At 56.8% G+C, this 57,671-nt stretch carries 52 protein-coding genes and 2 pseudogenes (2 of these 54 cut by a window edge); 26 read left to right on the top strand and 28 right to left on the bottom strand.

Going from position 1 to position 57,671, the window contains the following annotated elements; all coding sequences use genetic code 11:
* From QB905_RS14845 to QB905_RS14830, 4 genes and pseudogenes are all read right to left on the bottom strand, one after another.
* Positions 1-2,657, bottom strand: partial view of an error-prone DNA polymerase gene (locus QB905_RS14845; protein ID WP_282975962.1) — the 5' portion only. Its footprint begins 571 nt before the window's first position; only the first 2,657 of its 3,228 coding nucleotides appear in the window; its start codon is at positions 2,655-2,657; the stop codon falls past the left edge of the window.
* 2 nt (positions 2,658-2,659) lie between these two features.
* Positions 2,660-3,616, bottom strand: coding sequence for a DinB/UmuC family translesion DNA polymerase (locus QB905_RS14840; protein WP_282975994.1), 957 nt, complete (start codon positions 3,614-3,616; stop codon positions 2,660-2,662).
* A 183-nt stretch (positions 3,617-3,799) separates the two neighbouring features.
* Positions 3,800-4,135 (bottom strand): annotated as a pseudogene (locus QB905_RS14835) (Y-family DNA polymerase); the annotation flags it as partial.
* Positions 4,098-4,856, bottom strand: a complete 759-nt coding sequence (locus tag QB905_RS14830; RefSeq protein WP_282975960.1) for an ImuA family protein — start codon at positions 4,854-4,856, stop codon at positions 4,098-4,100. The pseudogene QB905_RS14835 and the gene QB905_RS14830, both read right to left, overlap by 38 nt.
* Before the next feature lie 287 nt (positions 4,857-5,143).
* Here QB905_RS14830 and QB905_RS14825 point away from each other — a divergent pair, with 287 nt between their 5' ends.
* Positions 5,144-5,851, top strand: coding sequence for an SOS response-associated peptidase (locus QB905_RS14825; RefSeq protein ID WP_282975958.1), 708 nt, complete (start codon positions 5,144-5,146; stop codon positions 5,849-5,851).
* Between the two features lie 43 nt (positions 5,852-5,894).
* On the opposite strand, the gene QB905_RS14820 is transcribed toward QB905_RS14825, so the two are convergent.
* Positions 5,895-6,998, bottom strand: coding sequence for a Fic family protein (locus QB905_RS14820; RefSeq protein WP_282975956.1), 1,104 nt, complete (start codon positions 6,996-6,998; stop codon positions 5,895-5,897).
* 457 nt (positions 6,999-7,455) lie between these two features.
* Positions 7,456-8,826 carry a S41 family peptidase gene (locus tag QB905_RS14815; protein WP_282975992.1) on the bottom strand — a complete coding sequence of 457 codons (1,371 nt, stop codon included), beginning with the start codon at positions 8,824-8,826 and terminating at the stop codon, positions 7,456-7,458.
* A 355-nt stretch (positions 8,827-9,181) separates the two neighbouring features.
* Between QB905_RS14815 and QB905_RS14810 the strand changes: the two genes are divergently transcribed.
* Together QB905_RS14810 and QB905_RS14805 are read left to right on the top strand one after the other, a co-directional pair.
* Positions 9,182-9,415 carry a hypothetical protein gene (locus QB905_RS14810; protein ID WP_282975955.1) on the top strand — a complete coding sequence of 78 codons (234 nt, stop codon included), beginning with the start codon at positions 9,182-9,184 and terminating at the stop codon, positions 9,413-9,415.
* Positions 9,416-9,985: 570 nt separating this feature from the next.
* On the top strand, positions 9,986-10,633 hold the full coding sequence (locus QB905_RS14805; RefSeq protein WP_282975953.1) for a plasmid pRiA4b ORF-3 family protein: 648 nt from the start codon (positions 9,986-9,988) through the stop codon (positions 10,631-10,633).
* A 116-nt stretch (positions 10,634-10,749) separates the two neighbouring features.
* On the opposite strand, the gene QB905_RS14800 is transcribed toward QB905_RS14805, so the two are convergent.
* A complete protein-coding gene (locus QB905_RS14800; RefSeq protein WP_282975951.1) occupies positions 10,750-11,214 on the bottom strand; it encodes a Ros/MucR family transcriptional regulator in 465 nt (154 codons plus the stop codon).
* A 182-nt stretch (positions 11,215-11,396) separates the two neighbouring features.
* Between QB905_RS14800 and QB905_RS14795 the strand changes: the two genes are divergently transcribed.
* Entirely contained in the window at positions 11,397-11,798 is a 402-nt protein-coding gene (locus tag QB905_RS14795) for a helix-turn-helix domain-containing protein (protein WP_282975949.1), read from the top strand.
* Between the two features lie 151 nt (positions 11,799-11,949).
* Here QB905_RS14795 and QB905_RS14790 read toward each other — a convergent pair whose 3' ends face one another.
* On the bottom strand, positions 11,950-12,123 hold the full coding sequence (locus tag QB905_RS14790; protein ID WP_282975948.1) for a hypothetical protein: 174 nt from the start codon (positions 12,121-12,123) through the stop codon (positions 11,950-11,952).
* A gap of 550 nt (positions 12,124-12,673) precedes the next feature.
* On the opposite strand from QB905_RS14790, the gene QB905_RS14785 reads away from it, so the two are divergent.
* From QB905_RS14785 to QB905_RS14770, 4 genes are all read left to right on the top strand, one after another.
* The gene (locus QB905_RS14785) at positions 12,674-13,012 is read left to right on the top strand and encodes a helix-turn-helix domain-containing protein (RefSeq protein WP_282975947.1); all 339 of its coding nucleotides are present in this window, start codon (positions 12,674-12,676) and stop codon (positions 13,010-13,012) included.
* Positions 13,012-14,295 carry a type II toxin-antitoxin system HipA family toxin gene (locus tag QB905_RS14780; protein WP_282975946.1) on the top strand — a complete coding sequence of 428 codons (1,284 nt, stop codon included), beginning with the start codon at positions 13,012-13,014 and terminating at the stop codon, positions 14,293-14,295. Before QB905_RS14785 ends, QB905_RS14780 begins: the two co-directional genes overlap by 1 nt.
* 170 nt (positions 14,296-14,465) lie before the next feature.
* Positions 14,466-14,906 (top strand): antitoxin Xre/MbcA/ParS toxin-binding domain-containing protein, encoded by a 441-nt coding sequence (locus QB905_RS14775; RefSeq protein WP_282975945.1) that lies wholly within the window; start codon positions 14,466-14,468, stop codon positions 14,904-14,906.
* Positions 14,903-15,433, top strand: a complete 531-nt coding sequence (locus QB905_RS14770; RefSeq protein ID WP_282975944.1) for an RES family NAD+ phosphorylase — start codon at positions 14,903-14,905, stop codon at positions 15,431-15,433. Before QB905_RS14775 ends, QB905_RS14770 begins: the two co-directional genes overlap by 4 nt.
* A gap of 12 nt (positions 15,434-15,445) precedes the next feature.
* Here QB905_RS14770 and QB905_RS14765 read toward each other — a convergent pair whose 3' ends face one another.
* The 3 genes from QB905_RS14765 to QB905_RS14755 form a co-directional block, all read right to left on the bottom strand.
* Positions 15,446-16,384: a DUF2493 domain-containing protein gene (locus QB905_RS14765; RefSeq protein WP_282975943.1), complete on the bottom strand. Its 939-nt coding sequence runs from the start codon at positions 16,382-16,384 to the stop codon at positions 15,446-15,448.
* Positions 16,385-16,697: 313 nt separating this feature from the next.
* On the bottom strand, positions 16,698-17,738 hold the full coding sequence (locus QB905_RS14760) for a DUF7146 domain-containing protein (RefSeq protein ID WP_282975942.1): 1,041 nt from the start codon (positions 17,736-17,738) through the stop codon (positions 16,698-16,700).
* A complete protein-coding gene (locus tag QB905_RS14755) occupies positions 17,738-22,069 on the bottom strand; it encodes a strawberry notch-like NTP hydrolase domain-containing protein (RefSeq protein WP_282975941.1) in 4,332 nt (1,443 codons plus the stop codon). Before QB905_RS14755 ends, QB905_RS14760 begins: the two co-directional genes overlap by 1 nt.
* A gap of 256 nt (positions 22,070-22,325) precedes the next feature.
* On the opposite strand from QB905_RS14755, the gene QB905_RS14750 reads away from it, so the two are divergent.
* Positions 22,326-23,546, top strand: a complete 1,221-nt coding sequence (locus tag QB905_RS14750) for an ATP-binding protein (RefSeq protein ID WP_282975940.1) — start codon at positions 22,326-22,328, stop codon at positions 23,544-23,546.
* Between the two features lie 54 nt (positions 23,547-23,600).
* Here the strand turns inward: QB905_RS14750 and QB905_RS14745 are convergent, their stop codons facing one another.
* The 11 genes from QB905_RS14745 to QB905_RS14695 all read right to left on the bottom strand — a co-directional run bounded on the left by QB905_RS14745 (position 23,601) and on the right by QB905_RS14695 (position 35,472).
* Entirely contained in the window at positions 23,601-23,822 is a 222-nt protein-coding gene (locus tag QB905_RS14745; RefSeq protein WP_282975939.1) for a DUF6117 family protein, read from the bottom strand.
* Positions 23,819-24,337, bottom strand: a complete 519-nt coding sequence (locus tag QB905_RS14740) for a hypothetical protein (RefSeq protein WP_282975938.1) — start codon at positions 24,335-24,337, stop codon at positions 23,819-23,821. The genes QB905_RS14745 and QB905_RS14740 overlap by 4 nt, the downstream gene beginning before the upstream one ends.
* Before the next feature lie 59 nt (positions 24,338-24,396).
* Entirely contained in the window at positions 24,397-26,520 is a 2,124-nt protein-coding gene (locus tag QB905_RS14735) for a ParB/RepB/Spo0J family partition protein (protein WP_282975937.1), read from the bottom strand.
* Between the two features lie 95 nt (positions 26,521-26,615).
* A complete protein-coding gene (locus tag QB905_RS14730) occupies positions 26,616-27,596 on the bottom strand; it encodes an ArdC family protein (protein WP_282975936.1) in 981 nt (326 codons plus the stop codon).
* A 228-nt stretch (positions 27,597-27,824) separates the two neighbouring features.
* Positions 27,825-29,051: an ATP-binding protein gene (locus QB905_RS14725; protein WP_282975935.1), complete on the bottom strand. Its 1,227-nt coding sequence runs from the start codon at positions 29,049-29,051 to the stop codon at positions 27,825-27,827.
* Between the two features lie 223 nt (positions 29,052-29,274).
* A complete protein-coding gene (locus QB905_RS14720; protein ID WP_282975934.1) occupies positions 29,275-29,586 on the bottom strand; it encodes a DUF736 domain-containing protein in 312 nt (103 codons plus the stop codon).
* Positions 29,587-30,064: 478 nt separating this feature from the next.
* Positions 30,065-31,006, bottom strand: coding sequence for a ParB/RepB/Spo0J family partition protein (locus QB905_RS14715; RefSeq protein ID WP_282975933.1), 942 nt, complete (start codon positions 31,004-31,006; stop codon positions 30,065-30,067).
* A complete protein-coding gene (locus QB905_RS14710) occupies positions 30,996-31,802 on the bottom strand; it encodes a ParA family protein (protein WP_282975932.1) in 807 nt (268 codons plus the stop codon). Before QB905_RS14710 ends, QB905_RS14715 begins: the two co-directional genes overlap by 11 nt.
* A gap of 381 nt (positions 31,803-32,183) precedes the next feature.
* On the bottom strand, positions 32,184-33,401 hold the full coding sequence (locus tag QB905_RS14705) for a replication initiator protein A (protein WP_282975931.1): 1,218 nt from the start codon (positions 33,399-33,401) through the stop codon (positions 32,184-32,186).
* Between the two features lie 1,067 nt (positions 33,402-34,468).
* Positions 34,469-34,795 carry a hypothetical protein gene (locus QB905_RS14700; protein WP_282975930.1) on the bottom strand — a complete coding sequence of 109 codons (327 nt, stop codon included), beginning with the start codon at positions 34,793-34,795 and terminating at the stop codon, positions 34,469-34,471.
* Entirely contained in the window at positions 34,795-35,472 is a 678-nt protein-coding gene (locus QB905_RS14695) for a ParA family protein (RefSeq protein WP_282975929.1), read from the bottom strand. Before QB905_RS14695 ends, QB905_RS14700 begins: the two co-directional genes overlap by 1 nt.
* A gap of 951 nt (positions 35,473-36,423) precedes the next feature.
* Here QB905_RS14695 and QB905_RS14690 point away from each other — a divergent pair.
* From QB905_RS14690 to QB905_RS14615, 16 genes are all read left to right on the top strand, one after another.
* Positions 36,424-37,014 (top strand): lytic transglycosylase domain-containing protein, encoded by a 591-nt coding sequence (locus QB905_RS14690; protein WP_282975928.1) that lies wholly within the window; start codon positions 36,424-36,426, stop codon positions 37,012-37,014.
* 117 nt (positions 37,015-37,131) lie between these two features.
* Positions 37,132-37,440: a TrbC/VirB2 family protein gene (locus tag QB905_RS14685; protein ID WP_282975927.1), complete on the top strand. Its 309-nt coding sequence runs from the start codon at positions 37,132-37,134 to the stop codon at positions 37,438-37,440.
* Positions 37,441-37,442: 2 nt separating this feature from the next.
* Complete coding sequence (locus QB905_RS14680; protein ID WP_282975926.1) at positions 37,443-37,772, top strand: VirB3 family type IV secretion system protein; 330 nt, start codon at positions 37,443-37,445, stop codon at positions 37,770-37,772.
* Positions 37,772-40,228, top strand: coding sequence for a VirB4 family type IV secretion/conjugal transfer ATPase (locus tag QB905_RS14675; protein WP_282975925.1), 2,457 nt, complete (start codon positions 37,772-37,774; stop codon positions 40,226-40,228). The genes QB905_RS14680 and QB905_RS14675 overlap by 1 nt, the downstream gene beginning before the upstream one ends.
* Complete coding sequence (locus tag QB905_RS14670; protein WP_282975924.1) at positions 40,221-40,562, top strand: hypothetical protein; 342 nt, start codon at positions 40,221-40,223, stop codon at positions 40,560-40,562. Before QB905_RS14675 ends, QB905_RS14670 begins: the two co-directional genes overlap by 8 nt.
* A 1-nt stretch (position 40,563) precedes the next feature.
* Entirely contained in the window at positions 40,564-41,598 is a 1,035-nt protein-coding gene (locus QB905_RS14665) for a TrbL/VirB6 family protein (RefSeq protein ID WP_282975923.1), read from the top strand.
* Between the two features lie 11 nt (positions 41,599-41,609).
* Positions 41,610-42,353 (top strand): TrbJ/VirB5 family protein, encoded by a 744-nt coding sequence (locus tag QB905_RS14660; RefSeq protein WP_282975922.1) that lies wholly within the window; start codon positions 41,610-41,612, stop codon positions 42,351-42,353.
* Between the two features lie 47 nt (positions 42,354-42,400).
* The gene (locus QB905_RS14655; protein WP_282975921.1) at positions 42,401-43,138 is read left to right on the top strand and encodes a VirB8 family type IV secretion system protein; all 738 of its coding nucleotides are present in this window, start codon (positions 42,401-42,403) and stop codon (positions 43,136-43,138) included.
* Positions 43,139-43,149: 11 nt separating this feature from the next.
* On the top strand, positions 43,150-44,028 hold the full coding sequence (locus QB905_RS14650) for a TrbG/VirB9 family P-type conjugative transfer protein (RefSeq protein WP_282975920.1): 879 nt from the start codon (positions 43,150-43,152) through the stop codon (positions 44,026-44,028).
* Complete coding sequence (gene virB10, locus QB905_RS14645; RefSeq protein ID WP_282975919.1) at positions 44,028-45,461, top strand: type IV secretion system protein VirB10; 1,434 nt, start codon at positions 44,028-44,030, stop codon at positions 45,459-45,461. Before QB905_RS14650 ends, virB10 begins: the two co-directional genes overlap by 1 nt.
* A complete protein-coding gene (gene virB11, locus QB905_RS14640; RefSeq protein ID WP_282975918.1) occupies positions 45,409-46,557 on the top strand; it encodes a P-type DNA transfer ATPase VirB11 in 1,149 nt (382 codons plus the stop codon). The genes virB10 and virB11 overlap by 53 nt, the downstream gene beginning before the upstream one ends.
* Entirely contained in the window at positions 46,554-48,668 is a 2,115-nt protein-coding gene (locus QB905_RS14635; protein WP_282975917.1) for a type IV secretory system conjugative DNA transfer family protein, read from the top strand. Before virB11 ends, QB905_RS14635 begins: the two co-directional genes overlap by 4 nt.
* 31 nt (positions 48,669-48,699) lie before the next feature.
* Entirely contained in the window at positions 48,700-49,356 is a 657-nt protein-coding gene (locus QB905_RS14630) for an OmpA family protein (RefSeq protein ID WP_282975916.1), read from the top strand.
* The gene (locus QB905_RS14625) at positions 49,349-50,689 is read left to right on the top strand and encodes an LPD7 domain-containing protein (RefSeq protein WP_282975915.1); all 1,341 of its coding nucleotides are present in this window, start codon (positions 49,349-49,351) and stop codon (positions 50,687-50,689) included. The genes QB905_RS14630 and QB905_RS14625 overlap by 8 nt, the downstream gene beginning before the upstream one ends.
* Entirely contained in the window at positions 50,689-51,243 is a 555-nt protein-coding gene (gene mobC / locus QB905_RS14620; RefSeq protein ID WP_282975913.1) for a plasmid mobilization relaxosome protein MobC, read from the top strand. The genes QB905_RS14625 and mobC overlap by 1 nt, the downstream gene beginning before the upstream one ends.
* Positions 51,240-52,259, top strand: a complete 1,020-nt coding sequence (locus QB905_RS14615; protein WP_282975911.1) for a relaxase/mobilization nuclease domain-containing protein — start codon at positions 51,240-51,242, stop codon at positions 52,257-52,259. Before mobC ends, QB905_RS14615 begins: the two co-directional genes overlap by 4 nt.
* A 2-nt stretch (positions 52,260-52,261) precedes the next feature.
* Here QB905_RS14615 and QB905_RS14610 read toward each other — a convergent pair whose 3' ends face one another.
* From QB905_RS14610 to QB905_RS14590, 5 genes and pseudogenes are all read right to left on the bottom strand, one after another.
* Positions 52,262-53,176, bottom strand: a complete 915-nt coding sequence (locus tag QB905_RS14610; RefSeq protein ID WP_282975910.1) for a LysR family transcriptional regulator — start codon at positions 53,174-53,176, stop codon at positions 52,262-52,264.
* A 302-nt stretch (positions 53,177-53,478) separates the two neighbouring features.
* On the bottom strand, positions 53,479-53,886 hold the full coding sequence (locus tag QB905_RS14605) for a TadE/TadG family type IV pilus assembly protein (RefSeq protein WP_282975909.1): 408 nt from the start codon (positions 53,884-53,886) through the stop codon (positions 53,479-53,481).
* A complete protein-coding gene (locus QB905_RS14600) occupies positions 53,883-54,311 on the bottom strand; it encodes a TadE/TadG family type IV pilus assembly protein (RefSeq protein WP_282975908.1) in 429 nt (142 codons plus the stop codon). The genes QB905_RS14605 and QB905_RS14600 overlap by 4 nt, the downstream gene beginning before the upstream one ends.
* A 4-nt stretch (positions 54,312-54,315) precedes the next feature.
* Positions 54,316-55,551, bottom strand: coding sequence for a TadE/TadG family type IV pilus assembly protein (locus tag QB905_RS14595; RefSeq protein ID WP_282975907.1), 1,236 nt, complete (start codon positions 55,549-55,551; stop codon positions 54,316-54,318).
* 268 nt (positions 55,552-55,819) lie between these two features.
* Positions 55,820-55,939, bottom strand: a pseudogene (locus QB905_RS14590) (IS630 family transposase); the annotation flags it as partial.
* Between the two features lie 135 nt (positions 55,940-56,074).
* Between QB905_RS14590 and QB905_RS14585 the strand changes: the two are divergent.
* Positions 56,075-56,911: an IS5 family transposase gene (locus QB905_RS14585; protein WP_282973694.1), complete on the top strand. Its 837-nt coding sequence runs from the start codon at positions 56,075-56,077 to the stop codon at positions 56,909-56,911.
* Positions 56,912-57,379: 468 nt separating this feature from the next.
* Here the strand turns inward: QB905_RS14585 and tnpC are convergent, their stop codons facing one another.
* Positions 57,380-57,671 carry the 3' portion of an IS66 family transposase gene (tnpC, locus tag QB905_RS14580; protein ID WP_282973902.1) on the bottom strand. 1,247 nt of this gene lie beyond the right edge of the window, so only the last 292 of its 1,539 coding nucleotides appear in the window; its start codon lies off the right edge, out of view; its stop codon occupies positions 57,380-57,382.

The following is a 57,671-nucleotide window of genomic DNA, read 5'->3' as shown; positions in this document are numbered from 1 at the left end:
CTGCGACCGGTTTCGTCGAGCAGACTGTCGAACAACGGCAAGGCGTCGTCCCGGAGCGCCCGGATGGCAAACAAAGCCTCGCGCCGCGACACCTTAAAGGCCTGCTCAAACACGTCGGCCCTGGCCAGCTTTCGCAAGGTGGCGACCGGCGTCCTGGCCCGGCGCCAAAGATCAGGGATTGATTTGTAGGCCTGGTCCCCGCGGCGCAGGATCATCTCAGCGATTTCCTCGCTGCGGATGCCTTTGATAAGGCGATAGCCCAGGCGCACCGCGAATCGGCCGGGCCGCTCGGCGGACTCCAGAGTACAGTCCCAACGTGAGTTATTGACGCAGAACCACCTGACCTCGACGCCATGTAGTTTCGCATCACGAATGAGCTGGGCCGGTGCGTAGAAGCCCATGGGCTGGCTATTGAGGATGGCGGCCAGGAAGACATCTGGATGGTGGCACTTCATCCAGGAGGAGGCTTCGGAGATAATGGCAAAGCTGAAGGCATGACTTTCGGGGAAGCCGTAAGAGCCAAAGCCCTCCAGTTGTTTGACCAGGGTGAGCGCAAACTCCTCGGTGTAGCCATTGCCCTTCATGCCATTGATAATGTCCAGCGCCAGCGGCCCTATGCCGCCTGTCTTCTTGAACGTCGCCTGCGCCCGGCGGACAAGATCGGCCTGTCCGGCAGTGAAGCCAGCACAGACAATGACCACCTTCATGGCCTGCTCCTGGAAGAGCGGCACGCCCATTGTTTTGCCTAAGATGGCGGCCAGTTCCGGCGTCGGGAATGTCACCTCCTCCAGGCCTTCGAGGCGGCGTAGGTACGGGTGAACCATGTCGCCCTGGATCGGCCCCGGCCGGACGATCGCCACCTGAATGACCAGGTCGTAGAAGGTGCGTGGTTTGGTGCGCGGCAGCATCGACATCTGAGCCCGGCTTTCGATCTGGAAGGTGCCAATCGTATCGGCTCTGCGGATCATGGCATAGGTTTTCAGATCTTCCGGCGGGATCGAGGCCATATCGATATGGATGCCTTTATGCTCGGCCAGAAGATCGAACGCCCGCTTCATGCAAGACATCATGCCCAGCGCCAGGCAATCGACCTTCATGAACTTGACGGCGTCGATATCGTCCTTGTCCCATTCAATGACCTGGCGGTCCTTCATGCGCGCAGGCTCTATCGGTACGAGTTCGTCGAGCCGATCATGGGTCAGGACAAAGCCACCCGGATGCTGGGAGAGCTGGCGCGGTACATCGAGCAATAGCAGGTGGATCTCAAAGGCGAGACGAAGCCGCCGGTCTTGGGTGTTGAGATTAAGCTCAGCTGCCATCTCTTCGCTGAAGCCGGTCGAATGCCAGTGGCGGATCGATGAGGCGAGCGTCTTGATCGTGTCTTCGGGAAAGCCCAGCACCTTCAGGGTGTCGCGCAGCGCGCCACGTGTGCGGAAGCGCGTGACAACGGCTGTCAGGGCGGCGCGATTGCGGCCGTAGGTCTCAAACACCCACTGCATGACTTCTTCTCTGCGCTGGTGCTCGAAATCAACATCGATGTCGGGCGGCTCCTTGCGCTCTTCCGAGATAAAGCGCTCGAACAGAAGGTCGTTGCGGTCGGGATCAACCGAGGTGATGCCGAGCACATAACAGACGCAGGAATTGGCGGCAGAGCCGCGGCCCTGGCAGAGGATGTCACGAGACCTCGCAAACTGGACGATGGCATTGACGGTCAAAAAGTAAGGCGCGTAATCGAGCCGCCCGATCAGGTCGAGTTCGTGCTTGAGAAGCTTGATGACCTTATCGGGCACGCCGTCCGGATAGCGCCACTTGGCCCCGGCCCAGGCCAGGCGCTTTAACGCTTCGATGGCCGACAGCTTCTGGCTGATCTTCTCTTCCGGATATTGATATTCCAGCTCTGACAGGGAGAACCGGCAGCGCTCGGCGATCTCGACGGTGCGCGCCATGGCCTGGCGGTAGTCGGAAAACAGCCGTCCCATTTCCTCCGGAGACTTCAGGAAGCGGTCGGCATAGAGGTGGCGCAGATCACCCATGGTGTCGATGGTGCAGCGGTTGCGGATGCAGGTCACAACGTCATGCAGCATGGCGCGCTCATGAATATGGTAGAGCACGTCATTGGTGACGACGGTTGGAACCCGGTGCTTGAACGCGAGGTTCGACAGCTCATGCAGGCGCATGTGTTCGTTCTGGCGGTGGCGCAAGGTCAGGGCCATATAGGCACGCTCAGCAAAAACCTGCTTGAACTTGCGCAGACGGACCGCGCACAACTCGTCGGCTTCGTCAGGGATGAAGATAGCGATCAGGCCTTCATGGAAATCCTCGACATCCGACCATTCGAGGTCACAGCCGCCCTTCCCAGCACGGCCCTTGCCCAGAGACAACAGGCGGCAAAGACGGCCATATCCCGCACGGTCGATCGGGTAGATCAGGAGAGACATGCCATCCTTAAGATCAAGACGACAGCCGATGATCAAGCGGACACCTGTCTCTTTTGCCGCAACATGCGCCCTGACGATACCGGCCAGTGTATTGCGATCGGTGATGGCGAGAGCCTCCATGCCCAGGGCCTTGGCTTGCGCGAACAGATCGTCCGGTGCGCTGCAGCCGCGCAGAAAGGAAAAATAGGAAGCGCATTGCAGTTCGACATAATCCGCCATGGTCAGTCGAACTTTCCATGCAGATACCAGTTGAGCGAACCCGTCCCCTCATTTTGGCCGTCACCTGCCCGAAACGCCCAGAAGCGCTCGCCATTATCGACTTCGAGGATAAAGTAGTCGCGTATCTTGCCCTTCTCATTGTCGCTGCACCACCATTCACCGCGCACACGCTCAGGGCCATCGGCACAGAGGACGCTGTAACGTTGACCGCGCCAGGTAAAGGCGCGCGGCGGATGATCGGGCAAGGCGGCCAGAGCCATGATCGGCTCAGGTCGGCGATAGATGCGCTGTGGGCGGCGAAAAGCCGCGTTACGCCTTGAGCCGATCTCCGTCGAGGTGGGCGGCGCACGCTTCACCGCGCGCTCGGGTATATCGGTTGCCACGGATACGGCGCGGTAGAGGCTCTGCCTGCCATAGCGATTGGTGATCGTGTCCCATAGCTCTTCGACATCGGGCCTGGGCGGCGCCGAATAGTGGGCGACGGTCTGTTTGGGCACCAGGGGTTCGACAAAGGCAGCTTTCATGACCATCTTGTCGATGCCCCAGCCGGGATCGACGGTCTCGATCTTGTCGCACAGCAGATGGCTTAAACGCCTGGGATCACGCACCGGCTTGGCCGTCGCCACGAAGATGGTCTCGATGCGGTTATCGACGCGCGTAAAATGCAGATCAAGGCGACGACTGCCAAGGCCCGACGCTTCCAGACGGTCACACATCATATCGGTTAAGCGACGGGTATATTTCTGCAAGGTCTCCGGAGCGCCGATCGGTTCGGCAAAGACCCGCTCGACCGAAATCAGCTCCGGCGATTGCACAGGTTCAATCGGCTCAGCCAGTCGACCAAAGGCCTGGTCGACACGGCGGAACAGCTTGGGCCCAAAGCTCTGGGTCAGCGGGGCTCTCGGCCTGGCAGCCAGTTCCCCAATCGTGTCAAAACCCAGCAGTAACAGATCCGGCATCATCTCAGCCGGTAACCGCAAGGCCGCTATGGGCAGATTGATGAGTGCCTCTGCAGTCTTACCCGGCTCAATGATGCGCATCGATTGCTGCCCGAAACGCGCCAGGGCATGCGCGCCCCCCCAGGTGTCGGCAAGCGCCGCCTGGGCCGTAAACCCAAGCTCAGCCAGCCGTCTGATGATATCAGACAAAAGACCCGCCTCACCGCCATAGAGGTGGGCGGCTCCCTCAATATCCAGAACGAGCCCGTCGGGCGGATCGGCAGCGACGATGGGGGCATAGAGCCGCAAGGCCCAGAGGGCGAGCTTTTCCAGATCAGCAACATCACCATGAGGATCGGCGTCCAGAATAGTCAGATCAGCAAACAGGGATTCTGCCCTGGCGACGGGCATACCGATATGGATGCCAAGGGCCTGAGCCAGATCATCAACGGCCGTTATGACCCGCCGCCTGCCATCCGACCCTTTAAGGACTAATGGGACATCAGCCGGTGGCGCCTTGTCGCCAAGTCCCCTTCGCATCCGATCTGTTGGCCAGGTCGGAAGATAAAGCGATAAAACCCTTGTCATCGCACGCTTCCACTTCAAAATCCGCACATTCGCCGCCTCGGCAGCGCATCAGCTCAATCTGCCACCGGGCGCGTCCCACACCGCGGACGGGTAAAGGTCTTGAATTTAGTTCTGTCACCCGCCAGCGCGTAAAGGCTGCGGTGGGATTGCCAAAGTCCCGCGCATCGACGGGTCTGCGCCATCTTCGCAAGGCCAGACCCATGGTGCCCGACGTCTCTGAGGCCAGTTGCAGACGATGGGATGAGACGCGGTTCAGGTCTGACAGCTCGGCAACAACGGCAGATAGCCCGCCGTGGCGCAGCGCCTCTTCAAAACAGCCAAGGATCGAGGCTTCATCCCGTGCTTCAAAAAAGACGACCTGTTCTTCGCTCAAGCCCGATTGCGCAAGTGCCGGGGCAAACAGATCGGCCTGGCTGTAGCACCACAGGACCTTGCCACCCGTTCGCGCTGCGATACCGGCCGTAAACGAGGCCGCCGCCGCGCCATCTACCGCTCCATGGGCGCCGCCAGCGATCTCGTGAAGGGCGCCAAGGGCCAGCCCGCCTTGAGGCAGGTGACGATCAAGCGCCTCGATACCGAAGGGCAGGACGGTCCGGCTACGGCGAACAACCCCCTCGATCCCTTCGATCTGTTGCCTGAGTTCGGTAAGGACGGCGGCATTGGCGGGTGGCATAACATACACGATCCTTTCTGGAGCGAGGTTAGAGAGGCGTTTGGCCCCGACATAGACATAATGTTCCTTATTTGTTCTTTTTTGAAAAAGGAGTCAACGGGGGTTAATGGCTCGGGTACGCGACGCGAGGTCTGAGTCAGGTCTCTCGCGAATCTTATCGTGGTGGATTCCAGCACCGGAACAATGTCTTAACGGCCAGCATGCGGCCTAAGATGCGGTATGAAAAAAAGTGATTGCGTCCATCCCTTTGTTGGGGACAATCTGAGTTCACCTCCGGGAGGCAGATCGTGTGCAACCTTTATTCGATGACGAGCAATAAGGACGCCATTCGCGAACTGGCTCGCTTCATGAAGGCGACGAGTGCAGTCGATAATCTGCAGGCCATGCCCGCCATCTTCGCCAATGGCTGGGGGCCTGTTGTGCGCAACACATCTGAAGGCCGGGAACTGGCGATGACGAGATGGGGCATGCCATCACCTAAATTTGCGCTCGAAGGCAAGTCTTATGATTCCGGCGTCACCAATGTCCGCAATACCGCTTCGCCGCACTGGCGCCGATATTTGGGGGTGGAAAGCCGCTGCGTCGTGCCCGCGACCTCGTTTTGCGAACCCGACCAAGCATCCGGCTCCAAACAGAATACCTGGTTTGCTCTCGATGAGACCCGCCCTCTCTTCTTCTTTGCTGGTATCTGGACGCCGCAATGGACGTCGGTGCGCAAAATGAAGGACGGCGAGACAACGGACGATCTCTACGCCTTCCTGACAACCGAAGCGAATGCAGAGGTCAAAGCCATCCACCCGAAGGCCATGCCAGTGTTTCTTCGTAACGCTGAAGAAGTCGAGACATGGCTGACGGCACCCACGGAAGAAGCGCTGAAGCTGCAGAGGCCCCTACCGGACGCCGCGCTGAAGATCGTTGCACGTGGTACGAAGCTGGATAGGCCGGGTGATGACAATGGCCAGGCGCCTTCTCCGGCACAGGCAAGCCTCTTTTGAGTAGTGCTACATGTTAAGACGTAGAGATACCTGTCTTGAGGGTCTATTCCGGCAGCGAATAGCTGGTGCTACGGCCACCACCTGCGTCTTTGACGAGGATGCCACGCTCGACAAGGTCAGTAATGTCACGCAGCGCCGTGTCCGGCGAAGACTTCGTCAGGGCCGCCCATTTGGATGTGGTCAGCTTGCCTTCAAATCCGTCAAGCAGGCGATTGATGATCTTGCTTTGGCGTTCGCTCAGCTTTTGTCCGGCAAGCCCCTTCCAGACTCGCGCCTTGCGCAAGGTATCAGCCAGTATGACTTCAGCGCCGATAAAGGCCTGGTCAAGGCAAGCCAAAAACCAGTCTATCCAATCGGTAATGTCAGTGCCACTCTTCTGGGTCGCTTCCAATCGGGCATAGTAGGTTTTGCGTTCCTGACGGATTTGGGCGGACATACTGTAGAAGCGCTGAGGGCTATTTTCCGAACGCGCCAAAGCCATATCGGCGATGGCGCGCGCGATACGGCCATTGCCATCATCAAACGGGTGGATGGTTACGAACCAGAGATGTGCGATGGCGGCTTTCAGCACAGGATCCATTGCCGGGCCATCATTGAACCATGTCAGAAAATCTGACATTTCCCTAGCGACCCGCGAAGCCGCTGGTGCTTCGTAATGGATCCTCTCAGCCCCAAAAGCCCCCGAGATCACCTGCATAGGCCCCGACACCTCAGTGCGCCACGCCCCGACCACGATCCGCGTCATACCGCTATACCCAGTAGGAAACAGGGCGGCGTGCCAGCTAAACAACCGCTCTTCAGTCAATGGCGCGCCATAGTTTTGCGTGGCATCCAACATCATCTCGACGATGCCATCGACATGACGGTCAGCAGGCACAAGGCCCGCTATGTCCATGCCAAGGCGGCGCGCCAGCGATGAGCGCACCTGATCCCGGTCAAGAATATCACCTTCAATTTCGCTGGATTTGAGGACGTCTTCAGTCAGTGTTGCCAGACTGGCCTCGACCTTCAGTTCCAAACCAAGACCATGCATCCGCCCCAAAAGCAGGCCCTGACGATGGCGCACAGCGGCCAGATGGTCGGCAATCGCCTCCATCTTCCATTCAAAATGGGGCCATGTGTCGAGTTCATGAATATATAGAGTCATATTTACCGCTCTTTGTGCGGCGAATATGCGCGCTATTTACGGCACAAACAAGTGCTTTATCCGCAGGAAGTGCGGCGATAAGTGTCGATTTTCTCCGCAAAACATGGATGCCACATCGCAAATCTGCACTACAGGCTTTCATGCAACATCGGGTTCTTCCGTCGCCATCAGAAATTTATGCACAAATTGCCGGGTATTGGTTTTCGACAAACTCCCAGCCTCTCACTGTCCATTATCTTGTGACGACAACAAAGCTATATGCTAGCGGCGGCGGAGAGTTTGGACGGGCCGCGCGGCAAATCTCGATCACCCAAAGCGGAAACGCGGCAGGGAACTCCGTCGCATCGGTGCTGCGTCTCAGCGAAATTGCGCGCGCCGAGTTTTTCAGTCACAATTAACGAGCGTCAGCAATGCGCCGATCTCGAGTCAGGCCGGGCGTATTTGCGAGCGGCTATATCTATCGCTGCGGTGCTTCCTTGGCCAGCACCGCTTCTGCGCGTTCCAGCACCGGATCATGGCCGGTGCGAATTTCGGCCAGGGTGGGGATGACCTCTATATCCGGTTTGACGCCCGCATCTTCTATACGCTGGCCGTCTGGTGTATGAAAATCCGCGACCGCCACCTGAACCTTGCCGCCGTCAGGCAGGCTGAAATATCTCGATTCGAGCATAGACCCATTCGTCGTGCGACCGATCAGGGTGGCGCGGTGGTAATATTTCAGGGCCGCAGCCGTTAATTCCGCTCCGCTATAAGCGCCCGGCCCTATCAGGACGATGACGGGGCCGTGATAACGTCTCGACCAGAAATCCGTACGTTTCACATCCGTGAATTTCCGGCCCTTAAAAAAGCCGACCTCGGTCAAAGCTGGGAGGAAATGGCTAATGAAACGCATGGTCGTCACGACGTCTCCGCCAGTATTATGACGCAGATCGATGATCACGCCGCGGGCATCAGCCTGATTGAGTTCGGCGATGGCTTCGTCGGCGGCTTTGTTGTCGAACGGCGTCAACCCGAAATTATCAAAGCGGACATAGAGCGCACCCGACGGCAAGCGGCGCGCAGCAAAGGGTGGCGTAGCCGCCGCGTTCAAAGGGAGGTCGTATTCGATATGCCTGACAGTTGTCCTGAAGTCGGTACTGCCGGTCTCAACATTCATTTCAGGCCGCCCATTGCGAAAGCTGAAATGGCCGTGATCGGCAATAAAGGGGTAGACGTCCGCCTTGAAATGCGCCTGCGTGACCGTACCCGTGGCACCGGTGAAAGTCGTACTCGAGTACGTGATAACCCAGCCGGGCTCAATTCCGGCGGCATCGGCAGCCGACCCGCGCTTGACATCGCCGACAGTGCAGAACTGCGTTCCCAATCTTCTCAAACAAACGAAATCGAAGCCATAATCGATGACTCCCGACATAACAGGTCCCTTAGCTGGTCCGGTCTTGGGCTTGTCCTGCGCCGCGTCGGCCATGATGGCCGCGACGTGCGACGACGGTAGCATTTGCGCCATCGACATCAGGACCTCAGTATAAAGGAGAGTTCCATTGGCCGCTTTGGCGGCCTTCGCCCGGCCTTCGGCACGCAATCCGGCCCACTTGAGACCGCCGAATTTCGGGTCGAAATAATGATCGCTGATCGCCGTCCAAAAGACGTCATAGGTCTCGAGGTTGCGTTCTCGCTGACTCTGGGCCCAGAAAACCTGGCCCTTGTGTACGAGGTAAACGCCAAAACCCAATAGCAGGGTAAACAACACGATCGTGATCATCAGCAGGATCAACGCTCCGCGCCAGATCAAGCCCCACGTCGTCAACTTTTTCTTCGCCGTGCCCAGCACCGTCAAGATCCGCCCCCCTGCCGCCAGACAAGTGTAGGAGGATTGCCGCAACTTGAAAAGGCTGTAGTGATCCGACCTTTCCCAGTTCAGCGCCCGATTGGCGCTCGTTTAACGCTAAGATAGGACTACATCCTGACTTTCGCGAGACGCAGCACCGACGCGATGGAGTTCCCTGCCGCGTTTCCGCTTTGGGTGATCGAGATTTGCCGCTCGACCCGTCCAAACTCTCCGCCACCGCTAATATGCCGTCAAGATTGTCACAATAGCGTGCGCAAATTACGTAACCGCCTCACCTCTCACCTACGCCATGGAATTGGCGGCGCGGTCACCGCACGTTAAGATCGAGGGATGAGGGATGAGGGACAGCAACACCATCGACTTTGAAACGGGAAAGAGCCTGAATGCTCTCGTCAGGCGCCTTGGGTCCTTGGCGGAATGCCAGCGGCTAGGCTTTGTCTTTGAAGACGAAAAAGGCATCATGTCTCCTTCTGCCGCTGGCGTCGCGTACCTAATCTTCGTCGTTGCCCGCGACATCACCGATCCGGCCGAGGCTTTCGCAAGCGGGTATCAGGCAGCGCTCGAAGAGTAACAACCGTTCTCGCCGGTTCGACACTTCCCGGCCGCCAATTTGATCACCCTTGAAGATATCTACGGGTTCGACATCGTCGACCTTTGCGCGCTGTCGCACGCACCGGTAGCTCGGCCTACTGACCAAACATTATATATAAATTCTAGTCAGTAAGCTGAGCTCTCGAAGTCCAATCAATCCAACCGAGCCAGTGTCGAGGACGGAAACATGTCATATGGAAATACCATTTCCGGGCGCGAGCCTATCCTGCATCTAGACTTTTTGCCTCAAAATACGCCCCCATTCTTCGTCATGACTAAGGCTTTTGTATACGCATTCCAGGGGCCTAAAAAAAGGCAAGAAGCGTGGCCCGTTAGGCCACACCATTCCCGCAGAAAACTACGGTTTCCGGTCTGCGGTCAATCCCTGCTTCTTGGTCAGAACCAAGAAGCACCTTCGGCAAGGGGATGACCGAGTCCGGCAAACCTCCGCAAGAGGCCACCATGCCGTTAAGGCGAAATCCGCCTTAACGGCATGTCTGACTGAAGTACATTTGTGGAGGTGAATAACTGAGCCCCTCCCCGCTTGACAATGCCAGGTATTCTCGATTTTCTTTCAATCATGTTCGAACGCAATAACGCCGTCCAAATTCGTATTTCACTTGATGAGATCACGCCGGAAGTCTGGCGCCGACTTGTCGTTCCCGCGAGTTGGGATTTGCAAAAGCTCCATCTGGCGATCCAGGCGGCCTTTAACTGGTGGGATAGTCACCTGCACGAATTTTTGATCGGCGGCCTGCGTTATGGCGATGCTGAGTTTCTGATGCGCGATACTTTTGAGGACGAGTGCCGCGTCTTCGACTATCACGAGGTTCGGCTCAGTGATTTTGCCCGCCCCGGATCATCCTTTACCTACGTCTATGATTTTGGCGACAATTGGCAGCATACGGTCGTCATCGAAGATTTTCTCACCGTCGATCCACCCCCAAAGAAGGCAACCTGCATATCAGGTGCGCGCGCTCGGCCACCAGAGGATGTTGGTGGTTTTCCCGGCTATGAAAACTTTCTTGAAATCATGGCCGACCCAGATCATGACGAGCACAAGCAGACGAAGCGATGGTGTGGTGGGCACTTCGACCCCGAATGGTTCGACTTAGCGATGGTTGATAAAGATGTGCAAAACGCCACACGCTCCAACGTACGCCGCCGTCTTCACCAACCAAAGCCCAAAGCTAAGTAAGAACTAAAGCGGCTCGGTTGGATCGTTTGCTTCCCCCGCACGCGTGGCACAGGCCTTCAAGACTGAGAAAGCGCGTAAGCAAAACTGCACCACGGTGAAGCGGCCCTAAGCAAGAACTAGGCGTCCTTTGTAGCCTGCACATTTGGCACTTTCGACCTTGGAGCGCTCTTGGCTTTCGACTCTGGCACCCGCTTCTGACCAAGCTTCATTTCCTTGGCCAACGCTGAACGCGACGCAGAATAGGCTGGCGCCACCATCGGATAATTCTTTGGCAAGCGCCACTTTGCTCGATAGTCTTCGGCTGTCATGCCGTATTTGCTGCGCAGATGTCGCTTCAGGGACTTGAACTTTAGGCCGTCTTCCAGACAAATCAAATAATCGGGCGTAACGCTTTTCTTGATGCTGACCGATGGTGCTTTCATTTCGGTTGTCGGATCGTTCACAACGACTGCGCTCTGGGACAAGGACGCATGTACGGTCTTGATGAGAGATGCAAGTTCGCTCGCTGGTAGTGGATTTTTGCTGACATATGCCGCAATAATTTCTGCGGTCCGGCCCATTTGTCTGGCAATGTCTTCCATTTTGTGTCCCTGAGCTGATGTCGATAAGAATTAAGCCACCAAGCTCAATTTTCTCCATTTTTCAAGCAGATTCGACGGCCCCAAAAAGAAGGTGGTATGTCTTTTGCTACAAGGAGAGACGGGTTGCTTCGTTTGACACAAGCGACACCGCGTCTCAGTTAGTAGCAAGTATAGGTAGTTGAATGGCTTTAGATGTTAAAATCCCAAACCCGGTCGATCTGCATGTTGGCGGGCGCGTGCGAATGCGCCGAAAATTCCTGGGCCTCAGCCAAGACGGTTTGGCAAACGCGATCGAGCTGACATTTCAACAAGTGCAAAAGTATGAGCGCGGCTTCAATCGCATCAGTTCTTCTAAGCTCTATGAGATTTCCCAGACTTTGAAGGTTCCAGTTGCTTATTTCTTTGACGGCTACGACGATAACGAATCGGTTGAGGCCTTCAGCGAATCGGAAACCGAGCAGTTTGTACATGGCTTTCTCGTAACGACGGAAGGCATCGAACTCGCCGAAGCCTTTCCACGTATCAAGGCGGCAAAGCTTCGCCGTAAAATATTAGATCTCGTCCGCACCCTGGCTGATGACTAAACGTTTTATTGGCCGTGCCACAGCTAACCGTGCACGCCGCGACGTCCGCTTAAATCTCTGCCTTTTCATCAGCCGCCCGGTCTCCGTCTGACGCCAAAGTCTTAGTCATGACTAAGGAATTGGAAGAGCGCCGATAGGCCTCGCTATGCCCTCACCGTTGGAAGGGATCGAATTCATGGACAATAGCAGATGCGTCGCCGTCGTATTCAACCGTAGGCATGACGCCAAACTGACCGTTCTCAGCTTGGAAGACCACGATCGAAGCCATAAGGGTCAAGGCGAGGTTCCAACCGCGAGCGTAAGCTGATTTGAGGGTTTGCGACATTTTGAAGTTCCTGTTCCGGAGCGGGGACCATCCCCGCGCGACAGGCACCCGAAAGGTTCAGTCAAGGTCCGCTGTCACCGCGAAGCCTGAGGCGAAGCGGCGGCACGCAACGCGTAAGCCGACCCTTCATGGGTTGATGGCTTAGGCCTTCGTCTGAACCAAAGGGTCAGTGCTGATAGCGCGGGGTGGTCTTGGTTCGAGGCTGGGTCTCGTCGTGCAAACCCGGCGGACAGCCCTCCCCCGCCCAGAGTTGTATGTCCCGGTCCGTCCAGAGCAGACTTTCAGCGGTTTCAAGGCTGTGTGGGATTGCCACCTTCGGGGTATCGCACACCGCAAAACATCGTTTGGGTCGAGGCATAGACTTTCCAGTTGTCGGTCGGCACCTTATCTGGGCTTCCCTCTCTATGGCTCGCTCTCGATGTTTTCCCGAGAATAGTCGTGTGCGGTATTGCGCATTATTTGCTCTTTTATGCGGTATTACGCTTTTAAATTGATTATTTCTATAATGTGCGATATTCCGCTCATTAGACAATTCCAAGCGGTATGATGCATGAAAACTGACATCTTCCCCTCTTTGGGCGAGCAAATGCGGCAGGCCCGCAAAGCTCGCAAAATGACGCAGCCTGACCTGGCATTCCGACTGGGACGCGACCGTGCGCGCATTTCAGAGTTGGAACGTGACCTCCTCAATAACCGCCTGGGCAAAGATCGACTGACCCTCCTTGTTGAGGTTTGCGACGTTCTGGACATGGTTCCCGTTTTGGTACCACGCTCTGAGGTCGCCAGATTACAGCGTCTTGAGCCAAACCAACCAGCCATGCGTCTGAACCCGACGGGTAGCGTCTATGATGATGTCTTTGTCGATCTGTCCGACGATGGAGAAAAGTGATGGCCGGTCATGCGGCTATACTCGGAGTTCATCTCCTGGGACCCGCCAATTCGTCTGTGCGCGTCGGCACTTTAAGTCGTGACGCTACAGGCACAACGGCTTTCGTCGTCGATGAAGCCTATTTGCAGGAACCCAACAGGCCGATCATGAGTTTAAGCTGGTTGGCACCGGACAACGACATGCTCACACAGGCGCGCCTTGCCAACCGTGGGGATAAAATCGGGTTGCACGGATATCTCGCACCCTGGTTTTCAGGGTTGCTGCCGGAGGGTGCGCTCAGACAGCTGGTCATGACTGAAATGGGCGCGGGCAATCACGATCAGTTCGACCTGATCGCGCGCCTCGGTGCCGATCTTCCCGGTGCGGTTATGGTGATCCCAGAGACCGAGTTACCGGCTAGCGTCGGGCCGATGCAGTTTGAACGCGTTCACGGCTTTCGGGCACCTAAGCCTGAAGGTGTAGTCAAATTCTCCCTCGCTGGCGTCCAGCTTAAATTCACCGCCAACCCGGACGGTGACCGCCTTACGGTTCCGGGGCGCGATAGTGATAGCCGCTGCATCCTGAAGGTCGCCAGCGATCAGTACCCAGGCCTGCCCGAAGCGGAACACGCCGCCATGCATTTAGCGGGGCTGGCGGGGGTCACCACGGCCCATTGCCGCCTGATTTCAACAAATGACATCCAAGGCGTACCTGCGGAATTTCTACAGCATGGCGAGACCGTCCTCTGTGTGGACCGTTTCGACCGCGGGCCTGACAGCGCGCGCATTCACATCGAAGATATCGGTCAGGTCATCGGGGCTGTTGGCGAGCATAAATATACGATGGCGAACTATGAGAGCATTCTGAACACGATCAAGCGCTTCAGTTCTGACTGGCGGATCGATGTCATGGAAGGCTTTCGCCGGTCCGTCGTCGACGTCCTGATTGGCAATGGCGATAATCACCTCAAGAACTGGTCATTCATCTTCCCCGCGCCTGGCATTATCCGCTTGTCACCCGCTTATGACATTGTGCCAACCGTGCTCTATGTGCCGAATGACCAATTGGCGCTGGAGCTTGCCGGCACGCGGGCATTTGAAAGCGTGACGTTCAAACGTATCTCACGGATCGCTCGGTTCCTTCAGATCGATCCAGACAGGGTTCAGGCTGAAATGAAGGCCCTCGTCCGCAATGCCGTTGCGACATGGCCGGACCAGTTGGTGACGCTGTTGGGTAATGAGAAAGCCGACCGGCTTATTCGGCGCTTCGATACTTTGAGCCTGGTTCAGGAAGCGCTGGCGTAAATTTTCCTGTGCGCTTCGGCGTTGCCGCGCCCATAGCAAACGATTAGACGTCGAGGTCTATAACTCAGCGTCGGTCGACGGCGATGACTGCATGAGACCACTGTTACATCGTTTGGCCTTGACATACGTCTCATGTGAGCCCATTTTTGGTCTCATATGGGAGACAAGATATGGCTCATTCCGCAGTCTTAGATCAAATCAAGCGCGCCTCCGGCGGAGCCGCAGCCACGCCCGATTTTTTGCATTTGGTAAAAATCGGCTTTCCCGTTGAAACATTGGACTCGGTCGCCGTTGAAATAGCGCCCGCACAATCTCAATTCCTGGACAAGATCGTTCCGCGCGCGTCTCTGGCTCGTTATAAATCCAGAGCGACAAATGACGGCGTTCGCCGCCTATCGCAGCAGACCAGCGAGCGACTTTTTCGTGTTTGCAGCCTTTGGTTCATGGCAAATGATGTCTTTCACAATAAAGACAAGGCGTGGCGCTTCTTAACGACGCCGAACCTGATGCTCGCAGAAAGAAAACCGTGGGACGTCGCGCTTGATAGCGAGGCCGGCGGCCGACGCGTCGAAAATATTCTTGGTCGAATTCAATATGGCGCTGCCGCTTGACAGCGCAAATTCTCGACCGCCAACTGATCTCATATCGCGTGGGCGATGCGAACGGCAAATTTCCGATTTATGATGCCACCGGCGCCCGGCTCTATCCTGGCCGTTGGAATACACCCTCATCGCCCATTATCTACTCCGCGGCGAATTACGCGACGACGCTCCTCGAAAAGCTCGTCCATGGCGGCGGTATATTACCCGATGACCAGCACTACATCGAAATAACTATCCCGCCAGGGGTCAGCTACGAGCGCTTCGATACCAAGAAATATCCTGGCTGGGATGGTTATGACGAAACCATCTGCAAGACATATGGCGCGGCCTGGTATATCCAAAAGCGATCTGTCATCCTGCTCGTCAAGAGCGCGGTGACCAAAATCGACGACAACATCCTCATCAATCCGGACCATCCAGAGTTCAAAATGCTGACGCCTTCTTTGCACGAGCCGGTCTATTGGGATGGTCGCCTATTCGCTCCGTCGGCTGCTTCTCCGAAAGCCCGCGTGTTAAAGCCCAAAGCAAAACCATGAGAAAAGGGGCGCTTACGCGCCGCCTATGCCGAATTTCCAAACTGGTATACCCTTCTGCTTCGCCTTATCGGCCAGATTGTCCTGAATGCCCGAACCCGGCGCCACCAGAACTCCGATCGGCAGTACATCCAGCATTGCGTCGTTGCGTTTGAAGGGAGCCGCCTTAGCGTGACGCGTCCAGTCCGGCTTGAAAGCGATCTGCGCAACCTTTCTCGCATCGGCCCATTTGGCTGCAATAAGCTCGGCACCTTTTGGCGATCCACCATGCATCAACACCATGTCGGGATGCTTGGCATGAACCGCGTCGAGCTTGGCCCAGATCAAATTATAGTTCTCAAAGTCAGCCCCGCCGCTGAAGACCACCTTTGGGCCGGGGGGAATGAGCAGCTCATTTGACGCGCGCCGCTTGGCGCTGAGAAAGTCCCGGCTGTCGATCATGGCCGACGTTACCTTACGGTGATTGACCATCGAGCCCGCGCGTGGACGCCAGGGTGCGCGCGTATGTCGCTCATAATGCTCCGCGGCGAGGTCCCGCATGTGTTCGAACACGTCCCGGCGTTCAATCAGCGACTGGCCTTCTGCCAGCAGACGTTCTAGTTCCACCGAGCGGATCTCCGAGCCATCCTGCTCGTCCTGACTACGGCGCTGGGCCTGCTCATTGTCGTCAAGCTCACGGGCGACCCGATCGACAGCGCGATGAAACAAGTTCACACCTGACCACAGCAGATCATTAAGGTCGGGCTCCAGCCGAGTATCGTCCAGGGTCGAGATCAGCGCATCAAAGATATCACCGACAGCGCCTTGCACCTGGTGGGCTTCGGGCATAGGTCTCGGATCGGGTTCGTCCTGGAAAGGACGGTAGCCGTGCAATTGCAGCTCATTGAAGACGTAGTCCGTAGCGGATCCTTCGTGATGGGGCTCAAATTCGGTATTGGCGTTGTCGGTTGGCATCTTGTCTCTCCATCGGATTAGCCGCGCCTGTCGCGGCCTTCATGGCGACGAAAGACATCAGGCGAACCCGACCAGAACCGGGCCCTTGCCCGGCCGCAGCGATAGCGGAGGATGGCGAAGCCGGTTATTTTGCTTCGCGATGCAAAGGCGGGTCTTACCGCCGGCGGAAAATAGCCGAGGTGATGCCATTGTCGGTTGGGATGCCCTGAGGTCTCGATCGCCCTCTCAAGAAGGCCGTGAGCGCGGCGACCCTTCCGTCAGGAGATACCTGCCGCCCATAACCCGTGACGAGAGCCCCCCGCACACGGCACGCCTAATCCGGTGCCAGAAAGCGCTCAACGTCCTGCGGCGCCAACTGAAGACGCAACCGTTCCCGCAAGGCGCCCGATCCCAGTTGCCGCAGATCGTCGTTGAAGTCGTTGAGCTGAGGCCACAGGACAATCGGCTCGATACCGGCAGCCTGACAACGGAACACCAGTGTGTCACAGGCTTCGTCGCCCGCTGCATCATTGTCCCTGACGATATAGAGCCGCTTAAGCTCTGGCGGGAAAGCGATCGCGGCCAGATGGCTCGACGATGTGGCAGCCGCCAGCGGAAGGTCGGGGGCCACGCTCGACAGTGAGCGAACCGTCTCGATCCCCTCCCCGGCTGCCAGCACGTCACGCGCCTGCCCAAACCGAATGGCGTGGCCGAGAATTTCACCCATGGCTTTGCGCGGTGTGTCGAGGGGCGCCTTGTCCAGCCCGTCACGCCGAAGCCAGGTCCGATGCGCCCCTGTCACATGGCCGTCGAGGTCGGTGACCGCGGCGATCATGGCCGGCCAGACCTGCGCCTTCTGGTCATCATGGGTCTTATGATAGCAGCGAGGATGGAACCGCAGCGGCCCGGTCGCATCGGGCACTATGAGCGCGCGGCCACGCAGGTAGGTATCCGCGAGTGAACACGCCAATGGCAGAGCCATGGCATAGAGCCGTTGCGCCGCTTCTCGGTTTTCCAAGTGCGTCCGGCCAGGTTTGGGTTTCGCGTCGCGCACTGGCTCGGGATCTGGCAGGCTCAGAAACCTGCGGGCTTCGGCCAGGACCGCCTTGAAGTCGGCAAGGCCACATACTTCGCGGATCGCGTCGAGGAGATTGCCATGTTCGCCCGTGGCCGCATCGGTCCATTTGCCGGCAGCGCCCTTTCCAGATAGCGGTCCTTGCAGACGCACATAAGTGGACGTCCCCGGTGTGTTACGAATATCGCCCACGCGCCAGTAGCGACCCTCCTTGTGGCCGGCCGTCAGGTATATACGGCAGAATGCCTCGGCCCTTTCGGCGAGACGCTCCGCAATGTCATTGGCGCCAAGATGAGCCATTATGCGCCGTCCCGCTCGGAAATGCTATGAATCGGATACCGATGCACAAGACGGTCCAGCACTGCAATCCCGTTGGCGTCGACCGGGACAAACATCCGCAATTTCCACGAGATGATCTCGTGGAACAGGCCAAACGCCTTCAGTCTGTCGCGCATGGCATCGGTAAAACCTGTCAGCTCGATACGGTGGGCGCCCATAGCCCGAACCCGCCGCAACTGCATGCCCTCGGCAAGGTCGATCAGGGCCTTGCCCTCCAGCAAAGCGGCAAACGCATCAGCAGGCGAAAGGTCGGTCCCACCATTAACCAAGGCGATCGCCACCCAAGCCGCCGGTACCATCCGTCCCACGATCCGCTCGCCTGCGTCAGTCTGAAGGCGGTAGACACGCGTCGAGTCGGTCGGCAGCCGTTTCCAGATCGGCAGCAACAGGCCTGTAACAACATGAATGGTGCTCTCAGTGAAAACCGGCACTTCGGCCACTTCCTTCGCCCAGGCCCGCGCAAATGTCTCGTGATCGGCTTCGATCCAATGGGTATCTTCCATCAACGCCAAGGCAGCATGGTGCCGGTCCATCGGGCGTGTAAGGGTAATCCGACGCTCGATATCACCGTTGTCGAGCATAAGGCTGGGTGCGGCTACCTGTACGGCGGCGCGCCCCGACTTCTCATTGACCAATAGCTTACCGCCATAGTCCTGATAAAGCGTCATGGCCTCATCGACCGTAACCGGCTGATTGCGTTCCCGGCGGGTAATGCTCAGGAGCTGTGTCTGTGCACCGGTCATGACGTGAGTATGGATGACACGACGGTCCGTGACGATCAGGCTCTCAGCCGCCAGGGTTTCGAGCCCCTGATCGTAATAGCCGCCAGCAATCGCGCCCTCAATGCGGGCATTGAGCAATTGCTCGAAAGCTGTGAACAAAATGCCTTGAAGTTCGATTGTCAGCGCCAGCAAGCGATTGAGGAAAGTCGTAATGGGCGGGAGATCATCCCTGATGCCACTGTCGTCAGTAAGGCTAAGGCCCGTCGCTTCTTGAAACCGGGTCAAAGAACATCCCTCGATCTTGCCTCCAACCAGCAGGAGGTAGAGCTGACGAAGGGCGGCCCGAGCATAGTCGCTCTCCAGATTGTCTTCCGGTCTGAACATCCCTTGCCCACCCGTCTGACGTTGACCTCGCGTGATCGCACCAAGTGTATCCAGCCGCCTGGCGATGGTCGACAGGAAGCGTTTTTCAGCCTTCACATTTGTGGCGATGGGACGAAACAGGGGTGGCTGCGCCTGATTGGTACGGTTGGTGCGTCCCAGACCCTGGATGGCGGCGTCGGCTTTCCAACCGGGCTCCAGCAGGTAGTGGACGCGCAAACGGCGATTCCTGGCCGACAGTTCCGCGTGATAGCTTCGTCCGGTACCGCCTGCATCCGAAAAGATGAGAATGCGTTTGACATCGTCCATGAAGGCTTGCGTCTCGCCGAGGTTGGCGGATCCGGCTCTGTTTTCGACCACCAGGCGCTCGCCTTTGCGAACGATCCGGCGCGATCGGCCTGTAACCTCGGCCACCATATCGGTGCCGAAGCGCTGCACAACCTGGTCAAGTGCACCTGGAACAGCGGGTAGTGACGCCAAACGCTCAATCAGGCCGTCGCGGCGGGCGATGGCATCACGGCTTTCAATGGGCTGGCCATCCCTGTAGACTGGCCGGGAATAGACCTTGCCATCCGCATCCGAGTAAGGCTCGTAGAGCTGGACAGGGAAAGAACGGGCGAGATAATCCAGGACGTACTCGCGAGGAGTAATATCGACGCGTACATCGTTCCATTCTTCACTCGGCAATTCCGCCAGACGCCGCTCCATCAGAGCCTCGCCTGTCGACACGATCTGGATGACGACAGCATGTCCGAGTTCAAGGTCCTGGTCGATCGACCGGATCAGCGTCGGCGTCTTCATGCTGGTCAACAGATGTCCGAAGAAGCGCTGCTTGGCACTCTCGAACGCGCTTCTCGCAGCCGACTTTGCCTGCCGATTGAGCGTTCCGGATTCAGCGCCTGTGATGTTGGCGGCCTCCATCGCCTTATCGAGATTATTGTGAATGATGGCAAAAGCGCTGGCATAGGCATCATAGATGGCCGTCTGCTCTGGTGTCAGTTCGTGTTCGACCAGTTGATACTCCACCCCATCATAGGACAAGGAACGCGCCGCATAGAGACCCAGGGCACGCATATCGCGCGCTAACACTTCCATGGCGGCAACGCCGCCTGCCTCAATGGCCTCGACGAATTCTGATCGGGTGGCGAATGGAAAATCTTCACCGCCCCACAGGCCCAAACGTTGCGCATAGGCCAGATTGTGCACATTGGTCGCGCCCGTCGCAGAAACATACACGACACGCGCATTGGGCAAGGCGTGCTGTAGGCGTAAGCCTGCTCTTCCTTGCTGCGACGCCTCCTGGTCACCGCGTTCACCGTTGCCGCCGACTGCGTTCTGCATGGCGTGGCTTTCATCGAAGATGATCACACCGTCAAAGTCATCACCCAGCCAGTCGAGAATCTGGCGGACCCGTGAGGGCTTCTCACCGCGTTCTTCTGATCGAAGCGTGGCGTAGGTGGTAAATAGGATACCTTCAGTCAGCCGGATATCAGCACCCTGGCGGAACCGCGACAGTGGCGTCACCAGCAAGCGCTCCATGCCGAGCGCACCCCAGTCGCGCTGGGCGTCCTCCAGCAACTTGTCGGATTTAGACACCCAGACCGCTTTGCGCCGACCTTTAAGCCAATTGTCCAGGATGATGGCGGCACTTTGCCGTCCCTTGCCAGCACCCGTTCCGTCGCCTAAGAACCAGCCGCGTCGAAAGCGCACCGAGCCTGCGGCATCATTCGCCGCCGCAGCCACCATATCGAAGGTCTCGTCGACGGTCCAACTGCCGGCGAGAAAGGCGCTGTGCGCCTCCCCGGCATAGATGACCGATTCCAGTTGCGCGTCTGAAAGTCGGCCCAACGTGACAATTTCCGTCGTCAGATGTGGGCGATAGGTCGGCTGCGGTGGAGCAACTGACGCCATAGCGGCGGACTGAACCAGTTTGGTCGGATGCGGCCGGGCCTCGGGGATGATAATCGACTGGAGGCGGTATTCCTCGTAGATGGCGTCACTCATGGCCGCCCCGTCGACAGCCTGCCATTCGATCGTCTCGTAGGCCAGCTCCATAGCCACAGGATCCCTTGAGGCGGCTGCGGTAGGCGCTGAGTTACCTTTGGGTCTATAGGCCGCACGCTCAGGCGCTGGAGAGGCCTTGGAGGACAGAGAAGCCGGAATGCCAACGATGGCTTTGCGAGGTGGTACGTGCCGATCTACGAGGGCAATAAGCTCGGCGACATTGCCCACCATTCCAAACAATCCGTCAAATTGTTCGGGGTTCTCCGCTGGCACCTTGTCAATTACCGTCAGGCGTGTCTCGACGTTTGTCCCATGTTTCACATAGACAGACCCGCCAATCGACGCTGAAAACTGGATGCGGCCCTGGGCTTGCAGCTTAATGAAAGCGTTCCGCCAGCCAGGCGTCTCCGGCGAGAAATTGGCACCAGTGATAGTCACCAGCCGCCCACCATCGGCAAGTCGTGAGAGAGCTGAGGCGACATGGCGATAGGCGGCATCGATCATGGTGCCCGAGACATGAGCCATGACCGAGAAGGGCGGATTCATCAGAACGACGCTCGGCACAAGCGACGGATGGAGATAGTCATGGATTTGCGCCGCGTCGAAGCGCGTCACATCGCGACACAGAAACAGTTGATCGAGGATATCGGCGCGCCCATCGGCCAGTTCGTTGAGGATCAAGCTCGCGCCACCAATCTCGGCAAGGATGGCCAACAGGCCCGTACCTGCCGATGGTTCAAGCACAACATCGTTAGCGGTCACTCCTGCAGCGCGTAGGGCAGCCAGACCCAGAGTGATCGGTGTTGAGAATTGTTGAAAATTGACACCATCCTCCGAGCGGCGGGTATGGGTCGGCAGCAAGCCCGACACTCTTGACAGCATAGCCAGCAACTTGAGCGGTTCTGGCATCAGATCGCGCAAGGCCCGCGCATCTTTGCGCAGGAACAAGACGGTGGCGATTTCGCAGGCGTCGTAGGCCTTCTTCCAATCCCAGGTGCCGGACGAATCCGACGCACCAAAGGCGGTTTCCATGGCAGACCGAAGCAGCCTGGCATCGATCTGCGAGCCGCCTTCCAAGAGAGGGAGCAAAATTGCTGCGGCGCTATAGATGTGCGCGGCCTTAGGGGATAGATCGGAGGCTATCGGGCGGCAACGCGCCACTGAGGCGGAGGATGGGTTGATCATGGGAGCGCCTTTGATAAGGGGGGAACGAAAAAAAACCGGCGAAACTGATCTCTCTCAATCCCTGCGGTTCATCCCTTCCACGCCGCCCTCTCACTCTGGGAGTCCCTTGCCTTAGACGGTCCGCAGAAGGACTTTCCATCCCTTTTCGCCAAAGCAGCGAGCAAGACTCCCAATCACCTGGTCTTAAACTTCCAATTGCCTAGCTATTGACTTCCAATTGTCATGGCGCATAGTGCCAATAAAATAAAGAGACGACATGTATCAGAGACTGGTTGAGCAGCGGACGAAGGAGGCCCTCACCGACACACCGGCTGTGCTGGTCGTAGGGCCACGCCGCGCCGGTAAGACGACGCTGGTACGGAAGATGGGAGAAAGCGGCCGCACCTATCTCACGCTTGACGATCAGACCACGCTTGAAGCGGCTAGGAGTGATCCCGTCGGATTTATTCGCGGCCTGGACCATGTGATCATCGATGAAATCCAGCGGGCACCGGATCTTCTGCTGGCGATCAAGAAATCGATTGATGACGACTACCGTCCTGGCCGCTTCCTGCTTACCGGCTCGGCGAACATTCTCACCCTTGCGCGTGTCGCCGACAGTCTGGCGGGTCGCATAGAAACCATCGAGATGCTGCCACTGGCGCGAGTCGAAATCACCGGCGTCGCACCGACGTTTTTGGAGCGTGCCTTTGCCGGCGCCTTGCAAGCCAGCGGTGAACAGATCATTGGGGATGATCTAATGCGGCTGGTTCTGCTGGGTGGCTTTCCCGAGGCTATGGCGCGCGACTCAGAACGTCGACGGCAGGATTGGGCAAGAGCCTATTTGACTTCGGTTCTAACGCGAGATTTGCGCGACATTGCCGCCATTGAGAAGCTCACCGAGTTGCCAAAATTCGTCCGCCTCCTGGCGGAGCATTCTGGACAATTGGTCAACTATTCGGAATTTGGTAGCGGCATAAACGTCAGCCACAAGACCAGCCAGCGCTATATTTCGCTTCTGGAACAGGTGTTCTTGGTGTCAACCTTGCAGCCCTGGTACACGAATGCCATAAAGCGCATCATCAAGACGCCCAAGCTGCATTTCCTAGATTCAGGGCTGCTGGCGACGGCCCGCGGCCTGACTTTCGACAGGGTAAAAGCCAATCGCGTTGCATTCGGCGCGTTATTGGAAACATTCGTGTTCGCTGAAGTTTTGAAACTTCGCACGGGTTCTGACATGCGCCTGACCCCTTACCACTTCCGGGACCAGCAACTGCACGAAGTCGATATCGTGTTGGAACGCGATGACGGCATGATCGTAGGAATCGAAATCAAGGCCAATGCAGCCGTCAAATCAGACGATTTTGCAGGCCTGCGGACACTTGCCGAGGCTTGCAAGGACAAGTTTGCCTATGGCATTGTGCTGTACGATGGCACAGACCTGGTCCCGTTCGGTGATAGACTGGCAGCAGCCCCCTTATCCTGTCTATGGAATTGAGGCTGGATAGGTCAGGCGCAACGGGTCGCTATGCTTCTGGCCCCGCATTGCCGGTCAAACGTTGGGAGGGATATAGGCGGTATAGGGGTCCTGGTCGGAAACCATGTGGCCAAAAGGCGTCATGACATAGGCATCGCCATCCTTTGCCACTGCACACAGCACATAGCGAGGGACCCCGGTTTCGGCGTCAGTACATTCCATTAACGCGAGGTCACAATTTTCGGCAGCCCGTAACAGGACATCGAAATTGGCGCGGACGGGATCGGGAATGCTCACGATACACCTGCCGGAATTTCGCCGTTCGCTTCCGCCTCGTCGAGCATGTCCGCCAGCACGTCGTCCAGGTTCTTGCCACGAACCTCATTCGCCGTGATCAGAACGGCCACGCCGCCGAACCCGTCGGTGCGCATTTTTGAGCAGGTGTACGCCGAGATCGCCGTGACATAGGTGAGTGTGCTCGAACGTCTGACGATATCCTGGAACAGATATTCCCAGGAGATGATGCTCATATCGAGCGTGATGGAGATATCCTCTGGCGCCGCTTTCGCAAGCTGTTCTCGCACAAACTCGGCAGCTTGGCTTTCATGCCCTTCCGATGCCTGCAGCGCTGCCCGCAGATCCGAACTATCGAATTCCGGCATGTCGTTGGTCGATTGCTCGGCGAAGAAGTAGAGGCCGTCGCCTTCTGGCTCGCCAGTGAATATCTCTGTAAGGAGAAGACGTTCCAACGGCGTCATATCGGCATTGGGAATGATCGGCTGGATTATGGTGGGGGATTCGTAGTCTGCCATTTTGGCGCTCCTGACAATGAAGGGAGCCCGGTCATTGCCGGGCTCCCCTCCGGTGACGACTATTCAGCTGCGGCTAATTGCTCAGGCGCTGTCGCGTGGCTGAGAGCACCATCCTCACCGTTCGTGAGGAATTCCGGCAGGGCCCTGGCTTCCGGCTCAAGCGCTTCTGCTTCAGCTCGTCCTGCCTCAAGACGCAGGGGTTCCGGCAACCAACCAGTATTTGCCAACAGGCGTTCAGCTTCCTTCGCCATGTCACCCTTCTTCAGGTGCTCAATGAGTTGTGCCGCACGATCGCCAGCGCCCTCTCTGACCGCTTCAAGAATTCGCGGTTTAGTCACACGACCCAGGTAGTTATCTGCTGTGGGGCGCCACCCGGCTTCCACCAGATCAAGGCTGACGGCCGTCGCCAGCCTGTCCGCCTGGGCGATCCGCTGGTCGAGGCCATGTTGCGACAAGCCGCCACCGTAGCGGTCGATTTTCTCCACCAGGGCGTTGACACCGAAGCTGACACAGTAGGCCAAAAGCATCGCTCGGCTGTCGTCGGATTCGCCTTCAAGCCAGTCCCAAAGTTCCTGGTCACCCTGAGGAATCGCCGCCTTCCACGCCTCACTGCGCTCGGTGATTGCCAAAGCCGCGGGGCAGATTTTCAGATCCGCTCCCTGTTCCGGGAAATGGATGCGGCGCACGGAAGCCTCAAGGCAGGACACGGTCGACAACGCACGAAAGGCGTCCGTCACCAGCTTATGAAGCAGCATTGTCATAGCGACGCGCGGACTGCATGCGATAGCATCCTGAAGGGCGAGCGTGCGATATGCAGTGAGTTCTGAGACGAGCCGGTCTGGCAGTGGTCGGATAGTCTCTTCGTCCTCATCCGCCGCCGCTGGCGAAGGATGACCGAAAACCGTAATGACTGTTCCCGTTGCCTCGGTGGAAGCCAGAGTTGCCCCTTCCCCCTCACTATCAACTACAGTGGTGTCGAGGTCGACATCTGCTGGCAGTTCGTCCTCCGGACGTACCCATCCACGTTCGATCGCAAGCGTGCCGTCTCGTGCCAGGCTGAGGAAGACGCCAGAGATGGCCCTTTCCGCAGGGGTAAAGGTTGCGGGCCGTTCATCAAATTCTTCCAAAGCGGTTTCAATCTGGCCAAGGCGCTGGTCGACTTCGTCGGGATATTCGTCGTCCTCGGCATATTTAGCCTCAATGGCGGCCTGTTCAGCTACCAAAGCATCGATCGTCGCCTGCTCGTCCTCAGTCAATGGAGCCTCAGCACCTGTGATCTCACGCATACCCGCCGTGTTGCCATAGGGCAGGTCGACGGCCACTTCGACCCATTTCCAGCCGTCGACGGCAATCGCTTCGGCCGCCAAGGCCAGTTTCTCATTCACAAGGCGATTAAGAAGGCCAATATCTTGCAGCCAGCCGCCATTGTCACCGCTGAAGAGATCGCGAAAAACGGCACCGCCAGCATCCTCATATGCATCGACGCCAACGAATAAGGCCCTTCTGTCCGATGCTTCAATCGTGTGCTCCGTGAGCAGGCGTTTGATGTGATAAGGCTCTTTTGAATAGCCGTCCTTAATATTGGCCCAGACCTGTTCTTGGCGTACTTGGTCAGTTGAGACCGAGAACGCCATCAGCTGGTTGAGGGTCATGCCGTCCTCCGCATAGACTTCAAGCAAGGCTGGCGAGACCGAGGCCAGACGCAAACGCTGCTGGACGACATTGAGGTTGACGAAGAACCGGGCCGCGATTTCCTCTTCACTGGCACCCTGTCCGCGTAGAGCTTGAAAGGCGCGAAACTGGTCGAGCGGATGCAAGGCAACGCGTTGAACATTCTCTGCGAGCGAATCTTCCTCTGCAGTCGTGTCACTGCCAGCCGCGCGCACAACGCAGTTGATAGGGGCATCCTTGGCCAGACGTTTCTGTTTGACCAACAATTGCAGGGCGCGGTAGCGCCGACCGCCGGCGGGCACCTCGAACATTCCGGTCTCGATCCCGTCGCCGCTTAAGACCGGGCGGACATTGAGGCTTTGAAGGAGGGTTCGGCGCGCGATATCTTCGGCCAATTCCTCAATAGAGATGCCGGATTTGACAATCCGAACATTGGACTGGGACAAGACCAGCTTGTTGAGGGGGATGTCCCGCGATGTGCTAAGGACGATCTTCTGGGTCGCTTGGGTCATTTGAGAACTCCGCAGCGAGCGGCCGAGAGCCTCTCTCTCGACCTTCAACCCGCCACGAAACCATGCGAAGCCCTCGACCTCTCTCCTCGGCACGTTCAGGCTGCCGCCAGATCGTCCCTTGCTGCTGCGGCGGCCGCTGCTGCTGCTGCCTCGCTTTCATCCTCAGCTTTTAAAAAACCCAGAAGGTAGTCAGCGGATTTGCTGGCCTGAGAGGCGGCACGGAAGATTGCCTTGTCGTCTTCGCGAAGGACTTCCAACCAGTTGGCGATGTAATCGGAATGGCGTACCGTCGGCATAATGCCGAGCGAAGCGCAGCAAAAGGCCGAGGTCATCTCGGCCACTAATTCTTCGGCGGCATATTTACGGCTGCCAAACGGTCCCGTCAGATCGCGATTTAGGCGCGATGGGTGACCACTTGCGTGCCCAAGTTCATGAAGCGCGGTACGGTGCCAATTGATGGGCTCAAAATATGCCTCAGGCGGCGGGATCTGGACGTAATCGTGGGACGGAACGTAATAGGCCCTGTCGCCACCAACGCGGAAATCTATGCCACTTTTTGCGATCAGATTGCGGACGCTGGGGTCGATCTGCGGCGTATCCGGCACCGTCTCCAGTCCTGTCCCGTCATCAGGCAGACCGTCGCACTGAGCAATGTTGAAAACCGTAAAACGCTTCAGGAATGGGATAGCACGAATATCATCGCCACCCGCATCGAGACGTTGACGCTCAGTTCGAGGGACAAAGCGGTCTGCATAAACGACCGTGGTGCCGTGTTCCCCCTTCCTGACGCAGCCGCCAAGGCTCAGCGCCTGCCGGAACGTCAGCCAACCTTGGTGGGCGAAGCCTCGCTTGATCACTGCATTCCACAGAATCAGGATGTTGATCCCGGAATAGCGCCTGTGGGTGGAGGCATTAGCAGGCATACCGACGGCGGCGCCCCCTCTCCCCGACCCAGCCCATGGCTGGACCCAGGGGACATTGCCAGCCTCAAGCTCCGCGATGATTTTTCGAGTAATATCACTGTAAAGACTGGCCGGCCCTTCGCCGCCGGTCGAATGTTTCTGATAGCCGCTCATGATCGATCTCCGAGACGAGCGCCGGAGGCCTTTCCTCTGGTCTTCCACCCGTCACGGCACCCGAACGCAGACTCTCACTCTTGCCATATTGCGTCCCACCGCCTGGAGTCGCGCGACCGTCGCGGCTAGTGAGCTAAGTGTCCGCTGTTCCTTTATATGAAAAGAACCAAACGGCCCGCATTCGCGCACATTCGTACTGACAGCGATCTGCCAGAAGTTATGGCGATGTTACAGGTATCCCACCGGAATTGCCCAAACCGCCTTTGACAGGGGGATATCAATTTCCTTTAGGCAGATAACGCATCCATCACCGATCGGCTGTTTCAGGGCTTCCAAGGCCGCGAAATTCTTTGTGGCACCCAGACTGGGCGTCATCGTCTTCTTGAATTCGATGGGGTAAAGCTTCCCATCCTGACTGATCAGCAGATCAACCTCCCTCTGATCACGGTCACGATAAAAATAGAAATTGCCGACCTTCCCTCGGTTCCAATAGGATTTGAGAATCTCGGCCAGCATATAGGTTTCAAGGATGGCACCCGACATCGCACCAGCTTCGAGAGCTTCCGGCGTCGACCACTGAGTTAGATAGGCGCACAGTCCGGTATCCAGGAAATAGAGCTTCGGCGTCTTGACCAGGCGATTGGTGATATTGTTGTGGTAAGGCTGAAGCATAAAGACAAGCCCCGACGTCTCGAGGATCGAAAGCCAGGCCTTGATCGTTTTCTGGTCGACATCGACATCGCGTGCCATGTCGGCGTAGTTGATGAGTTGGCCGGTGCGGGCTGCCGCGGCGCGGAGGAAGCGTGCGAAGGCGACTTCGTCCCCCACGCGCGTCAGATCTCTGACATCCCGCTGGATATAGGTTTGGATGTAGGAACTATAGAAAATATCTCGCGGCATATCCGGGTTAAGCGCGATAGCCGGGAAGCTTCCTGTCCAGATCGTGTGATAGACATCGAGGACCGCCGAGCTTGACGGCTGTGGTCGGGCTTTTTCAATCCAATCCAGCGTCGGGAGGAAAGGGCTTTGCGCGACGGCGCGATCATCGCGTTCGGTCTGGGACAGGCCGATCAGATCGAGAATGGCAATCCGACCGGCAAGAGTTTCGGAAATGCCGTGCATCAGATGGAATTTTTGCGAGCCCGTGAGCCAGTACTGGCCGCTGGTTTGATCCTTGTCGACAAGGCCTTTGATGACGCTGAACAACTGCGGTGCATATTGCACCTCGTCTATAATCAGAGGTGCCTTATGTAATTGCAGGAACAAGGCCGGATCGGTTTGTGCTAAGGCGCGTTGATCGAGGTCATCCAGGCTGACGTAACCACGGGTCGCTTCGGCACAGTCCTGAAGCAAAGTCGTCTTACCAACCTGCCGGGGCCCAGTGATGAGGACGACGGGGAAGACAGTGGAGACGGTCTCCAGGGTTTTGCTGAGCGTGCGGTGTCTGTGGCGCATAAATCTCGTCCAATATGGAATTAGATTCCACATTAGCCGAAAACCTGCCTCTTGGCGACAGTCGTCGCTATAAAATTGAGCTACGGCACTAAGGACGTCGGACGGCGCCTTAGTCGGTTTTGCAAAGAGCCTTCTATCTCGGCTGGACTCCCAAATTTAAGCCTCTCCAGATGACGGGCCCTGCAAAATCCCCGCTCATTCGAGCGGGGATGGGCCGAGATACCTACTCGCCGGGGCGGCGCGACCAGATCAGGTTGTAGGTTTCGGAGTCTTCCGCCTGAACGAGGCTGCCGAAGATCGGGGCTGGCAGGGAGGGATCATCGAGCTTCAGTGACACATAGTCGCGGTTGCTTTCGCGTGCGGTCTTGGTCCACCCAGCACCGATCTCGATAGTTCCTGAGTAGACGCGGTAGTCGGGGCTGCGCTCATTGTCCTTCTCGACTGCGACGATTTGCGCCTTGGCGTTAAGGTTGAGGGTTTTGACCGAACCGGTGTAGCCGTTTTCCGTCTTGGTGAAAGTACCGATGGTTGCCATTGTCGTTTGCCTTCTTGCTATCTGGCCGCGCCAATCGCGGCCTCGATGGAGGTCAAGAGGACGAACACGATCCGGCCGCACCCGCAGGGTCGTAACGAAGTGAAGAAGATGCCGCTCCGGCTAATTTGTCTGGCGATGCAAAGCGCTTGCGCGGCGGAAATTAACCGGTGGGGAATATTGCGGTAAAAGGATCGAAGCGAAGCTGGTTTTTGTCCAGACCTAATCCATTCGAGGCCGCGATTGGCACTGACCGATAGCCCTTGGCAATAAACAGATTTGGCAACAATCCTCTGATCCCCAAAAGGGAAATTTTGGAATTGTTCGGCTGATGTCCTCACCTGAAGCGGCGGCGCATTTCTGTGTGTTCGATGAAAAAGAGCTAAGCCTCGATCAAGCCCACATGCTCTATCTGTCTGAGATCATGAGCTGATGAGCCGACATCAAATGAACCTCCCGGTACGAAGCCTGAAGCGACCCTTCAGCTATTGCCTGTCTCGTCTTCAATGATCTGGCTAAGGGTGACCGTATCAGCCTCCACCTGCACGTCCTTGCTGTCCGGATCCGTGTCATAGCGGATATAAACCATGCCGGGGAGCGGCGGTCGCCGATCAAGTATGAGCGTCGCGGGGCGACTCTTGTGTTCGACAAGGATCTTGGGGCGCTTAATCGGTTGGGGCGCAGCAAAGGCTGGCACCTTAGCGGTCGCCTTGTTTGACGGCTTAGGGGCAACTTCCATAGCCTCAGAATCCTTAGTCATGACTAAGGGGGCCGTCAATGGCGGCGCCTTCAGTGCAGCGGCCAGATTGCTGACTGTGGCGCGCGTAATTTCAACGGGCTTGGCAACCCAACGCTCGACCTCGGCTGGGAACTTCGCGTGAAGGCTGCGCAGTTCGTAAATGGTCTTGGGAGACGAGAGCCGTCCGTCGCGATAGGCGCGCTCCAGACTTGGCGGCAGATCGATCAAAGCCAGATGTTCGGTAATGACAGGCGCAGGCTTGCCAAGACGGCGCGCGATGTCGGCCTTTTTGGCACCGGCGTCAAGCTTGCGCTGGATGAACAAAGCCAACTCTATGGGTTTCAGATTCTCGCGTTGTTCGTTTTCGATAACCTGATCGAAATCGTCATGGCCTTCATCGATAAAGGCGGGAATGGTATCTCGGCCAGCACGTCTTGAGCCACGCAAACGCCGGGCACCGAAATTGAGAAGGTATTTGCCGAGCTTTTGAGGATGGGGTCGGATGGACACCGGTGAGATGACGCCCTTAGCTCTGATTGACGCCTCCATGTCGGCCATGGCGTCTTCGTCGAATTCAACACGCGGCTGGTTAGGGTCTTCTTCGATATCCGAAAGTAAGACCTGAAGCGGCTTACCCGTCGAGATTTCCAACGGATCATCCAGGGCTGACAGATCAAGCGTCATTGAGCACCTCTAATCCCATACGGTGGGCAATGGCTTCAAACACCGGGCGAATTTCACGCCAGGTATCACGGGCAGCGGTTTTCTTCAGGTTGGCGATATAGGTCCCGTCGGCCTGAGCTTCGGCAAAAACTGAACGACGCGGAAGTAGCGCGATGCCACTCCCCTCCCCTGTCGGAATCAACAGCTGGCCGAAGCCTTCTGCGATCTGCTTGAGATTCCCGCGCTGAAAGGGTGTCGGTTCGACCAGGTTAGGCAGAATACCGATCAATTCGAGGCTGGGGTTAAGCGTCGCTTTTATTTTTCGGATGCCATAACGCGTGTGATTCAGCAAACCACCGATTCCATCGATGGCTTCCTGATTGAGTTGAATTGGCGATAGGACATAGTCCGCAACGATCAATCCGGCGGCGTAGCGAATGTCAGGATTTGGATTGGTATCAAGTACACAGACGTCGAACGCGTGTGCGTTGCGATCTAGGAAGGCTTTCAACGCGTTGACAAATGCGTTGTGCGCGGTGGGCTGCCTTTCCATGCCACTGAGATCGCCATCGCCTTCGACCAATGCAAATGTGGCAGATGGAGCTGTCAGCCCTACGCCCTCGAAGATTTTAGTGGCGGTGAAGGGGGCAATAGTCGCACGGCCACTTTTGGCTAGTGCCTTGGACGAGTTACGCTGATGATCGAGATCTATAAACAGAACCCGGTGACCCTGTTCAATCAGATATTGGGCAAACTGTGTTGCGACCGCGCTTTTCCCAACGCCTCCCTTTTGGTTTGCTAACACCAGCGTCTTCATTTCGGCGTGCCGTCCCATTAACTTTAATTGATGCTGGCACCTTAACAGATCAATTCCAGGACTCCACCCGAAGATGCGCGAGGTCCGTGGAAAAGTTAGACCCCCCTGGCCTGTTTAGACAGGCGTGCGATGAAATGTCTATTTGTCGTGAGTACTTCGAAATTCAGACACAATCCGATCGATCAGGTCTGTAAATTTCAGATCCTGCGTGTTCGCAAAATCTCGAAGAGATTATGCGGTCTCGGGTGTAACACGTGTCGAAATGGTGACCGCCTCGTCATCCTTCCCGTATCGACCATAGGCGGCTACCCGAGTCCAACATTGGTACTGACCTTACAATCAATCAGCTGGGCCACCAGTTCAAGCATGGGGAGCCTTCCCTTAGTGCCGGGCTGAGGCCCTGGCGGGCTTCCTGCCTTCTCCTCCCCGACTTTTGCAATAGGCGACAAAGGCGCCATCGGCAGACTTCAGCTTCGGTCGTCCCGACGATTGCCAATAGGCCAGCCAATCCGCCTCCATCGCGTAGACATCCATCCCCGGTGCCGCCTTCTTTGCCTTTTCATAGGTGTCGGGTTTTAGTCGCGGTTGACCGGCTTCAGCGGTCACCAAAGGCTTAGAGAGAGCTGAAATGCTCCGGAGTTCGAAGACGAGATAGTCCCCTTCCATCCGAATATCGTAGTCCGGGAAATGGTGCGTTTCTGCGTTTGTCTCGACAATCTCACGAACCATTCGGCGGAACTCCTTCATTTCTCCCCTCGAGCCGGACTTCTTCAAGCATACATCCAGTGAGACAACCCAGCTTTCCTGGCGACCGCAATGTTTGCGTGCGAGTTCGTAGAGCCGTCGCTCCAATGGCCGCTTTAACCGGAAATAGTCGGGATGCAGGGCCAGGACCTCGCTGTTGGAGATGGCTTTGAACAGCCAATCCGAAACCTTGATTTCGAGGTCGAGCATCTGGCCGTCGCGCGTCTCCCGCAGAATGCTGGCCGACTCGACAAGGCCAAACGTTCGAAACTCATCCGTATCGTTGGTTTTGATATTGGTCTGAATCCGCGTTCCGCCCAAACGTGTCAGCGACTCTCTAAGAAGCTCATAGGACCTTCCGCCATTGCCGCGGTTGGCAAATTTCAGGAAATCATGCGCCGTCAGACGCACTGTCTGGCTAACACCGCGACCTTCATTGACCGCTCTAACGATATGGCTAGTGATGTAAAGGATCAGATCGCGATCATAGATGGTCGCCCGACCGATCGATGACGGAGTGACCTCAAGCCAATTGCCATTATGTTCGTAATGGTAGGTCGACATGTCACGGACCTTCGACAACGAGAAGATCGGGTGCTCAAGCGATTGCATGTCACTCTTCAGAATAACGCCGGAGAGTGGATCGATCATGAAAAGATCTATCCCCCGCCTTTCGCGCATCAACGGGGCGCGCCGCACAGTAGGCTTCGATGTATCAAGATGGGCCGGGACTGCGCCCACAACCTCGCCTTCGGCGGCCGCGGCTGCCTGCTTGTCTTCCTCGCGAGCCGTGACGATACGGAATAACTCCTCCGTATCCCCATCTGTTGATAACTTTCTTGGGCGCCGGGACATATTCGCTCGTTTCTCCGTCCTTTCCGTTCGTAACTTCACCCACTCTATTGGTGAATTTGACTCGCCGTGACACCGATTCTCGGCGTAACAATGCCCACCAGGGGCGTCATGTCACAAAAGGCATACGTAACTTCACCCACCGAACGGCTTTTAAATTTACCTATCCTACTGTTTTTTAACAGAAAAGAATTGGGAAGAGAATCGGTGGGAGTTTGGCTATTGTTCGTAACTTTGCCCACCAGCGCAAGTCTTTTCTTCGTAACTTCACCCACCAAGTGCCAAATATGTAAACCCCAGCCATCACTTAAACCAGAGTCTAAGAATTTACGATTATTAATATGCAACAAAAACAATTAGTTGAACCGGATTTCCTCACTTCCGGGACTCGGACATTGGTCGTAACTTCACCCACTTCGCGCGCCCGGGTGCAGGCGGTTTCACGCCAGGGCCTTGTAACTCGAGCGAATTGGGGGCCTATTCGTAACTTCACCCACCGATTCCGCGAAATTATGCAGGCTAAGCGGCAAATCAGCCCACGACGTAACAACGACCACCCGATGACGGTACAATGCCCACCGGGTTTCGTAACTTCACCCACCAGCGATTCCGGATTCGCTTTGATTATTCAGCAAACTAACTTGCTCTCTTCACACGCTAACACTGAATCTAACACATAATAACACATAGGGCTCGGCGGTAGGTAGATGACGCATCTACGATCTAAACTGGGCCCGTCGGGATTTTCGTCACTCTCGCTACGCAATCGGTCGCATCGCATTTCGAAACCCACGCGAAGTACCAGGCACCGTTCGGATGGCGCGCGAAACCAGCGAGATTGTCTTGAAACGCTCACAAGGGTCTACCACCGTTATGAAAGCAGCGCGCGAGCACCCTCCCCCGAACTGCGCAAAAAGCCCTTGCCGGGCCCCCAGAGGTCCGGGAATTGACCAAAATGCGCCAATGAAGGTCTTGCGGTTAAGAAAAGCCGTAAAAAGCGCTGTTCGGGGCCTGAAAGAGGCCTCCTGGGGGAGAGTCACTGATTGGGATCCGCGAGTCCCCTCCCCGGCTTACTTCCCGGTCTTTTTCACGTTGCGATCGTGGTAATCCATCAAAAACTCAATCGCCTGAGCGTAAGTCCAGGTCGTGTATTCGTCACGCTTTAGGAATGCTCGAAACCGCTCGCCGACTTCGGATCTGAGATAGCAATTCACCTGGACGTGCTTGGGCCCTTTCGGTTCCCGTGAAGGAAAAACGGTTTCCTTCTGGACTGGTCGGGATCTCGGCGTATTAGGCGTCGCGAGAGCGGCAGGTTTTATGCGCGGTTCGAAATCGTCAAGGAGGCCGTCAAGCTGCAAAGTCTTTGGCGCCGTAGGTGCGTTGGAGGAATTGCTCATTACGCCGCTTCCTTATTCAGCTTGGTTTTAAGAGTCTGAACGAGCTCAACCATAAATTCCTCGATGTTGAGGATGGCCTTGTCGACGTTGTTCACGGTATTCTTGAGGTCGTAAATCGTGCCTCCCCTCAAGAATATCTGCGAATAGGCGTCCCGCTCGGTGATTTCGGCCTTGAAGGTGGGAATCGAACTGCTTCTGAACTGGTCAACGATGATGCGGGCAGCGCGTGATTTGACGTATTTCGTCATCGTAAAGAGCAATGCAAATGGAATCTCACGTCGCATCTGCTTGAAATCGCGTTGCATGCTTCGGATTACCTGAATGGCAGCCTCCGCGTCCTGTTGCTGTTCCTTGCACGGAATCACGATAAAATCGCTCTCGCCGATGGCAAAGCCCATTGTTTTCGAGGCAGTTCCTTCCAAGTCAACAATGACGAACGGATCTCGCGCGGCGGCCTCTTCGATCAGGGCCTGAACATTGTCCTCGTTTATACCGCCAACTACGGTCAGATTGTCAGGGACCAGGCCTTCTTTTCCTGCCCATGAAGTGATTGGCTGCCGGGGATCACCATCGATAATCGTCACTCGTTTGGTTTGGGCGATATGGCAGGCGAGCAGCAGCGCTGTCGTTGTTTTCCCAGATCCACCCTTAGAGTTTGCAAAACTGATAACTGGCATGTCGGCTCCTCTACAAGGCTCTACAATATTGTATTGTAGAGTGAGCTATGGCCCAATATGGTTTACAGATCGTTTACGGCGACTAGAGGGCTCTACAATATAATATTGTAGACGATTGTAGTGGAAGCAAGCGAACCCTAGAGCGACCTACAATATAATATTATAGGTGATTCTATCGAATTGTGGAGGGCCTGATCGCACCGGCGAGCCCGACAATAGAGGTGCCTAGAGCCTCCTATTGTAGAGTCGCCTAGACCAGCCTATTGTTGCATATTGTAGAAGTTCCTACTTAGCAATAGGGACGCCTATCGGCCTATAGAAGCCGCTATTCCCATCCTGGCAAGCATTTATCTTTTGCATCAACTACTTATGCGTAAAGTGCGAGAGAAAAACATCTCCGACTGCACCGACCGTTGGCGCTTAAAGGCAGCAAATGGGCGATACCATCCTTCGACACGTCGGCCAGGTTGTCGCCTAACTACCGTTCATGGACGAAGAAGGATTCATCGACGCTAAGCTGGTAGCACCCGGTTATGACATTCACTCCCTTTATCAAGAATGGGGTGGTAGATGGCAGACCATGGGTTGCCCAGACTTCAGAAGCGCAAATGCGGCTTTCATTGGCTTTTGCAAAAAGAAATATGAACTGGCGCCGCTTCGGAAGTGAAGGTTGTGGAGCCACCTGGTCTTAGCCGAACTCGTCATGGCGAACTTCGTCCATTGGCAGATTTGCTCCCCACAATGCCTCCGCTGGAAATTTCAGTATCTGCATCAGTGACCGCGAACTTCCTTTGATTGGTTCGCCTGCTGGACCAATCACAATAGTTTTTGCAAAAACTGTTAACACTCAGCACCCGTATTCCGTTAGCGCTTTACCTGTTCCAAAATTTTCCGGTAATAACCTGCCAGACGAAACCGAGATGCTAGCGGTTTCAACGGAGGGGTAAGGCGTTGGAATTTATAGAGTTAGCACATTTATGTGCGCCCAGCGTTCATCCCGCCACACTGCAGCGGCTTGTCAGCGTCGAATCCAGCTTCAACCCGTACGCGATTGGCGTCGTTAATGGCCGTTTATCGCGGCAGCCGACTTCGAAGTTCGAAGCGATAGCCACTGTGAGGGCGCTTGAGGCTAAGGGCTATAATTACAGCCTTGGCCTGACACAGGTGAATAAGAAGAATCTGGCCAGTCACAATCTGACTGTCGAGACCGCATTTGATCCCTGCCAAAACCTTCGCTCCGGCAGTGAAATCCTTGCCGATTGTTTCCGCTCCGCTACAAGATCGATGCCTGATCCACAGCGCGCGTTACGCGACGCTTTCAGTTGCTACTACACCGGCAATCTGACGAGCGGCTATAGGCTTGGCTATGTCGCAAAGATCGAAGCGGCGAGGGTAGGGGGCGGCTCAATCAGGATTACCTCCACGCCTACACGTGCCACGTCGGTATCCGTCCGCAGGCATGGCCGAACTCTGCCCGCGGGGGGCGTCGTTTCGATTTCAAAAACGGCGGATCCACCGAAGACATCGGCACTTTTGTTCTGACTTAAACATCGAAACAACCCAAGCCCCACAGCGGAGATGCAACCAGCATCCGCCGCAAGGTCGAGCCTTGTCCGCGCCTTAACCGAAAACACGCAATAAAAAACGCCGAGAGAGCCTATGTCCCCTATCAAATCCCTGAAAGCCCTTCTGTCGCGGCCCACTGGTCGTGTCGCGCTTATGGTTGTCTCTATTTCGACCTTGTCGGTGTCTCCGGCCTTTGCGCAGCTCACTAAGCTGACGTCGGTCATGCAAAACGTTCAAACCGCATTGCTTGGCATTGGCGTCGTGGCCTTTACGATCGCGATCGCCTGGGCTGGCTATAAGATGATCTTTCAGCACGCCAAGTGGTCGGAAATCTCGAACATCGTCATCGGCGGCGTGCTCGTAGGCGGCGCTGCTGAAATTGCGGGCTGGCTGATCAACTGATCATGGACGACTTCCGCGATCCCATTTTCAAAGGCTGTACGCGCCCGGCGATGTTTCTGGGTGTGCCGATGATGCCTTTTCTCATGGTTACGGGGGTCTGTCTGCTGGCGGGCGGCTGGCTGATGTACCTGATCAGCCCTGTCGTCAGTCTATTTATCGGCCTTACCTATGTCGCCATCGTCGCCGTCATGCGGCAGGTGACGCGTAAGGACGATCAACGTCTTCACCAGCTTTTGATGCGGGCGCGCATGCGTCATCGCCATGGGGCAGCGCGCCGTCGTTGGGATGCTTTGAGCTTTGCACCCTTAGCCTACAAGAAGCGGAAATCCTGATGCGAGACCGATCGAACCTCAAGGCTGCCGCTGGCGACGAAATCTCCTCCTCGGAATTCGTGCCCATGGGCGTGCATATCACGGCTGACGTCGTCAAACTGCGACGGACAGGCGATTATATTGCCACATGGCGCCTGGACGGCATTCCCTTTGAGACCGTCGATCCCGAAGACATTCACGTTCGCAAGGAAGGGCTCAATAACTTTCTGAGGTCACTTGGCGGTGGAAGCTTTGCCATCTGGTCGCACAAGATCCGTCGGACGGTCCGTGAACGGCTGGATGGCCAATATGGCAACGCCTTTTGCGACGATTTGAACGCGCGCTATTACGCCTCTTTCGACGCTCACCGCCAGATGCGCACCGAGCTCTATGTTACGCTGATCTATCGCCCGGTCCCTACCCGAATGGGTAGGTTTTTCAAATCTGTCGGGAGCCGGACAGTGGCAGACATCCGGGCCGCTGAGAACGAGGCGCTGGCAGCGCTGGACGATGCCGCCAAGTCCTTCGAGGCCAGTCTTGCCCGCTATGGACCGACACGTTTGGCGACCAAGGCTCGCGGGCCGTTGGTGATCTCGGATATGCTCACCTTTTACGGTTTTCTGCTCAATGGCGTCTGGGAAGACGTAACCATGCGCCGGGCATCGATTGACCAGTATTTGCCGACGTCGCGCCTGCACTTCGGTGATCGCAACGGCATGGTCGAGATCTGGCACCCGACTGAGAAGAAATTCGCTGGACTGCTCGATATTCAGGATTATCCCAAATGGTCAGAGCCCGGGATGGCCAACGGCATCCTCTATGGCGACTACGAGTATATCGAAACGCAGTCCTTCTCTGCGCTCAACAAGCGCGACGCCATGACGGCGCTCGAGCGGCAAAAGGGCCAGTTGATCGCCTCGGAAGATGTGGCCGCGCGCGAGATCGAGGAGATGGACCAGGCCATGGACGATCTGGCCAGCGGTCTTATGGATGTTGGAGACTATCATTACAGTTTGGCGGTGTTTGGCGAGACCTTGAACGATGTCGCCAAATCGATCCAGGAGGCGCGCTCCGTCCTACAGGATGGGCCGGGCTTCAAGATGTCGATTGTCGATGCCGTCCCGGAATGTGCCTGGTTTGCGCAGTTACCGGGCAATTGGTCATTACGGCCTCGCGATGCCCGCCTGACCAGCCGCAATTTTGCGGCTCTTAGCCCACTGCATAATTTTGCTACGGGTAAGCGCGACGGCAATCCCTGGGGCGAGGCCCTGGCCTTGTTGAAAACGCCATCGGGTCAACCGTTCTATTTCAACTTCCATGTCTCGCCGGATGGAAAAGACTCCAGCGACGAAAAATACCCTGGCAATACCTTCATCTGCGGGACGACGGGCGTCGGCAAGACGGCCTTGGAAATGGCGCTGCTCACCTTCGCTACCAAGTACCAGGATCTTCGCTGTGTCTTCTTCGACAAGGACCGCGGCGCAGAAATCGCCATCCGCGCCATGGGCGGTCAATACCATGCACTGAAGCGTGGCGAGGCCACGGGCTTTAATCCATTCCAGCTGAGCGCCACCGAAGACAATATCCAGTTCTGCGACAAGCTGGTCAAATTACTGATCCGTAAGGAGGGGGCAGGGGCCTTGTCGGCGAAGGAGGAGGCCGAGATCAGCCACGCGGTTCGCACGGTTATGAGTGAAGCGATATCACCCGAATTGCGAAGCCTGTCGGCGGTGGCGCAGAACCTGCCCAATACGGGTGATAATTCGGTGTCTTTGCGCCTGAAAAAATGGCTGCGAGGCCAGCCGCTCGGTTGGGCCTTTGATAATCCAGCTGACAGTCAGGATTTCGCCTGCGGTGCAATTTTCGCCTACGACTATACAGACTTCCTCGATGATCCTGAGGTGCGCACGCCGATTATGGCCTATTTGCTGCACATCACTGAGGGCCTGATAGACGGTCGACCCTTCATCTATTTTATGGAGGAGTTCTGGAAGCCGCTGATGGATGAGCACTTCTCCGATTTTGCGCTCAACAAGCAAAAGACCATCCGTAAACAGGGGGGCCTTGGCGTGTTCGTCACGCAATCGCCGTCGGACGTGTTGGGGCATCGCATTGGCAAGACCATGGTCGAACAAAGCGTCACTCAGATTTTTCTGCCCAACCCCAAAGCCGACCACGACGACTATGTCGGCGGTTTTAAGGTCACTGAAGCTGAGTTCCGCATCATCAGGAATCTGGGCGAAACCAGCCGGTTGTTTCTGGTCAAGCAGGGCCACACCTCGGCCGTTGTACGCTTTGATCTCGGTGGCATGCCGGGGGTTCTCAACGTCCTGTCAGGGACGACTGAAAACGTCGAGCTACTCGACCAGATCCGAACCGAAGTCGGCGATGATCCGGAGGTTTGGCTACCGATTTTTCATGAGCGTACGGCCACGCGCCGCTCGCGCATCAACAAGCTGGAGGCCAGCCATGCGTGACCGCTTAAGGGCAATTGTCGGTGCGCTGACTATGCTGATGATTCTGTCGGGTATCAGTGACCGGGCGTTTGCGGTAGATGCCAAAACGCAACGGCGATTAGCCCCCACGGCTCATGCCGTCGCTGACGATTTTGTCTTTGTTCCAACGGACGCCGTCCTAAAACAGGTTGGACAGACCCGGGACCAGTGGAACCTCAGGGACCCGAAGGCTGAACGCGAATGGCGGCGTGCGTTTGTTGTTGAAGGCACCGCTCAGGACTCCGCTTATTATGCCGATATCCGCAAAAATGACGTGCCGCCGGCTAAAGGTATCGGCTCCGGGCGCGGTCACTAAGATGGGGCTTGCCTCAGAAATCGAAACCGCCGTCGACCAGTTGCTGAATGGCTTTGTCACCGCCAAGAGCGCGGCCCTGTGCGGCATCCTGACCCCGCTCGCCCTTACAGGAATCACGATTTACATCATCATCATCGGTTACGCGGTCATGCGGGGTGAAGCTCAGGATGGCTTGCACACGTCGCTGTGGAAGCTGGTCAAGATGGCGTTCGTTTCAGCGGCGGCGCTGGGCGTCGGAATTTATCAAGGTGAAATCCTGAATGCCTTTTATGGCCTCCAGGAGGGTCTGATTTCGGCCTTCAGCACGCAGACAACGGTCGGCGGCGTCATCGATCAGTTCATGGTGCCTTATGATGCACTGGCCGCCGCGATCGGCCAGGAGGCGGGGACTAGCCTAGTACCAAACCTGACGCTCTATTTTGCCATGTTCATTGTCATTGTCGCCGAGGTGTGGATTTTTGCCATCGGCATTGGTCTTTATCTGCTGGCCAAGGTGGCTCTGGCGCTCGTTCTGGCTCTGGGCCCGGCTTTTATTCTCTGCGCCATGTTTCCGGCAACCCAGCGCTTTTGCGAAAGCTGGATTGGCCAGGTCGTCAACTATGTGATCCTCAGCGTCCTGGTCGTGGCGGGCTTCACCATGCTGACTTTGTTTGCACAGGAGTTCGCCGCGAAGGCGCTGGCCGATTACGGCAATGACAGTGCCATCATCAAGGATTGCGTTGCGCTTCTGATTGTCTCGGTCGCGCTTGGCATCGTCATGCTGCACCTCAATGCCATCGCATCGGCACTTGGCGGTGGCGCGTCGGTCTCGGGCGGTGGGGTCGCGGCGGCCGCCATGGGCGGCATTATTGCGGGTCTTGCGCTTGGCCGAAGGTCAGGTGGGAGCAAAAATGATCAGACCAGCTCGACCAACAGCATCAGCAAGGGCTCAGGAAATGGCACGGAGTCTTCGTCTCGTCAGAGTCCGCAAGCCCCGTCGGCGGCGCTGCCGATATACCAACGTCATATCGACGACAATCTTAAGCAAAGCACCTGAAGGGGCCACCGATGAAAAACTCTGATACCCGCTCAGTCGGGTTGGTGTTCGCTGGCCTGTTTCTGGTCTTTGGGACCGCCCATGCCCAGGTCGTTGTCTATGACCCGACAAATTACCTTCAGGCTTTGAGGCAGGTGGCCGCCTGGCAGCAGCAATATCAGCAGATGGCGAGCGCGATCCAGACCCTGCAAACCTCGTTGCAACAGGCAAAAACGCAATACCAGTCACTGACCGGCAGCCGAAATCTCGGCGAGATTTTGAATAACCCCTTACTCAAAGGCGTTGTGCCGTCGGACATCGCCAGTGTCTACAATCAACTCAATGGTCGTGGCACGTCGGGTCTGACGGCTGCGGGCTTAAGCCTACGCACCCAAGACGCCGTCTACACGTGTGACAATCTGAGTGGTGAGCTGAGGACGGCTTGCGAGGCAGCGCTTGATGCGACCAGCCAGGCTCAGGCCTATCAGCAAAACGCAAATACGCTCCTTGATGAACGCGGCCAGCAGCTGAGCGACCTGCAGGGTCAGATTAACGGGACGCAAGACCCCAAGGCCATCGCCGAGCTGCAGGCGCGAATCCAGATCGCTCAGGCCGAGGTTGCCAATGACGCCAACCGCATCTTGATCATGAACGCGATGGCGCAGAGCGAAACCGATGCTGCGCAGCAGGCCCTGAAAGAACGCACCTTGAAGCGCCTGTCACCTGATGCGCCGGCCGTTGCCGACAGCTTCGTCTTCCAAATGCCGGGCCAGTAGACCTCTGGGCCATGGGCTTGGGCACTTAAGAATTCAGGATGAGACCTATGTTTGAAAAACCAGCGGCCGTGAGCCCAAACGGTGAAACGGCCTTTTACGGCCAGGCTCGGGATTGGGAGGCTGACCGCCAGGCTCGACTTGAGCAGTCCGAACGCCGGGCGTGGCGTGTGGCTGTGGGGGCTTGCGTCGTCGCGATTTTAGCGGTCATCGGGATTGCCACGATGGCGCCGTTCAAGCGCACCGTGCCATATGTCTTCGAGGTTGATAAGGCGACCGGCAATACGGAATTGGTCGATGCGGTGGGTGCCCGCACGACCATTGGTTATCAGGAGCTGCTCGATAAGCACTGGGCGCAGGTCTACGTCATCGCCCGCGAATCCTACATGTATCGCCTCCTCCAGACCGATTACGACACAACCTTAGGCCTCAGTACCGACGAGGTGGCGCGCGGCTACGCCAAGACCTTCACGGGACCCAATGCCCTCGACACAAAACTGGGTGCATCCACCGAGATACGTGTGACGATCCTTAGCATTACCTTGTCGCAGGACAGCGTCAGTCCGGAGGCGGTTGTCCGTTTTGAGAAGACGACCAATCATCTGCAAAGCGGGATTTCTGATCCGCCGCAAGTCTACGTTGCCACTCTCGCCTATGACTATAAGCCGTCCATGTTCGGTAAGGAAAAAGACCTGATCAACAATCCGCTGGGTTATGCCGTCACGAGCTATCGGGTTGATCCGGAGATTGCGACCTCAACGGAGGCCCAGCCTCCTGAAGCACAGTAGGGGAGGGGGCTATGAAATTTCCTCTCGCGTCTTGCGTCCTGATCGCCGCACTCGGATTGACGACGCCCACCCTGGCGGCCGACATACCGACGCCTGGCGGTAAAGATCTCCGTGTGCGGTACGTCACTTACAACAAGGACGAAGTCACGGTCGTGGCAGTGGCGGTGGGGACTGCCACGCGTATCGTGCTGGGTGATGATGAAAAAATTGAGGTCGCGGCCACAGGCATGTCGGCCGATTGCCAGAGCGCTGACAGCCTGTGGTGCATTCGTGCCGACCAGGGCACCAATGAAGTGTGGGTGAAGCCGAAGCCCGGCGCCACGCACAACAATCTCGAACTGCGCACCAACAGGCACGACTATTCGATTGAATTCACGCTCCATGGCGTTGCGCGCGCCCGTCGCAGATCCGCTGGTTCTTCGCCGATGTACCGCGTGATTTTTCGTTATCCAATTCAGCTACCGCCAATGTCAACCTTCATGGCAGGGACGGTTGCCATGCCAAAAGATGATGAGGCCGCCGTACTGTCTGACCGTCTGGCGGCAGATCAGCCGTCTCCACGGAACTGGAAATATTCCAAAAAAGTCGGTGCTGGCGCCGAGGATATCTCGCCTGCCCTGGTCTTCGATGATGGCCGCTTCACCTACCTGAAGTTTCCTGCCAACCGCGACATCCCGACGGTCTTTTACATTGCGCCATCGGGCGAGGAAGAACGCGTCAACTTCCATATGGACGGCGATCTTCTGGTCGTCGAACGCACGGGCAAGCGCTTTGTTTTGCGGCTTGGTCGATCCGTCGTCGGCATCTGGAACGACGCTTTTGACGCGAATGGCGTCGCACCCAAGGACGGCACAACAGTTGCCGGCGTGCAAAGAGAGGTCAAACCGTGATGGACATATCCAATAGTTCAGCCTCGCCGAACGCGCAGCCTGCACCTGACCCTCAACTGAACCGCATTGTTTCGGTCAATAGCCGGGGCGGCTCGTCGTCCAACATCCTTGGCAAGATCGTCTTTGTCTTCGCCCTGGCTTCGGTCTTGCTCATTGGCGGGGTCGTCACGTTCAATACCTTGCGTAAGGACGACACGGCGAATAAGGCTGAGGCCGCGGCGTCCGCGAAAAATGTCAACAAGCCCGCGAGCGTTTACGATCGTCGGCACTTCGACACAGACACGCCGCCACCGCTCCCTGTCAGTCTGAATCAGGCTGGCACGGCGAATGGTCCAGCGACCCCGAATTCGCCATCGACGGGTTGTTCTGATGGCAAGGCAGGACAGGCCGCCCGCGATGCCTCAGGACAGCCCCTGACGACACAGCAAGGCCAGCCCATGCAGGTTTGCGGTGACGGCCGCATCATTGTCCCTGAGATGGAGCCCATTGCGGGCAATACAGAGGCCATTCCGGTCACGGCGACGTCACAGCCCGGAACAACATCCACAGGGCCTGCCACTCGCTCCAACCGTTATGGCGGCGATATTTTGCTCAACAACGGCGCCAACCTCATCAAGGCCGGTTACAATCAGACGGGTGTGCAAGGGCAGGCCCAGGGCCTCGACAGTCTTGCCAACAATCCTCTGATGATGCTGGCCCTGGCGCAATCGATGAAAAGCCAGGGGCAGAGGGCTCCTGCAGGTGCCGAAACCGATGTTGCGACAGCCAGCGGTTCCGGCTCGGGCCCATCAGGATCGGTCGGCAGCCTGCTGCAGCCCTCGGTTACTCCCAAGGTGATGGCAGGTATGCTTGGCGACCGCAACATGATCCTCGCCAAAGGTCATTCGATCGACTGTGGGCTGTCAATGAAGCTCGTCAGTGAAGTGGCGGGTCTGGCGTCGTGTGTCCTGACTCAAAACGTCTACAGCGACAACGGCCGGGTCGTCCTGCTGGAGCGTGGTTCCGAGGCCACCGGTGAATACCGCTCTTCGCTTGAGCAGGGACAAAGGCGCCTATTTGTCATCTGGACGCGGATCAAGACGCCCAATGGCGTGGTGATCAATCTCGACTCGCCTGGCGCTGATAGCCTGGGAACCACGGGTTTGCCGGGGAAGGTCGATAGCCACTGGTGGCAACGTGTCGGTGGCGCCTTCCTGATCTCATCGGTCAAGGACGCGGTGGCCTATGAGGAAGCCAAAAATGCCGGCAATAGTGCTACGGGCGGCATCCTCTACCAGAACACGGCCTCAACGGGTGATCAGTTCGCCAGCCGGGTTTTGGAGAGCACGATCAATATCAAACCCACCCTCTACAAGAACCAGGGTGATCGCGGCACAATCTATGTCGCCCGCGACCTCGATTTTGGGACTGTCTATGACCTGCGCGCGCGTTGAGCCCCTGCCACGCGACACCGTCGTGCGCGAGTTGATGCGGCCTCTGGCTGGCTTTCTCGACATTCCAGGTGCGACCGAGGTCTCGGTGAATAGGACAGGTGAAGTCTTCGTCGAGGTCGGCCCGGTTTGGGAACGCCATGAGGTGCCAAGCCTTACCATTGCACGCCTTGTCAGCATGGCCCAGGCCATTGCCACCTTTACCGATCAGGAACTGAGCCCGCAAAAGCCTATTCTGTCCGCCATTCTGCCGGGAGGCCAGCGCATTCAGATTGTGGTCCCGCCCGTGGTCGAGCCCGAGATGATTTCCTTTTCGATCCGGCTGCCTTCGGCTGCGATTAGATCCTTGGATGATTATCGCGCCGAGGGAGCCTTCGACCGGTTTGTCTGGGCTAGGCCTGCAGGGCAGGGTGCGCATGCTCAGGACGTTGACGTCACAGACCGGCATCTGATGGCTATGCTCGAGGCCAATGATCTGGTCAGCTTCTTTGATGCTGCTGTGAAAGCCAAGAAGAATTTCGCCATTGTCGGAGAGACCGGTTCCGGCAAAACAACCCTCATGAAGTCGATCTGCCAGGCGATCCCGGTCGAAGAACGAATCATCACCATCGAGGACGTTCGCGAATTGTTTTTGCCCCGCCACCCCAACAGCGTACATCTGCTTTATAGCAAGGGCGATCAGGGTGTCGCCAGGGTTAGCCCCGCCCAACTGATCGCCAGCACGATGCGCATGAAGCCGGATCGGGTCCTTCTGGCCGAGCTGCGTGGCTCAGAGGCCTTTGATTTTCTCAAACTGCTGACTACGGGGCACAGCGGTTCGGTGACCAGTTTTCACGCCGAATCCTGTCGACTCGCAGCTGAGCGCTACGTCTTCATGTGCAAGGAGCACGAGGATGCGGAAAGCTACGACTCGGACGCGCTGAAAGCGCTGGTTAAGCTGACTATCGACATCATTGTCCATGTCACCGCACGCACCACCCAGAATTCTGCGGGGTTACGTAAAGAGCGCTACGTTTCGGAAGTGCATTTCGATCCGGTGGCAAAGCTTAATGCCCGTTTCGATCAGGCCCCGCTTCACCATGCCGGAACGCGTCCATGAAGAAGGCCCTTTTGATCACGGCGCTTCTTATCATCTACGCGGTTGCTGGTTTTTCCGCGGTCAAATTCCTGGCCGGAAACCTGTTTTTCATCGTCAGTAAGGCGATGCCAAGCCACGTAACCCTGCACACATGGGACAGCTATTGGCATTTCTATTCTCACCTGCCGGCGGAGAAGAAGCGGCTGAAGATCGCTCTTGCTATGGCGATCGTGGTTGTCTTCGGCATACCCGCCTTAGTCATGACTAAGGTTTTGGGATCAAAGCCCAGAAGCTTGCATGGCGATGCGCGTTTCGCCACCGGAGCTGAGATCAGGAAGGCCGGTTTGTTCGGTGACGAAGGCATTATCGTAGGCCAACGCAAAGGGCGGTATCTGATTTTTGCGGGGCAGCAGTTCGTTCTGCTGGCCGCGCCGACACGGTCAGGGAAGGGTGTGTCGGTTGTCATTCCCAATCTGCTGAATTTCTCAGGCTCGGTTGTGGTGCTCGATATCAAGTTGGAGAATTTTCGGCTGACGTCGAAGTTCCGGGAACACCATGGGCAGGCCGTGTTTCTATTCTCGCCGTTTGCCGAAGATTTCAAAACGCATCGTTGGAATCCGCTGGATGGCGTTAGCCGTGATCCGAACTACTGCGTGGGCGATATTCAGGCTCTGGCGCAGGCCTTCTATCCGTCGATCGAGGGCAAAGATAATTTCTGGAACGACCAGGCCCGCAATTTGTTCCTCGGGGTAGTCCTTTATCTGATTGAGACCCCGAAACTGCCTTGCACCCTGGGCGAGGTCTTGCGGCAGTCATCCGGCAAGGGGCAGCCCTTGAAGGACTATCTGCAGTCGCTCACAAAAAAGCGGATGAACGGAAACGAAGCTCTGTCGGAAGCGTGCCTCGATGCGCTGGGGCGTTTTTGCGCGACGAGCGAAAATACGCTTACCAGCATCCTCGCCACCTTCAATGCGCCGCTCACCATATTTGCCAATCCGATCGTCGATGCCGCAACTTCGGGATCCGATTTCGACATATCTCGTGTCCGAAAGGACCTGATGTCAATCTATATTGGCATCCAGCCCAACCGCCTGGCCGACGCCTCTCTTTTGATCAACGTGTTTTTCTCGCAGTTGCTGAACCTGAACATGCGGGAGCTTCCGCAGAATAATTTAAGCCTCAAACATCAGTGTCTGCTCATCCTTGATGAATTCACGGCCATGGGCAGGGTAGGGATCGTGGCCAAGGCCAACGCGTTTCTCGCGGGCTATAATTTGCGTCTTTTGACCATCGTCCAAAGTGTTGGTCAGCTGGAGTCGGTTTACGGCGACCGCGACACCCGCACACTTCTGACCAACCATGCGCTTCAGATCATCTTCTCGCCGCGCGAACAGCGCGATGCTAACGCCTATAGCGAGATGCTGGGCACCTATACCGAGAAATCGGTCTCCAGGGGCACCAGTCATCCCCGCGGGGGCGGGCACGGCTCGAATTCTGAGAATACCTCGGATCAGCGCCGCCCCCTGATGCTGCCTCAGGAACTGAAGGAAATGGGACAGGACAAAGAGGTCATTCTCCTTGAGGGGACGAAGCCCATCCTGTGCCGCAAGGCGCGCTACTATGATGACCCGACTTTTATCAATCGCTTGAAGGTGGTCAGCTCGTCACTGAGCCTATTGAAGGCTAAACTGCCGAACCGTCAGCAACTGGACGCCGCAGCCTTCATCCAGCCGGAACTCTCTGCTCCAGTGCCCGATCTCGACATAGGCCTGCACAAGGCCAAAGCCGAAGGGCGAAAACGCGCTCTCAAACCTGGCGAAGTTATCGATGTCTCCCGGTTGGATATCGATTTGTCAGCCGTTCCTAAGATTACCAATCAGGAATTTCCGACCAAGGCAGAGGCGCTTGCTGTGGTCGACAATGTGCTGGAGCAATTCGACAGCTTGTCTCCCGACCTTGGCGATCTGGGTTCTGGCCCGTCGGCCGCTACGTCTGTGCACACCGCCATGGATAGCTTCGATGCTCTGGCACCAGCCAAAAAAGCACCCGTGGTGAAAAAGCCTCGCGCTCGCAAGTCTACACCCGGGAAGCCTGCCAAAACCAAGACTGAGCCGCTCTTGGCGGCAAAATGAAACACACCAACTTGAATATGGAGACCAGACAGTGAAAATCGTGAGCTTTGCCGGCATGGCCAGCATTCTGGCGCTCGCCGGTTGCGCGTCAACTGGCGGATCTGAACCTTTTAATGCCCTCGACCGTCAGCCGGTCAACAGTGCAATGGCTGTCGCCGCATTTGAAGCGAGCCATGTTCAGCCCGTCCAATCGACGGATACGCGCATGGAGCGTCAGGTCAATGATCTCAGAAGGCAGGTCGGTGAGCTCAAGGCCTATCTCGTCATGTTGCAGATGGCGCAAGAGCAGGGGAAGGGGCCACTGCAAACCGCGTCACCGGCAGATGCGGGTGCGCCATCCGCCTCTGTCTCGTTTCGAATCGACCACGAGGCAGGCCACAGCCGGTTTACTCTGTCCTCCGACGCGCGTGGAGCGTTGCTCGTGGCGGCGCGCGCCAGCGGGCGTATCACCATCCATGGCCGGTCAGACGGTACTGTCACGTCAAAATCGGCAAAAGCTCTGGCCATCGACCGGGCGGTTCGCGTGAAGGCGTTCCTCGTCAGTCAGGGCATCCCAGCTAACCGCATCCGGGTCATGTATTGCACGCGCGGCTGTGAGAGCGGACCGCATCAGACCCGAATAGATTTTTCGGGTCATCAAACATCGCAAGATAGCCTTGGTGGCATTGGAGGCTTGACCCATGAATGAAATCGAAGACGGAAGAGATCGCCAGCATGGGGAAGAATCCGACGGCACAAGACGTCAAGACCTCGATAAGCTCGTCTCCGAGCTTGATGCTCAGATGAAGGCGTCGCAGCTGGCCGAAAAAGGGTGGCGTGATCGCGGTGACCTTGACGCCATGATGGCCAGCCTAGAGAAATTATCGCACATTGCTCCCTCGGCGGCGATAGAGCTTTGGGACAAGTACCGGCCCGGCGATCAGGATAAGCCGATCTTCATCGACAATGATGACAAGGACCCCGGAGCCAAATCCAAGGCGCATTTGGGCGACAAAGCCGACGATCCAGCCATAAAGCCCAGGCCTATAGCAGAGGCCCTGGACTTCGAAGTGCCCGCCGCGCTGAAAAAGCGATATATGATCGCGGGCGACACATACCATTTACGCGATCACGATAACACACTTGCCTTCCATGATCAGGGGCGACGCCTGACTACGTCGCTCGACGACCCCGAGGTCGCGCGATCGATGGTCGAGCTGGCAGACGCCAAGGGCTGGAAAACCTTGAACCTTAAGGGCAGTGAAGCTTTCAAGCGCGAAGTGTGGTTACACGCCCGTCTGAAGGGCCTGGAGACCGAGGGCTTTAGGCCGAAGGCGGTGGACCTGGCGAAACTGGAAGAACGACGAGCCGCCCGCCCAAAAAAACCAGATGCCCAGCTCAATTCTATTGCGCCAACTGAGCGTGCGCGCAGTGCTCCGGGTCAAGACCGTGGCATTGAGGACGTCGTGCCACCGCTGACCGACAAGCAAGTGGTGGTCATCGACGCGTTGAAGGCGATCATGCGTCAGCGCGGCGATAGTGAGAAGGCGGTGGCTCTTGCTGAGGAAATGGCGAGGGAACGCCTGCAGTCGAACCGCGTCTATGTCGGCAAGATCGTTGAGCGTGGCACATCACCCTTTGAGAATGACCCAAAAAATCCACCCCACCCTTATGTGAAGCTGGAAACCAGCAAAGGCATGCATACGGTCTGGGGCGCGGACCTGCCTCGGGCGCTGGACGAGGGGGGTGCGAAGATTGGTGACGACATTGCCTTGGTGTCTCGTGGAAAACAGCCAGTCACCGTCACCATCAAAGACAAAGAAGCGGCTTCGGGTGAAAAATCCATCACCGCCAATCGCAATATCTGGGAGGTGCGGCGACTGGAGACACTGCGCGAAGAGGTGAAGGCACGCCTGCGATCTCACGAAGCTACAGCTCTTCAACCAGGTGTGCAGATATTCGCACCCGATGCCCCGCGCAGCGAGCAGCGAGGTGAGGCGGCGCCGACACTGAAAGTTACAAAGGAGCGATCGCGCGCGTAATGCCAAAGCGGTTAAGACCCACGCTCGTTACTGTTGACCTTGGCGACCATAAGGAATGCTGGGCCGATTGGTGTCAGGCCCATCGCATATCGTCGAGTGCTGCGCTTCGCGCAGCTGCAAAACGCCTGACTCAAGCGGCCCCGCGCCATGAAGACGCTCGAATAGCACCCTATGCAACGATCATTGACGCGGACGAGCGACCTTCAATCCGGCGTGAGATTAAGCTAACACCATCAGAGGTCAGGGCTATTGCAGCGTTTGCGGCGGCAGAAGGATTTTCACCAGGCAAATGGCTTATCGCGCTGATCCGCGCGCGATTGACAGGGTCGGCACAGGTGGGTCAGGCGGAGCTTGAAGTGCTGACCCGCTCCAATCTTCAGTTACAAGCCATAGGGCGAAATCTCAACCAGATTGCCAGGTCGCTCAATGTGCGTGGCGACAGCGCGCTTTACGATATCGCGCAGATCGAGGGTCTTGAGGGCTACATCCGCGATCATACGGAACGGGTTTCAGCGGCCATCACGGCGAATATCGATCGGTGGAGGATCGAGTGAGCTCAAAAATCTATGTCGACGGTATCCTTGTTGACTGGGGCGCCAGCCTGTTTAATCAGACCCATCCGCCCCGACCCCGGCCGGAGGCAAAGAGCACCTTGACCGGTGTTAAGCCGCGACGAAATACCAAGAAAGCTACATCCGGCGGAACGATCTCCACGACTGACAGTGCGGCGCGCATTCGTAAGAAACTTGACGCCATTGCGCGGCGTGTTCCTGAGGTCATGGTCAAGATCTCAGGTGGCGGTAATGGAATGAACCAGATCAAGGCGCACTTCGACTATATCTCGCGCAACGGTCAGATTGCGCTCGAAAATCAGGATGGTCAGATCGTCGAGGGCAGGGGAGAGATCGATCATTTGCGCGACGATTGGCAAACGAGCGGTTATCGCATCAAGGACGAGACAACCACGCGTGAGGCCTTCAATATCGTTCTGTCCATGCCTGAAGGCACAGACCCTCACCAGTTGCACAAAGCGGCTCGCGATTTCGCAAAGTCGGAGTTTGCTGGCCACGAATATGTCATGGCGCTCCACACTTTTGAGACAGACCCAGACCCAGAGCCGGCTCGGCATCCACATGTCCATTTGAGCGTCAAGGCCCGATCAGATGCAGGCGTCCGGATGAATCCTCGAAAAGGCGACCTTCAGCGTTGGAGGGAGGGTTTCGCGCAAAGCTTACGCGACCATGGTGTTGAGGCCGTCGCGACATCCCGGCAGGTGCGTTTACAGCGCCAGCGGGGCACCAAAACATCGGTGGCAAAAATGCGGGACCGCGGGGAACCCCTTGATCAGATAGGAAGGTCCGCGCCTGATCTCATCAGGGCAAAAAAGGCGAAGTTTACGCAGGCACGTATTATCGAGGGTTATCGACACATAGCGACTGCCTTGGCGACATCAGATGATGGGGCGGATCGCCGCCTGGCGATGGATTTAGCTGATCGGATCGCTGAGGCTTCAGGACGGACGGTTCCCACTAAAGATCGAAAAATCGATAAAGACCAGCCGGAAAGGTGACCTCAGGCGAGCTGAGTGGCTAATCGAAAAATCTTATTGGCGCCGAGATGGGCCATTGTGAGATCGACAAAGGGACGAACCTTGTCCCATGCGCCGCGAACATCCTGATAGCCTATATGGATCGGAACCGCCTCTGCCTCAAATGCGGTGAGAACTGGCCTGAGGTTTGCCTTCCTGATTGCCGCCTCGACATGATAGGACATTGCACAGACCAGACCGCACCCTTCGATTGCGGCGGCGACCGCATCTTCAGCATGACTGCAAATTAGACGGGGGAGCACTGCAGACTTAGGGGATTGATTGTCCTTGAATTCCCAGCGGTAGGGCGTTGCTGTGTCTTTTGTCATGATAACGTGATGACCGGTCAAATCGGATGGTGATTGGGGTTCACCATAGGTGGCAAGGTAGGAGGGAGCTGCACAGACGATCCTTTTGGCGGCACCTATCTGGATGGCACTTGAAGGCTGTGTTTGGCTGTGGCCAAGGCAGAATATCAGATCTGCGCAAGAGTCTGGCACCGTTGTGGAGCCCTCGCCAAAGTTTACGTCAACAGTGACTTTTGAATGAAGTGAAAGGTACTCTGCGACTACGGGTAAAATAAATTTTCGACCGAAAGCCGGCGGTGCTGCAATCTTCAGATTTCCGCTAGGTCCGATAGGTAGCCCGGCGGCAGACGCGTCAGCCATCGCTATGTCGGAGAGGATGCGTCTACAGTCGTCAAAATATCTTTTGCCCGCGAAAGTCAAAACGACAGTCCTGGTCGTACGGGCAAGGAGGCGCACGCCTAAGGCGCTTTCGAGATCCTGAATAGCACGCGAAATCCCAGGTCTGCTGACTCCCGTATGAAGCGCGGCTTTTGCAAAGCTCGAGTGCTCAGTGACAGCCACAAACGCTCTCATGGCTCCAAAACGATCCATTTTCCTTGGGTCCGGTTAAAATGCAAGTTCCGCGCGATGCAGGTATTTATACACTTGTTATTTTAAAAGATGATTCAACCCAAGATAGACTTTTTGGTGATAGCATCACCTTATAGGGGTGCTCCCCTGCGCAAGCGGCGTTTAGCGTTTTCAGAGTGCGCGGTTAGACACGGCTCCGCACCATTGGTCACCATCCGGCCATCGTGGCCAATGGCTAAATCGATAGAGGCATCGAACAAATGCGTTATGGTGGGTTTTATCGCTTGCGAACTCGCTGGCTGAATGACCGACAAAGGTCATGCTCAATTTGTGGCGAGCATCGGCACAACCAAGCTCGATCCGCTGTTTATCAGGAAGTCCGGAAATAATGGAATCGACAAAGTATAACTGTAATGCCAGGAAATCCGGTCAACTTTTTCATATGCATCCGCTGTTTCACTGGTCACAGTCACCGAAAGATTTTCCACTGGAATGCTGCTCAGATCTGCCGTGACCGCATCTTGCAAAGCACTTGCCGAGGTTGCTGGATTCAAGATCAGCATACGCGAATTCTTTTGTACGGCATGGCGCACTGACGCGTCGCAATAGAAGGCCATTCCAACATAAAAGACGCCAAACAACATGGCAATAAAAATGGGCGAAACCAGAGCGAACTCAAGCGCGCTGGCACCCTGCGTTTCGCGCCATAGTGTGCGAAATGGGACGCTCATCGCACGCGAACCTGCTGTTGCGCAGAAATGGAGTAGGGTGCAAACCAGCTTGGCACTGTATCGCTGGCTGAGATGGTTACCGCCGCTTCGGGCACGGTGCCATCGGTGCACAGGCTGGAGCAGTCTCCTGCCGCTCCGCCGCAATAGCAGGCTTTCTGTGCATCCACGGAGGCTGAGCTGGAGTGTCCTGACCAAGCCGAATAACCAATTGCCTTGGCTGTGCTCAGATTATTTCCCCCACGCATGATATATTGGGACGCGCTCATGACGCCATTGTGCATGGCGTTCTGGTTTATCAACAGCTGTGCGCCATCTATAATCCCGGCCAGGACAAGCAGCAGCAAAGGCGCGATGAAAGCAAACTCAACCATCGCCGCACCCCGTTCATCGAAACCGTTAGTCATACCAGGGTTCACACGTCTCATTCAGCTACTCCACAATCTTGACCACACCGCCGACCGGCAGTGACGCCATTCCGTAAGCGCTGCAATCGGCCGCGAGACTGGCATTGCCGCTCCATTGCACAACGCGGGCGACAAGTTGGGTGCAGCCGTTGGCACCAGCGAAGTCACCGGTATAGCTCACTGTCTGATTGGGAAAATAAATGGCGCCTGTCATGACGGATGACGAGGCCCCGTTAAGCGTCACGGAGGATGAAGTTGAATTCGAGCGGCTGCCAAAAAACAGCAGCCCCGCATAGGGTCCGCTGGTCGGCGCTGAGAGGTTCAAAACCGCATTGCCATTGAAGCTGACCTGCGCATTACTGGCTAATACGAAAGTGACGCCAGCGCCTGTGATGGAGGCATTGCCATTCGCCTTCAGTGTGCCTCCGTCTATGATATATACCCCTGGATTCAGTGTGATTGTGCTGTTCAGGCTCAAACCGTTGCAATAGCGCCCAGGCTGTAAGGTCTTGCCGTTCGACGACTGACAAGCACCGCTGTCGGCGGGTTCCGGCACAGACTTAAATGGATCGGCGACAGGTGCCAGCTGTGTCATTGGCGCGTCGCAAGCCGTCTCAGTTAATGGGCCGCTCAAAGATACGTCACCCGCTGTCATGAGACACGGCACGGATACTGTCGACGAGCCCTGGCTGTAGATTGCATCACTGGCAATCGAATTGGCCATGATGTTGCAGCCGACAAGATTGAGCATGGCACTGCCAGATACGTAAACAGACTGCGGCGCTGCGGGATCAAGCGCGATCACGCAGGCGTTTGCGGCTGTTTCAAATGTGGCCACTGAGCGCGTCGAAACCGACACCGGCGAGGAATCAAACAGGCCCGTGAAGTAGCGCGTCTCATGCCGACTTAGCAGCACCTCTACCGAATGGTTATCTTGATGTATTCCGGACGTCGGCGGGGTGTTTAGAACAAGCGTGTCTCTCGAAGAATCAAAGTCGTTCTTCATAGCCGCCGCCGTGGCGGCAGTTGTTACAACGTTTAGGTCACTGCCGGCTCTTTCCTCAACAGCGGCTGCGTAAGCAGCGACGTCCGCCATCTGTTGAAGGCGCACCTGATCGAAATACCATCCGCCAATTTCTACACCAAAGGCTGCCCCAGCAATCACGACTGGCGCCGTGAGGGCGAAAAGCATCGTGATGTTTCCGCCATTGTCGCGGAAACATCGCAACCACTTATCTTGCGCCTTCGCCCGCCGTAACATGATTTAGCCCTACTGAAATACGCCAGTTCGAACAGGATTGTACCAACGCGGATTTACGTCCGGTAAAAGTATGTGGTTAGAGGGCAATTTACCATAGAACTGTATCCATCGGGTCGATGGGGATGACGAGCAACTTGTTAGAAACGATCAAGTTTGGGCAGAGAAATAGCCGTACCTGAGTCGGCGCCGCCATTCGAGGCCAATAATTTTCGAAATTGCTCAGCTTCGTTCTTGGTCAAAGCGAGGCTCGGAAAGCATGGTGACTATCTTCCAAAAAGTTGGGTGCGACAAACAGCGTGGTCGTGCCATGCCGTTTGTAGTCATGGGTCATGGTGCCCGCGCGGCGCTTCTTCATCGGCAAGCCGGGCTGGGTGCGGTCAAGCGCCTGGGGCAGGCCATCGACGCCCTCGTGCATGAAGCGCTTCTGCCAACGCCACACGCAAGTCTTAGAGCCCGACCGAAAAGAAGGTAGGCAATATCAATAAGTTCTGATTCTCTGGATTTGCGAGAAACGGAGATTCGGATGCCTTGGGATGATATTGCCCGCGTCGAGCATAGACGCAAATCGTCGCGCTATCCAAGCGATTTGACGGAACAAGAGTGGTCTTTATTGGCCCCGTTACTGCCGCCTGCCAAACGTGGCGGTCGCCCGCGCACAACGTCGATGCGAGCCGTGGTGAATGCGATCCTGTATATTGCGTCCTCGGGTTGCCAGTGGCGGATGTTGCCGAAGGACTTTCCTCCGATGACGACCGTTCAGGGCTATTTCTATGATTGGCGTAGCAGCGGTCTATGGCAGAAGATCAATCACCTGCTCGTCATGGCGGCACGCGAATTGGAGGGTCGTGAAGCCAGCCCCTCAGCCGGCGTCATCGACAGTCAAAGCGTCAAAACGACCGAAAGTGGCGGTGTTCGTGGCTATGATGCTGGTAAGAAGATCAAGGGTCGCAAGCGGCATATCATCACCGACACCCTGGGGCTGCTGCTATTTGTCGTCATCCATGCGGCGGATGTTCAGGATCGTGATGGTGCCCCCGCTGTGCTTCGCGCCATTCGTTACCACTTCCCCTGGCTGCGCCACGTCTTCGCCGACGGGGGCTACGCGGGTGACAAACTTAAGGGGGCTATGAAGGGCCACGGAGACTGGACCATCGAGATCATAAAGCGTAGCGACGCCGCAAAGGGCTTTGAGATCCTGCCGCGTCGCTGGGTCGTCGAGCGTACCTTCGCATGGCTGGGCCGATGCAGACGCCTGGCCAAGGATTGGGAGACGACCCTCCAAAGCGCAACCACATGGACAGTCATTGCCAGCGTCAGGCTCTTGACCCGCAGGCTGGCAAGGCACTGCTATGTCTCATGAACTTTTGAGTCGGGCTTTAAGAGTTTACGCTTGAGGGCTACAGGAAAACATCAGGATGGTTATGCCTCATATCACCCCCGTCGAACCTCTTGCCGCCTCTGTCTCTGAACCGGAGGAAGGCCGTAGGCCGACGATGGTTTCAGAGCCAGAGGCGGCGTCGCCCGAGCTTTTGGTGCGTCCTGTCCGTCGCAATCTGAGCGCAGAATATAAGCTGCGCATCTTGGCGGAAGCCGACAAGGCGGCCGGCATTCCAGGTGCAATAGGGGCTATCATACGCCGTGAAGGGCTGTATTCGTCGGCCTTGACAGATTGGCGGCGGCTTCGTGACGCTGGCTCTCTCGGCGCGCTTGGACCTGTCAAACGCGGCCCTAAAGCGGTCGAACCCAACCCATTGAGCAAGGCGAATGCGGAGCTTTTGCGGGAGAACAAGCGTCTGGCCCGACAGCTTGAACGTAAGCGGTGTTTCGCTCACACCTTGACGGCGTAGTTGCAAGGGAGAAGGTGGTCGATCTGGCTTTGCTTATGTCCGCCCGCGATGGCCCTTAGGGTGTTGGTCAGGTAGGCATGGGGATCGATGCCGTTCAGTTTGCACGTTTCGATCAGTGACGCGATGATGGCCCAGTTTTGAGCGCCGGCGTCATGGCCTGCAAAGAGAGCGTTTTTCCGGTTCAGGGCGATAGGCCGGATCGTGCGTTCAACAGTGTTGTTGTCCAGCTCGACGCAGCCGTCGTCGAGGAACTGGCAGAGGCCGCCCCAGTAT

The sequence above is a fragment of the Asticcacaulis sp. EMRT-3 genome (assembly GCF_030027245.1).
Classification (GTDB): Bacteria; Pseudomonadota; Alphaproteobacteria; order Caulobacterales; family Caulobacteraceae; genus Asticcacaulis.
The sequence above is the reverse complement of the archived record's forward strand: the minus strand, read 5'-3'. Positions and strand labels throughout refer to the sequence as shown.

Coding starts and splice junctions, on each gene's coding strand:
- QB905_RS14665 (WP_282975923.1), top strand. CDS start 40,564: ATGGGGCTTGCCTCAGAAATCGAAACCGCCGTCGACCAGTTGCTGAAT.
- QB905_RS14725 (WP_282975935.1), bottom strand. CDS start 29,051: ATGCGCCACAGACACCGCACGCTCAGCAAAACCCTGGAGACCGTCTCC.
- QB905_RS14720 (WP_282975934.1), bottom strand. CDS start 29,586: ATGGCAACCATCGGTACTTTCACCAAGACGGAAAACGGCTACACCGGT.
- QB905_RS14805 (WP_282975953.1), top strand. CDS start 9,986: ATGCCAGGTATTCTCGATTTTCTTTCAATCATGTTCGAACGCAATAAC.
- QB905_RS14785 (WP_282975947.1), top strand. CDS start 12,674: ATGAAAACTGACATCTTCCCCTCTTTGGGCGAGCAAATGCGGCAGGCC.
- QB905_RS14675 (WP_282975925.1), top strand. CDS start 37,772: ATGCGAGACCGATCGAACCTCAAGGCTGCCGCTGGCGACGAAATCTCC.
- mobC (WP_282975913.1), top strand. CDS start 50,689: ATGCCAAAGCGGTTAAGACCCACGCTCGTTACTGTTGACCTTGGCGAC.
- QB905_RS14755 (WP_282975941.1), bottom strand. CDS start 22,069: ATGATCAACCCATCCTCCGCCTCAGTGGCGCGTTGCCGCCCGATAGCC.
- QB905_RS14600 (WP_282975908.1), bottom strand. CDS start 54,311: ATGAGACGTGTGAACCCTGGTATGACTAACGGTTTCGATGAACGGGGT.
- QB905_RS14660 (WP_282975922.1), top strand. CDS start 41,610: ATGAAAAACTCTGATACCCGCTCAGTCGGGTTGGTGTTCGCTGGCCTG.
- QB905_RS14795 (WP_282975949.1), top strand. CDS start 11,397: ATGGCTTTAGATGTTAAAATCCCAAACCCGGTCGATCTGCATGTTGGC.
- QB905_RS14820 (WP_282975956.1), bottom strand. CDS start 6,998: ATGACTCTATATATTCATGAACTCGACACATGGCCCCATTTTGAATGG.
- QB905_RS14715 (WP_282975933.1), bottom strand. CDS start 31,006: ATGACGCTTGATCTGTCAGCCCTGGATGATCCGTTGGAAATCTCGACG.
- QB905_RS14585 (WP_282973694.1), top strand. CDS start 56,075: ATGCCTTGGGATGATATTGCCCGCGTCGAGCATAGACGCAAATCGTCG.
- QB905_RS14750 (WP_282975940.1), top strand. CDS start 22,326: ATGTATCAGAGACTGGTTGAGCAGCGGACGAAGGAGGCCCTCACCGAC.
- QB905_RS14810 (WP_282975955.1), top strand. CDS start 9,182: ATGAGGGACAGCAACACCATCGACTTTGAAACGGGAAAGAGCCTGAAT.
- QB905_RS14790 (WP_282975948.1), bottom strand. CDS start 12,123: ATGTCGCAAACCCTCAAATCAGCTTACGCTCGCGGTTGGAACCTCGCC.
- QB905_RS14840 (WP_282975994.1), bottom strand. CDS start 3,616: ATGCCGGATCTGTTACTGCTGGGTTTTGACACGATTGGGGAACTGGCT.
- QB905_RS14710 (WP_282975932.1), bottom strand. CDS start 31,802: ATGAAGACGCTGGTGTTAGCAAACCAAAAGGGAGGCGTTGGGAAAAGC.
- QB905_RS14635 (WP_282975917.1), top strand. CDS start 46,554: ATGAAGAAGGCCCTTTTGATCACGGCGCTTCTTATCATCTACGCGGTT.
- QB905_RS14765 (WP_282975943.1), bottom strand. CDS start 16,384: ATGCCAACCGACAACGCCAATACCGAATTTGAGCCCCATCACGAAGGA.
- QB905_RS14730 (WP_282975936.1), bottom strand. CDS start 27,596: ATGAGCGGCTATCAGAAACATTCGACCGGCGGCGAAGGGCCGGCCAGT.
- QB905_RS14830 (WP_282975960.1), bottom strand. CDS start 4,856: ATGCCACCCGCCAATGCCGCCGTCCTTACCGAACTCAGGCAACAGATC.
- QB905_RS14650 (WP_282975920.1), top strand. CDS start 43,150: ATGAAATTTCCTCTCGCGTCTTGCGTCCTGATCGCCGCACTCGGATTG.
- QB905_RS14655 (WP_282975921.1), top strand. CDS start 42,401: ATGTTTGAAAAACCAGCGGCCGTGAGCCCAAACGGTGAAACGGCCTTT.
- QB905_RS14760 (WP_282975942.1), bottom strand. CDS start 17,738: ATGGCTCATCTTGGCGCCAATGACATTGCGGAGCGTCTCGCCGAAAGG.
- virB11 (WP_282975918.1), top strand. CDS start 45,409: ATGTCGCCCGCGACCTCGATTTTGGGACTGTCTATGACCTGCGCGCGC.
- QB905_RS14800 (WP_282975951.1), bottom strand. CDS start 11,214: ATGGAAGACATTGCCAGACAAATGGGCCGGACCGCAGAAATTATTGCG.
- QB905_RS14625 (WP_282975915.1), top strand. CDS start 49,349: ATGAATGAAATCGAAGACGGAAGAGATCGCCAGCATGGGGAAGAATCC.
- QB905_RS14705 (WP_282975931.1), bottom strand. CDS start 33,401: ATGTCCCGGCGCCCAAGAAAGTTATCAACAGATGGGGATACGGAGGAG.
- QB905_RS14740 (WP_282975938.1), bottom strand. CDS start 24,337: ATGGCAGACTACGAATCCCCCACCATAATCCAGCCGATCATTCCCAAT.
- QB905_RS14595 (WP_282975907.1), bottom strand. CDS start 55,551: ATGTTACGGCGGGCGAAGGCGCAAGATAAGTGGTTGCGATGTTTCCGC.
- QB905_RS14700 (WP_282975930.1), bottom strand. CDS start 34,795: ATGAGCAATTCCTCCAACGCACCTACGGCGCCAAAGACTTTGCAGCTT.
- QB905_RS14670 (WP_282975924.1), top strand. CDS start 40,221: ATGCGTGACCGCTTAAGGGCAATTGTCGGTGCGCTGACTATGCTGATG.
- QB905_RS14680 (WP_282975926.1), top strand. CDS start 37,443: ATGGACGACTTCCGCGATCCCATTTTCAAAGGCTGTACGCGCCCGGCG.
- virB10 (WP_282975919.1), top strand. CDS start 44,028: ATGGACATATCCAATAGTTCAGCCTCGCCGAACGCGCAGCCTGCACCT.
- QB905_RS14735 (WP_282975937.1), bottom strand. CDS start 26,520: ATGACCCAAGCGACCCAGAAGATCGTCCTTAGCACATCGCGGGACATC.
- QB905_RS14605 (WP_282975909.1), bottom strand. CDS start 53,886: ATGAGCGTCCCATTTCGCACACTATGGCGCGAAACGCAGGGTGCCAGC.
- QB905_RS14775 (WP_282975945.1), top strand. CDS start 14,466: ATGGCTCATTCCGCAGTCTTAGATCAAATCAAGCGCGCCTCCGGCGGA.
- QB905_RS14610 (WP_282975910.1), bottom strand. CDS start 53,176: ATGGATCGTTTTGGAGCCATGAGAGCGTTTGTGGCTGTCACTGAGCAC.
- QB905_RS14780 (WP_282975946.1), top strand. CDS start 13,012: ATGGCCGGTCATGCGGCTATACTCGGAGTTCATCTCCTGGGACCCGCC.
- QB905_RS14695 (WP_282975929.1), bottom strand. CDS start 35,472: ATGCCAGTTATCAGTTTTGCAAACTCTAAGGGTGGATCTGGGAAAACA.
- QB905_RS14685 (WP_282975927.1), top strand. CDS start 37,132: ATGTCCCCTATCAAATCCCTGAAAGCCCTTCTGTCGCGGCCCACTGGT.